The sequence below is a fragment of the Halomonas sp. genome, from assembly GCF_033549285.1.
Classification (GTDB): Bacteria; Pseudomonadota; Gammaproteobacteria; order Pseudomonadales; family Halomonadaceae; genus Halomonas.
Map to the genome: position 1 here is coordinate 1 of NZ_JAWSUJ010000013.1, position 56,200 is coordinate 56,200.

The 56,200-nt window shown below is 68.0% G+C and carries 54 protein-coding genes, 1 pseudogene and 1 riboswitch (1 of these 56 cut by a window edge); of the genes and pseudogenes, 19 read left to right on the forward strand and 36 right to left on the reverse strand.

Annotated features, from left to right (window positions below):
• Window positions 1–1,605: selenide, water dikinase SelD (selD, locus tag SCI24_RS04675; RefSeq protein ID WP_318724270.1), on the forward strand; the 1,605-nt coding region annotated here is incomplete at its 5' end.
• A gap of 43 nt (window positions 1,606–1,648) precedes the next feature.
• Here selD and senB read toward each other — a convergent pair.
• On the reverse strand, window positions 1,649–2,644 hold the full coding sequence (senB, locus tag SCI24_RS04680; protein ID WP_318724271.1) for a selenoneine biosynthesis selenosugar synthase SenB: 996 nt from the start codon (window positions 2,642–2,644) through the stop codon (window positions 1,649–1,651).
• 23 nt (window positions 2,645–2,667) lie between these two features.
• On the opposite strand from senB, the gene senA reads away from it, so the two are divergent.
• On the forward strand, window positions 2,668–4,029 hold the full coding sequence (gene senA, locus SCI24_RS04685; protein WP_318724272.1) for a selenoneine synthase SenA: 1,362 nt from the start codon (window positions 2,668–2,670) through the stop codon (window positions 4,027–4,029).
• Window positions 4,030–4,061: 32 nt separating this feature from the next.
• On the opposite strand, the gene SCI24_RS04690 is transcribed toward senA, so the two are convergent.
• The 14 genes from SCI24_RS04690 to ilvD form a co-directional block, all read right to left on the reverse strand.
• Complete coding sequence (locus tag SCI24_RS04690) at window positions 4,062–4,970, reverse strand: FoF1 ATP synthase subunit gamma (protein ID WP_318724273.1); 909 nt, start codon at window positions 4,968–4,970, stop codon at window positions 4,062–4,064.
• Entirely contained in the window at window positions 4,954–6,486 is a 1,533-nt protein-coding gene (locus SCI24_RS04695; RefSeq protein ID WP_318724274.1) for a F0F1 ATP synthase subunit alpha, read from the reverse strand. The genes SCI24_RS04690 and SCI24_RS04695 overlap by 17 nt, the downstream gene beginning before the upstream one ends.
• Complete coding sequence (locus SCI24_RS04700) at window positions 6,476–7,246, reverse strand: hypothetical protein (RefSeq protein WP_318724276.1); 771 nt, start codon at window positions 7,244–7,246, stop codon at window positions 6,476–6,478. Before SCI24_RS04700 ends, SCI24_RS04695 begins: the two co-directional genes overlap by 11 nt.
• A 3-nt stretch (window positions 7,247–7,249) precedes the next feature.
• The gene (locus SCI24_RS04705; RefSeq protein ID WP_318724277.1) at window positions 7,250–7,537 is read right to left on the reverse strand and encodes a F0F1 ATP synthase subunit C; all 288 of its coding nucleotides are present in this window, start codon (window positions 7,535–7,537) and stop codon (window positions 7,250–7,252) included.
• Complete coding sequence (locus tag SCI24_RS04710) at window positions 7,534–8,241, reverse strand: F0F1 ATP synthase subunit A (RefSeq protein WP_318724278.1); 708 nt, start codon at window positions 8,239–8,241, stop codon at window positions 7,534–7,536. The genes SCI24_RS04705 and SCI24_RS04710 overlap by 4 nt, the downstream gene beginning before the upstream one ends.
• A complete protein-coding gene (locus tag SCI24_RS04715; RefSeq protein ID WP_318724279.1) occupies window positions 8,232–8,534 on the reverse strand; it encodes a hypothetical protein in 303 nt (100 codons plus the stop codon). The genes SCI24_RS04710 and SCI24_RS04715 overlap by 10 nt, the downstream gene beginning before the upstream one ends.
• The gene (locus tag SCI24_RS04720; RefSeq protein WP_318724280.1) at window positions 8,524–8,832 is read right to left on the reverse strand and encodes an AtpZ/AtpI family protein; all 309 of its coding nucleotides are present in this window, start codon (window positions 8,830–8,832) and stop codon (window positions 8,524–8,526) included. Before SCI24_RS04720 ends, SCI24_RS04715 begins: the two co-directional genes overlap by 11 nt.
• Window positions 8,829–9,242 carry a F0F1 ATP synthase subunit epsilon gene (locus SCI24_RS04725; RefSeq protein ID WP_318724281.1) on the reverse strand — a complete coding sequence of 138 codons (414 nt, stop codon included), beginning with the start codon at window positions 9,240–9,242 and terminating at the stop codon, window positions 8,829–8,831. The genes SCI24_RS04720 and SCI24_RS04725 overlap by 4 nt, the downstream gene beginning before the upstream one ends.
• Window positions 9,239–10,639, reverse strand: coding sequence for a F0F1 ATP synthase subunit beta (atpD, locus tag SCI24_RS04730; protein WP_318724282.1), 1,401 nt, complete (start codon window positions 10,637–10,639; stop codon window positions 9,239–9,241). The genes SCI24_RS04725 and atpD overlap by 4 nt, the downstream gene beginning before the upstream one ends.
• A 9-nt stretch (window positions 10,640–10,648) precedes the next feature.
• Entirely contained in the window at window positions 10,649–11,560 is a 912-nt protein-coding gene (gene arcC / locus SCI24_RS04735) for a carbamate kinase (protein WP_318724283.1), read from the reverse strand.
• A gap of 1 nt (window position 11,561) precedes the next feature.
• Window positions 11,562–12,563: an ornithine carbamoyltransferase gene (gene argF / locus SCI24_RS04740; protein WP_318724284.1), complete on the reverse strand. Its 1,002-nt coding sequence runs from the start codon at window positions 12,561–12,563 to the stop codon at window positions 11,562–11,564.
• An 18-nt stretch (window positions 12,564–12,581) separates the two neighbouring features.
• Window positions 12,582–13,829 carry an arginine deiminase gene (locus SCI24_RS04745; RefSeq protein WP_318724285.1) on the reverse strand — a complete coding sequence of 416 codons (1,248 nt, stop codon included), beginning with the start codon at window positions 13,827–13,829 and terminating at the stop codon, window positions 12,582–12,584.
• 37 nt (window positions 13,830–13,866) lie between these two features.
• Window positions 13,867–15,318, reverse strand: a complete 1,452-nt coding sequence (locus SCI24_RS04750; RefSeq protein ID WP_318724286.1) for a YfcC family protein — start codon at window positions 15,316–15,318, stop codon at window positions 13,867–13,869.
• Between the two features lie 302 nt (window positions 15,319–15,620).
• Entirely contained in the window at window positions 15,621–17,309 is a 1,689-nt protein-coding gene (ilvD, locus tag SCI24_RS04755) for a dihydroxy-acid dehydratase (protein WP_318724287.1), read from the reverse strand.
• Window positions 17,310–17,446: 137 nt separating this feature from the next.
• Here ilvD and SCI24_RS04760 point away from each other — a divergent pair, with 137 nt between their 5' ends.
• Both SCI24_RS04760 and SCI24_RS04765 read left to right on the forward strand, forming a co-directional pair.
• Window positions 17,447–17,734 (forward strand): type II toxin-antitoxin system HigB family toxin, encoded by a 288-nt coding sequence (locus SCI24_RS04760; protein WP_318724288.1) that lies wholly within the window; start codon window positions 17,447–17,449, stop codon window positions 17,732–17,734.
• 2 nt (window positions 17,735–17,736) lie between these two features.
• Window positions 17,737–18,141 (forward strand): transcriptional regulator, encoded by a 405-nt coding sequence (locus SCI24_RS04765; protein WP_318724289.1) that lies wholly within the window; start codon window positions 17,737–17,739, stop codon window positions 18,139–18,141.
• Window positions 18,142–18,150: 9 nt separating this feature from the next.
• Here SCI24_RS04765 and SCI24_RS04770 read toward each other — a convergent pair whose 3' ends face one another.
• The gene (locus SCI24_RS04770) at window positions 18,151–19,533 is read right to left on the reverse strand and encodes a sodium:solute symporter (RefSeq protein WP_318724290.1); all 1,383 of its coding nucleotides are present in this window, start codon (window positions 19,531–19,533) and stop codon (window positions 18,151–18,153) included.
• Window positions 19,523–19,642, reverse strand: a riboswitch (TPP riboswitch). It overlaps the preceding gene by 11 nt.
• 285 nt (window positions 19,643–19,927) lie before the next feature.
• Here SCI24_RS04770 and SCI24_RS04775 point away from each other — a divergent pair.
• Complete coding sequence (locus SCI24_RS04775) at window positions 19,928–20,491, forward strand: ATP-dependent zinc protease (protein ID WP_318724291.1); 564 nt, start codon at window positions 19,928–19,930, stop codon at window positions 20,489–20,491.
• Window positions 20,492–20,557: 66 nt separating this feature from the next.
• Entirely contained in the window at window positions 20,558–21,976 is a 1,419-nt protein-coding gene (locus SCI24_RS04780) for a DegQ family serine endoprotease (RefSeq protein ID WP_318724292.1), read from the forward strand.
• Window positions 21,977–22,062: 86 nt separating this feature from the next.
• On the opposite strand, the pseudogene SCI24_RS04785 reads toward SCI24_RS04780, so the two are convergent.
• From SCI24_RS04785 to SCI24_RS04830, 10 genes and pseudogenes are all read right to left on the reverse strand, one after another.
• Window positions 22,063–22,676, reverse strand: a pseudogene (locus SCI24_RS04785) (peroxidase-related enzyme).
• 110 nt (window positions 22,677–22,786) lie between these two features.
• On the reverse strand, window positions 22,787–25,903 hold the full coding sequence (locus SCI24_RS04790; protein WP_318724294.1) for a DUF3427 domain-containing protein: 3,117 nt from the start codon (window positions 25,901–25,903) through the stop codon (window positions 22,787–22,789).
• 94 nt (window positions 25,904–25,997) lie between these two features.
• The gene (locus SCI24_RS04795) at window positions 25,998–26,585 is read right to left on the reverse strand and encodes a peroxidase-related enzyme (protein ID WP_318724295.1); all 588 of its coding nucleotides are present in this window, start codon (window positions 26,583–26,585) and stop codon (window positions 25,998–26,000) included.
• A 153-nt stretch (window positions 26,586–26,738) separates the two neighbouring features.
• A complete protein-coding gene (locus SCI24_RS04800) occupies window positions 26,739–27,722 on the reverse strand; it encodes a sensor domain-containing diguanylate cyclase (RefSeq protein WP_318724296.1) in 984 nt (327 codons plus the stop codon).
• Between the two features lie 134 nt (window positions 27,723–27,856).
• Window positions 27,857–28,558, reverse strand: coding sequence for an ABC transporter ATP-binding protein (locus SCI24_RS04805; RefSeq protein ID WP_318724297.1), 702 nt, complete (start codon window positions 28,556–28,558; stop codon window positions 27,857–27,859).
• The gene (locus SCI24_RS04810) at window positions 28,558–29,328 is read right to left on the reverse strand and encodes an ABC transporter ATP-binding protein (protein ID WP_318724298.1); all 771 of its coding nucleotides are present in this window, start codon (window positions 29,326–29,328) and stop codon (window positions 28,558–28,560) included. The genes SCI24_RS04805 and SCI24_RS04810 overlap by 1 nt, the downstream gene beginning before the upstream one ends.
• A complete protein-coding gene (locus SCI24_RS04815) occupies window positions 29,325–30,269 on the reverse strand; it encodes a branched-chain amino acid ABC transporter permease (protein ID WP_318724299.1) in 945 nt (314 codons plus the stop codon). Before SCI24_RS04815 ends, SCI24_RS04810 begins: the two co-directional genes overlap by 4 nt.
• The gene (locus SCI24_RS04820) at window positions 30,266–31,135 is read right to left on the reverse strand and encodes a branched-chain amino acid ABC transporter permease (protein WP_318724300.1); all 870 of its coding nucleotides are present in this window, start codon (window positions 31,133–31,135) and stop codon (window positions 30,266–30,268) included. Before SCI24_RS04820 ends, SCI24_RS04815 begins: the two co-directional genes overlap by 4 nt.
• 57 nt (window positions 31,136–31,192) lie before the next feature.
• Window positions 31,193–32,431 carry an ABC transporter substrate-binding protein gene (locus SCI24_RS04825; protein WP_318724301.1) on the reverse strand — a complete coding sequence of 413 codons (1,239 nt, stop codon included), beginning with the start codon at window positions 32,429–32,431 and terminating at the stop codon, window positions 31,193–31,195.
• 192 nt (window positions 32,432–32,623) lie between these two features.
• Window positions 32,624–34,123 (reverse strand): CoA-acylating methylmalonate-semialdehyde dehydrogenase, encoded by a 1,500-nt coding sequence (locus SCI24_RS04830; protein ID WP_318724302.1) that lies wholly within the window; start codon window positions 34,121–34,123, stop codon window positions 32,624–32,626.
• 224 nt (window positions 34,124–34,347) lie between these two features.
• On the opposite strand from SCI24_RS04830, the gene SCI24_RS04835 reads away from it, so the two are divergent.
• The 3 genes from SCI24_RS04835 to katG all read left to right on the forward strand — a co-directional run bounded on the left by SCI24_RS04835 (window position 34,348) and on the right by katG (window position 38,414).
• Window positions 34,348–35,298 carry a LysR family transcriptional regulator gene (locus SCI24_RS04835; protein WP_318724303.1) on the forward strand — a complete coding sequence of 317 codons (951 nt, stop codon included), beginning with the start codon at window positions 34,348–34,350 and terminating at the stop codon, window positions 35,296–35,298.
• 213 nt (window positions 35,299–35,511) lie between these two features.
• On the forward strand, window positions 35,512–35,910 hold the full coding sequence (locus SCI24_RS04840) for a cupin domain-containing protein (RefSeq protein ID WP_318724304.1): 399 nt from the start codon (window positions 35,512–35,514) through the stop codon (window positions 35,908–35,910).
• Between the two features lie 323 nt (window positions 35,911–36,233).
• Window positions 36,234–38,414 carry a catalase/peroxidase HPI gene (gene katG, locus SCI24_RS04845; RefSeq protein WP_318724305.1) on the forward strand — a complete coding sequence of 727 codons (2,181 nt, stop codon included), beginning with the start codon at window positions 36,234–36,236 and terminating at the stop codon, window positions 38,412–38,414.
• A gap of 131 nt (window positions 38,415–38,545) precedes the next feature.
• Here katG and SCI24_RS04850 read toward each other — a convergent pair whose 3' ends face one another.
• The 6 genes from SCI24_RS04850 to SCI24_RS04875 form a co-directional block, all read right to left on the reverse strand.
• Window positions 38,546–39,214, reverse strand: a complete 669-nt coding sequence (locus SCI24_RS04850) for an amino acid ABC transporter permease (RefSeq protein ID WP_106230754.1) — start codon at window positions 39,212–39,214, stop codon at window positions 38,546–38,548.
• Window positions 39,215–39,217: 3 nt separating this feature from the next.
• Window positions 39,218–39,958: an amino acid ABC transporter ATP-binding protein gene (locus tag SCI24_RS04855; protein ID WP_318724306.1), complete on the reverse strand. Its 741-nt coding sequence runs from the start codon at window positions 39,956–39,958 to the stop codon at window positions 39,218–39,220.
• 19 nt (window positions 39,959–39,977) lie between these two features.
• Window positions 39,978–40,646 carry an amino acid ABC transporter permease gene (locus SCI24_RS04860; RefSeq protein WP_318724307.1) on the reverse strand — a complete coding sequence of 223 codons (669 nt, stop codon included), beginning with the start codon at window positions 40,644–40,646 and terminating at the stop codon, window positions 39,978–39,980.
• Window positions 40,647–40,707: 61 nt separating this feature from the next.
• Window positions 40,708–41,565, reverse strand: coding sequence for an ABC transporter substrate-binding protein (locus SCI24_RS04865; RefSeq protein WP_133636015.1), 858 nt, complete (start codon window positions 41,563–41,565; stop codon window positions 40,708–40,710).
• A 226-nt stretch (window positions 41,566–41,791) separates the two neighbouring features.
• Window positions 41,792–43,261, reverse strand: coding sequence for a protein adenylyltransferase SelO (locus tag SCI24_RS04870; protein ID WP_318724308.1), 1,470 nt, complete (start codon window positions 43,259–43,261; stop codon window positions 41,792–41,794).
• Between the two features lie 37 nt (window positions 43,262–43,298).
• Window positions 43,299–44,231, reverse strand: a complete 933-nt coding sequence (locus SCI24_RS04875) for a LysR substrate-binding domain-containing protein (protein WP_318724309.1) — start codon at window positions 44,229–44,231, stop codon at window positions 43,299–43,301.
• Window positions 44,232–44,354: 123 nt separating this feature from the next.
• Between SCI24_RS04875 and SCI24_RS04880 the strand changes: the two genes are divergently transcribed.
• Together SCI24_RS04880 and SCI24_RS04885 are read left to right on the forward strand one after the other, a co-directional pair.
• Complete coding sequence (locus SCI24_RS04880; RefSeq protein ID WP_318724310.1) at window positions 44,355–45,239, forward strand: DMT family transporter; 885 nt, start codon at window positions 44,355–44,357, stop codon at window positions 45,237–45,239.
• Window positions 45,240–45,330: 91 nt separating this feature from the next.
• Window positions 45,331–45,837: a methylated-DNA--[protein]-cysteine S-methyltransferase gene (locus tag SCI24_RS04885; RefSeq protein ID WP_318724311.1), complete on the forward strand. Its 507-nt coding sequence runs from the start codon at window positions 45,331–45,333 to the stop codon at window positions 45,835–45,837.
• 37 nt (window positions 45,838–45,874) lie between these two features.
• Here SCI24_RS04885 and SCI24_RS04890 read toward each other — a convergent pair whose 3' ends face one another.
• Window positions 45,875–46,546, reverse strand: coding sequence for a GntR family transcriptional regulator (locus SCI24_RS04890; RefSeq protein ID WP_318724312.1), 672 nt, complete (start codon window positions 46,544–46,546; stop codon window positions 45,875–45,877).
• Between the two features lie 199 nt (window positions 46,547–46,745).
• Here SCI24_RS04890 and dctP point away from each other — a divergent pair, with 199 nt between their 5' ends.
• From dctP to SCI24_RS04930, 8 genes are all read left to right on the forward strand, one after another.
• A complete protein-coding gene (gene dctP, locus SCI24_RS04895) occupies window positions 46,746–47,747 on the forward strand; it encodes a TRAP transporter substrate-binding protein DctP (protein ID WP_318724313.1) in 1,002 nt (333 codons plus the stop codon).
• A 65-nt stretch (window positions 47,748–47,812) separates the two neighbouring features.
• A complete protein-coding gene (locus SCI24_RS04900; protein ID WP_318724314.1) occupies window positions 47,813–48,334 on the forward strand; it encodes a TRAP transporter small permease in 522 nt (173 codons plus the stop codon).
• A 1-nt stretch (window position 48,335) separates the two neighbouring features.
• On the forward strand, window positions 48,336–49,670 hold the full coding sequence (locus SCI24_RS04905; RefSeq protein ID WP_318724315.1) for a TRAP transporter large permease: 1,335 nt from the start codon (window positions 48,336–48,338) through the stop codon (window positions 49,668–49,670).
• Window positions 49,671–49,683: 13 nt separating this feature from the next.
• Entirely contained in the window at window positions 49,684–51,051 is a 1,368-nt protein-coding gene (locus SCI24_RS04910) for a malonyl-CoA decarboxylase (protein ID WP_318724316.1), read from the forward strand.
• Entirely contained in the window at window positions 51,048–52,565 is a 1,518-nt protein-coding gene (locus SCI24_RS04915) for a malonyl-CoA synthase (RefSeq protein WP_318724317.1), read from the forward strand. Before SCI24_RS04910 ends, SCI24_RS04915 begins: the two co-directional genes overlap by 4 nt.
• Window positions 52,566–52,574: 9 nt before the next feature.
• The gene (locus SCI24_RS04920; protein ID WP_318724318.1) at window positions 52,575–53,174 is read left to right on the forward strand and encodes a 2-hydroxychromene-2-carboxylate isomerase; all 600 of its coding nucleotides are present in this window, start codon (window positions 52,575–52,577) and stop codon (window positions 53,172–53,174) included.
• The gene (locus tag SCI24_RS04925; RefSeq protein WP_318724319.1) at window positions 53,171–53,923 is read left to right on the forward strand and encodes a haloacid dehalogenase type II; all 753 of its coding nucleotides are present in this window, start codon (window positions 53,171–53,173) and stop codon (window positions 53,921–53,923) included. The genes SCI24_RS04920 and SCI24_RS04925 overlap by 4 nt, the downstream gene beginning before the upstream one ends.
• Entirely contained in the window at window positions 53,920–54,867 is a 948-nt protein-coding gene (locus SCI24_RS04930; protein WP_318724320.1) for a D-2-hydroxyacid dehydrogenase family protein, read from the forward strand. The genes SCI24_RS04925 and SCI24_RS04930 overlap by 4 nt, the downstream gene beginning before the upstream one ends.
• 10 nt (window positions 54,868–54,877) lie before the next feature.
• Here the strand turns inward: SCI24_RS04930 and SCI24_RS04935 are convergent, their stop codons facing one another.
• The 3 genes from SCI24_RS04935 to SCI24_RS04945 all read right to left on the reverse strand — a co-directional run.
• Window positions 54,878–55,528, reverse strand: coding sequence for a flavin reductase family protein (locus SCI24_RS04935; RefSeq protein ID WP_318724321.1), 651 nt, complete (start codon window positions 55,526–55,528; stop codon window positions 54,878–54,880).
• A 78-nt stretch (window positions 55,529–55,606) separates the two neighbouring features.
• Window positions 55,607–56,059, reverse strand: a complete 453-nt coding sequence (locus SCI24_RS04940) for a hypothetical protein (protein ID WP_318724322.1) — start codon at window positions 56,057–56,059, stop codon at window positions 55,607–55,609.
• A 103-nt stretch (window positions 56,060–56,162) separates the two neighbouring features.
• Window positions 56,163–56,200: the 3' end of a DUF2252 domain-containing protein gene (locus tag SCI24_RS04945; RefSeq protein ID WP_318724323.1), read on the reverse strand. It continues 1,279 nt past the right edge of the window; 38 of the gene's 1,317 nt are visible here — the last part of the coding sequence; the start codon falls outside the window, past its right edge; the stop codon is at window positions 56,163–56,165.

Sequence of the window (56,200 nt, forward strand, 5' to 3'; positions counted from 1 at the left end):
CACACCGCCACCGAGGTGGTCGACGTCGAGGCGGGCCGCCTGCAGGCCGCCGACGGCACCTGGCACCCCGCCGACGAGATCGTCTGGGTGACCAACGCCGGCGGCGCCGCCTGGCTGCGCGACACCCGGCTGGCCCTCGACGACGATGGCTTCATCGAGGTCGACGACACCCTTCGCTCGCCGTCGGACCCGCGCATCTTCGCCGCCGGCGACATCGCCACCCAGGTCAACCATCCCCGCGAGAAGGCCGGGGTCTTCGCCGTGCGCCAGGGCCGACCGCTGGCCGACAACCTGCGCGCCGCCGTGACCGGCCAGCCGCTTACGCCCTACCGCCCCCAGGCGAGATGGCTGGCCCTGATCAGCACCGGCGACCGCCACGCCGTGGCCTCCCGGGGCGGGCTGTGCCTGGCCGGCGACTGGGTGTGGCGCTGGAAGGACGGCATCGACCGGCGCTTCATGGCCAAGTTCAACGAGCTGCCGCCGATGGAAGAAGGTGCCATGCCGGCGTCCCGGCCCAGCAAGGTGGTGCTGGACGAGGAGGAGAACGCCCAGGCGATCTCGGCCATCGCCATGCGCTGCGGCGGCTGCGGGGCCAAGGTGGGCGCCTCGGTGCTCTCCCGGGCCCTCTCGACCCTCGAGCCGGTGGCGCGCGAGGAGGTGCGGGTCGGCCTGCATGCCCCGGACGACGCCGCCGTGGTGCGGGTGCCGCCGGGCAAGGACATGGTGCATACCATCGACTTCTTCCGCGCCTTCATCGACGACCCCTATGTGTTCGGCAGGATTGCCGCCAACCACGCCCTGGGCGACATCTTCGCCATGGGCGCCGAGGCGCAGACCGCCACCGCCGTGGCCACGGTGCCCCAGGGGCTCGAGGCCAAGGTGGAGGACACCGTCTACCAGATGATGTGCGGCGCCGTGGAGGTGCTCAACGAGGCCGGCTGCGCTCTGGTCGGCGGGCACACCGGCGAGGGCAGCGAGCTGGCCCTGGGGTTTGCCGTCAATGGCCTGATCGATGCCGGCGGCGACAGCGCCCTGACGAAAGGCGGCCTGCGACCCGGCCAGGCGCTGATCCTGACCAAGCCCATCGGCACCGGCACCCTGTTCGCCGCCCATGCCCGGCTCGCCGCCCGCGGGCGCTGGATCGATGCGGCACTCACGAGCATGAGCCAGTCCAGCCGCCAGGCGGCAAGCTGCCTGCGCGAGCACGGCGCCACCGCCTGCACCGACCTCACCGGCTTCGGCCTGCTGGGTCACCTGGTCGAGATGACCCGCCCCTCGGGCGTGGATGCCGAGCTCGACCTGGCCGCCCTGCCGCTGCTCGAGGGCGCGGAGGAGACCGTGGCCGCCGGCATCCTGAGCTCCCTGCAGCCCGCCAACGTGCGCCTGCGCCGCGCCATCCGCGACCAGGCCGACTGGGTCGAGCACCCCCGCTACCCGCTGCTCTTCGACCCCCAGACCGCCGGCGGCCTGCTGGCCAGCGTGCCCGCCGAGCGCGCCGAGGCCTGCCTGGAAGCCCTGCATGCCCTGGGCTATGCCCGGGCCGCCCTCATCGGCCGGGTCCTCGAACCCGGCGAGGCGCTGGAACCCATCCATCTGACGGGCTGAGGGCCGAAGCTAGCGTGCGGAGGGTGCCGAAGGCGAAATGGTATCAGGGGTTGAGCCCGCAGGCGGCAATAACCCGCGCCAGCCCCTCGCGCTCGGCCTCGGGCCGGAACCGCGGCGCGTGCGCCAGCACCTGCCGGCGCAGCCGGTCGACGAAGGCCGGCTCTGCCTCGGCGCGGCGCAGCAGGTCGCGCAGCGCCGCGGTATCGGCCACCGGGAAGTAGCCGGCGTAGTCATCGCCCAGCAGGCCGCGGTTGCCCGGGATGTCGGAGGCCAGTACCGGCAGGCCGGCCACGCAGGCCTCGCTGACCACGTTGGCGCCCCCCTCCATGCGCGAGCTGATCACCATCAGCCGGGCCTTCGCCATCCACCGTCGCACCCGCCAGCGGGGCTGGTCACCCAGCCAGCGATAGCGGGGGTTGCCCGCCATCTCGTCACGGGCCGCCTCTGCCCAGGCATCCTCCAGGGCCCCGCCCAGTTGGATGACCCTCAGTCGCGACGCCGCCGGCAGCTCGCGCACCGCAAGCGCCGCGCGCAGCGGGTCCTTCTCCTCGCGCAGGTGGCCGGCCACCAGCACGTCCAGGTGCCGGCGGCCCGGCGGCGGGGCACGCGGCGGCAGGGGCAGTGCCGACTGGTGGACGACCTGCAGCCGCGGCAGGAAACGCGGGGGAAGGTCCTCGGCCAGGCAGTCATGCAGGCCGACCAGGACATCCGCGGCGGCCAGGCTCTCCAGGAACGCCTCGGGATGGCTGTGCTGGAAGCGATAGACGTCCGTGCCCGTCAGCACCACCACCAGCGGGCAGCCCGGGAAGGCCTCGCGACAGGCCCGGATGGCCCCATGGCTGCGCCAGGCATGCAGCGTCATCACCAGGTCGGGCGACTGGCCGGCGATGCGCCACTGCTCCGTGTCCTCCTCGGAGCCCAGGACCCGCACCCGGCAGCCCAGTGCTCGCAGCAGTCCCGCCCAGCGGGTCGCCGTGGCGCGGTTGCCGGCGCGCGAGCCTCGACCCGCCGGGGTGATCAGGGCTACCTTCAATCCCATGCTGTCTCCTTGAAGAGGTCGAGATGCCATCCACAACACTCGGCATACCGCCGACGCCACCCCGGGGCGCCGATGAGCTGGCGGAGATGCTCGTCGATGCCCGCACGCGCAGCCTGGCACTGATGCGCGATACCCTCGAGGCCCGCGAGCTGGGCCCGCGCCTGGCAATCGTCAACCCGCCGCTCTGGGAGCTCGGCCACCTGGGCTTCTTCCACGACCATTTCGCCCTGCGCGGCCTCCATGGCCTGCCCGACTACCAGCTCGCCGGCGCCGACCGGCTGTTCGATTCGAGCAGCATCGCCCACGACGACCGTTGGGCGCTACCGCTGCCCTCCCGCGACGAGACCCTGGACTACCTCTCGCGGGTGCAGCAGGCGATGCTAGAGCGCCTGCCTGACGGCACCGCCAGCGCCGCCCAGAGCTATGTCTACCAGCTCACCACCCTGCACGAGGACATGCACGGCGAGGCCTTTCTCTATACCCGCCAGACGCTGGGCGACCCGGCCCCGGAGCTGGGCGCGCCCGTTCCTGGCCAGGCTCCGGAAGAGGTCCCGGAAGAAGGCCCCGCCGGCGCGCTGCCCGGCGATGTGGCCATCCCCGGCGGACGCCACCGGCTGGGCTCCGACGAGGACGTGCCCTTCCGCTTCGACAACGAGAAGCCGCCCCTGGAGGTCGAGGTGGCGCCCTTCTCGATCGCCCGGGCGCCGGTCACCAACGGCGAGTTCGCCGCCTTCGTCGAGGACGGCGGCTATGCACGGCGCGAGCTGTGGAGCGAGGCCGGATGGCAGTGGCGCGAGCACCAGGCGCTGCGGGGGCCGATCTACTGGCGCCGTGACGCCACTGGCCACTGGGAGGAGCGCTGCTTCGACCGCTGGCTGCCGCTGGCTCCCCACCAGCCGGTCGCGCACGTGAGCTGGCACGAGGCCGAGGCCTGGTGCCGCTGGGCCGGCCGGCGCCTGCCGAGCGAGGCCGAATGGGAGGTCGCCGCGAGCCGTGCGCCTTCCGCGGACGGGGGCTCGCTCCCCCCCGGAAAGCGACGCTTCCCCTGGGGCGACGCGCCGCCGGATGCCGCCCGCGCCAACCTCGACGCCTGGCGCCTTTGCCGGCTCGACGTCGCGGCGCTTCCCGAGGGCGACAGCGCCTTCGGCTGCCGGCAGATGCTGGGCAACGTCTGGGAGTGGACGGCCTCGCCCTTCGCCCCCTTCCCGGGCTTCGCGCCCGAGCTCTACCGCGACTACTCGGCTCCCTGGTTCAAGGAGGGGCGCTACGTGCTGCGCGGCGGCGCCTGGGCCACCCGCTCGCGGCTGGCCCACAACGGCTACCGCAACTTCTTCACGCCGGACCGCCACGACATCCTGGCCGGCTTTCGCACCTGCGCCCGTTGAGGGCCGCAATGCTTGAACGCCGCCCCCTGGGCTCAGGTCCCGCGGGGGGGCTTGCGAGAAGAGTTGCGCAGCGCCTCGAAGCCGATGATGACATCCAGCAGCTCGGTGGTGATGTCATCCTGGCGCACCGTTCTCAGCTGCCCCTTCACCTCGTCCAGGCGCTCGTCCACCGACCGTTCGGCCTGCTGCATCAGGGCGAGCCGCGCGGCATTCTCGGTGACCATGGCCTCCGCCGATGCGCGAAAGACACTGGCGAAGATATGGCTGCGCAACAGCGCGGCAAACAGCTCGTGGGTCGGCATCGAATAGTCGGGCAGGGAGCGGGACTTCCATGGCCGGTCGGCAAGTCCTTCCAGGAACGCCTGCCCAAGGGGCAGCAGCGGTAACAGCGCCGGCTCGTGCTGCCCGCGTCCGGCGCGCCGGGTGAAGGCCAACGTGACCTTCCGGTGGTAGGGCTCACCGTGCCCGATGTCGTCCAGCCGGGTGACGATGCTGCCCGCCAGGCGCCCGATACCCTCCGCCGAGGCCGGTGGCAGGAAAACGCTCTCGGGGCCGAGCCCCTGCCCCGCCAGGGCGTCATGCATCCGGGCGCCGACACACAGCACCCGAAGCGCGGCGCCTTCGGCCGTCGTCGGCACGAGTTCGGCCTGCACCTTCTCGGCGAGCAGCTCGTTGTAGTTGCCGCACAGGCCATGGTCGGAGCCGAACACCACCACGATGCTGTCGACCGGTTCCGCTTTCGGCAGGGTGATGGGGCCGGTTCTGGCGACGAAGGCCCGGAGTCCGCTGCGCACCGTATGGTGATAGGCCTCGATGGAGCGGGCGGCGCGCTCGTAGGGCACGGCATTGATGGCCGAGATGGTCTTCATGGTGTGAACGATCCCGCGGATGCTGGTCAGCGTATCAAAGCGGCGGGACAGGGCCTCAAGCGTCTGCGTCACGGTCGTCCTCCGACACTCCCAGGGCGGCGCGCGCCACCTCGAGGACCGCGGCGCGATCCTCGTCGTCCAGGGGCTCATTGCGTGCAATGCGCGTGGCGACTCCCTTCAGGGCGTCGCCCACCGACACCCGGATGGTGTCCATGGCGGCCACCACCTCGGTCTCCGACAGCCCGTCGAACATGCCGTCCATCGCCGCCAGCAGGACCAGCAACTGCTCCTCGGCCGGCACCGGATCCCGCTCGGGCTGACGCAGTGCCGCCCGGACCGCCGCGCCCCGGCTCAGGCGAGCCCGGGTGGCGTCATCCAGCCGGGTGCCGAAGCGGGCAAAGTCCTCCAGTTCCTCGAACTGGGAGAGGGTGACGCGCAGGTTGCCGGCAACATCCCGGAAGGCGCGATGCTGGGCCTTGCCGCCCACCCGCGACACCGACACCCCGAGGTCCACCGCCGGGAACTGGTTCTTGCGCACCAGCCGCGGTGACAGATAGATCTGGCCATCGGTGATCGAGATGAGGTTGGTCGGGATATAGGCCGACAGGTTTTCCGCCTGGGTCTCCACCACGGGCAGGGCGGTGATGGAACCGCCCCCGGCGTCCTCGGTGAACTGGCCGGCGCGCTCGAGCAGCCTGGCATGCACGTAGAAGATGTCCCCGGGGAACGCCTCGCGCCCCGGCGGTCGCCGCAGCAGCAGCGAGAGCTCCCGGTAGGAGCGGGCGTGGTGGGTGAGGTCATCGAAGACGACCAGCACGTCCCGGGCCTGGTCAGCGAAGTATTCCGCCATCGTCATCGCCGCATAGGGGGCGATATAGGCCAGGCCCGGCGCGTCCTCGTCGCCGGCGACGACCACGATCGTGTTCGCCAGCTGCCCGCTCTCCCTGAGCGACTCGATCACCCTGGCCACGGCATCCCCGCGCTGGCCGATGGCGCAGTAGATGCTGAGGACATCCGACCGGGCCTGGTTGAGGATGGTATCCAGGGCAAGGGAGGTCTTGCCGGTCTGGCGGTCACCGATGATCAGCTCCCGCTGGCCCAGACCGACCGGTACCGCGGCATCGACCACCTTGAGGCCGGTCGCCAGCGGGCGGCTGACGGCCGCACGGCTGAGAATGTCCGGTGCCCGGGCTTCCACCGGCCGCTCGGCCACGGCGGCCACCCTCCCCTTGCCATCCCGGGGCCGGCCCGTGGCGTCCACCACACGGCCGACCAGGCCCGGCCCCACCGGCACGCTGATCACCTTGTGGGTGCGCCACACATCCTCGCCGGCGCTCACCCGTTCCGACGGGCCCAGCAGGACGACGCCCAGCCGGTCCGGCTGGAGGTCAAGCACCACGCCGCGCACCCCCGAGGCAAACACCAGCAGCTCATCCGCCAGGGCTCGCCCCAGTCCGGCTACCACGGCGATACCATCCCCCACCGCAGCCACCGTGCCCACCTCGGCCAGCACAAGCGACGGGGCCGGGCTGTCCAGCAGGACGTCGATGAACCCCTGCACGTCGGGCGGTCGCGATTCATCCGCCATGTTCGTTCACCCTGCCCGACTCGCCACTGGCCAGGCGCTCCTCCAGCAGGCCGACCAGTTCATCGGTGTAGCTGTCCACCGTCCAGGCCAGCTGGATGCTGCCGATGCGCAGCACCAGCCCGGGGGACTGGCCGTCATCCGTGGCAAAGCGCACGGGCAGCCCGGGCGCCAGGGCCTGAAGGGCGGCCTTCAGCTCTTGCCGGGCGCCCTCCGGCAGCGGGGCATGGGTGGTGGCCAGCGCTTCCTCGGCGTTGCCGGCCGCAGCGGCCAGCTCTTCCGACAGCGGCGCCAGCTGGCTGACCACATGCAGGGCAATGTGCTCTTCCAGGCGCTCGTCGGCCAGGTCGTGCAGCGCCCGGCCCGCCAGCTGGTAGAGCGTCTCGGCACTCGCCCTGTACAGTTCCGTCGTGAAGCGTTCGCGCTCACGGACCAGGTGCGCCTGCGTGTCCTGGCGCTCCTGCGCCAGCTTCTCGCGGGCCTCGGCCAGCAGGGCATCGCGCTGTTGCTCGGCTTCCTCGCGAACCCGTTCCGCCAGGGCGGCCTGGTCGGCCAGCAGCTGCTGTTTCTGTGCCAGGAAGTCCGCCTCGGCGGCTTGCGCCTCCTGCTGGGCGCGCGCCGCTTCCCCCATCTGCTCGGCGATCTCGGCCTCGCGGGCATCGATACCGTTCAGGATCGGCTTGTAGAGAAAGCGCTTGAGCAGCCAGACCAGCACCAGGAAGTTGGCGATCTGGGCGAGGACCGTGACCCAGTCGATCGACATGGTCTACCCCGCTGCCGGCTGGGTGGCTTGCAGGAATGCATCCATGAACGGATTGGCGAACAGCACGATCATCGCTATCACGAAACAGTAGATCGCGGTGGACTCGATCATCGCCAGGCTCACGAACAGGGTCCGTGACAGGGTGGAGGCCGAGTCCGGCTGCTGGGCGATGGCGCTCAGGGCAGCGGCCGCGGCGCGGCCCTCTCCGAGCGCCGGGCCCAGCGCACCGAAGGCCATCGTCAGTCCCGCGGTGAAGATGGAAACGGCCGCGATAAGGGCAGCATCTGTCATCGGTCTTCCTCCTGGTGGTCGAGATCGTTGTCCGGCTTGCTGATGACGGCCGTGGCCGACGAGATATAGACGGTCGCCAGGATGGCGAAGATGTAGGCCTGGATCAGGCCGGTCAGCAGCCCGAGCACGTCCATCACCACGGGAAAGAAGAACGGCGCCAGGCCCAGCAGGATGCCGGCAATGACCGCGCCGCTCATCACGTTGCCGTAGAGGCGGATGGCCAGCGAGATGCCCCGGGAGAACTCGCTGATGATGTTGAAGGGCAGCATGATGACCGAGGGCTGGACGTAGGTCTTCAGGTAGCCCCCGATGCCCTGTCGGGTGATGCCGAACAGCGGGACGGCGATCAGCACCGACAGGGCCAGGGCCGCCGTGGTCGACAGCGAGGCCGTGGGCGGCGTGAAGCCCGGCACGACCAGCAGCAGGTTCGATAGCGCGATGAACAGGAACAGCGTGCCCGAGAAGTAGAGGACGTGGCGCGACGCCTGGGGCGAGATTTCCTCGATCTGCCGCTGGATCCCGGTGACGATCACTTCCAGGGTCGTTCGCCAGCGATTCGGCGGCACGTCCGGCCGCAGTTTCCGGGTCACCAGGATCGAGGCGCCGGTCAGCAGGGCCATGACGATCCACGTATTGACGACGGTCTCGTTGATGCCGAGGCCCCAGAGCGTGAAGACCGTGGTCTCGTCGGGTGTCAGTTGCATCCGGCCTCCTTCACCCGGGGTAACCGGGCCATCAGCGTGGCGGTGAAACGCACCAGGAAGAAGGCGAGCGCGTAGCCGGCGAACGCCCAGCCCAGGGTTCCCCCCTCGGTCACCAGCCAACCTGCCCACAGCAGCAGGCCGATCCGCAGCGCGGCACTGGGCAGCAGGACAGAGACGGGCCGGATCAGGCGCATCGCCAGGCGGATACTCAGCGCCAGGCCCACGAAGTAGAGGATACTGACGGCGACACCGGTACCGAAGCCGGTGATCACGGCATGCCAGTCAATCGTCATGAGGGTCACTCCCGTTTTCCTTGCCTTCCTTGCTGGCCCAGGCCCAGGCAATGAAGCTGCCGAGGGCAACGCCACCGAGGATCAGGGCGAGGGTCCACTGAAAATCCTGTGGCATGTGGCGATCGAGCCACAACCCGAGAAAGGCGCCGCCCACGGTAGGTACCGCGATCGACCACCCGATCATGCCGAAGACACCCAGGCCCCGCAGCGGGCTCGCGCCGGGGTCATCCCGTGCCCTCTTCAGGCGCCGGGCACGACGGCCGATGTCCTCCACCGGAGACTTCCGCTTCCGGGTCATGGCGCCCTGGGCCGCTGCAGGTCGGCAAACCGCCGCACGATGCCCGCCTCCAGGCGAGACAGGGCGGAGCGGGCCACGCGCTCCTCTTCATCCACCTCGACGAAGCTCTCCTGCACGGTCTCCCTCAGCGAGGCCAGGTCGCTGCCTTGGACGCCCCGCCGAATGGCGATGTCCACGTGATGGCCCCTCTTCACCAGGATGCCCTCGTCGATGCCGAATATCTGCTCCTCACCGTCCGCCAGGGTCAGGATCAACACCGAGGGCACCAGGGCGGTGACGAAATCGACATGGTTCGGCAGCATCCCGAAGGCACCGTTTTCCGCCTCGGCAAACAGCCGGCTAGCCGGGCCCTGGTGCAGGGTCCGGGTCGGCAGTCGCAGGGTCACCCGCATCTCCGTCGACTGGGTCATGCCACGGCCTCCAGGTCGGAGAGTGCGCCGATCATGTAATAGTCGCCCTCGTCATCCTCGAAGCGGGTCTGGTTCAGAATGGTCTCGCACCCCTCGAGGGTATCGGCGGTGCTCACGCGCCGACCCTCGGTGCCGGTGAACGAGCCCGTGGTGAAGAAGGGCTGGGTCAGGAACCGTTCCAGCCGGCGGGCGCGGGCAACGGTGGCCCGGTCGGCGGCCGACAGCTCCTCGATGCCGAGCATGGCGATGATGTCGCGCAGCTCCTCGTATTCGGCCAGGGTACGGCGCACCGCCCGCGCGATGTCGTAGTGCCGCTGCCCCACCACCGAGGGCGTGAGCATGACCGAGGAGGAGGCCAGCGGATCGATGGCCGGGTACAGGCCCTCACTGGCCCGCTTGCGTGACAGCACCACCGAGCCCGACAGGTGCGAGAAGATATGGGCGGCCGCGGGGTCGGTGAAGTCGTCGGCCGGCACATAGACCGCCTGGACCGAGGTGATGGCGGCCTGCCGCGTGGAGGTGATGCGCTCCTCCAGTTCCGCCAGCTCGGTGGCCAGCGTCGGCTGGTAGCCCACCCGCGAGGGCATGCGGCCCAGCAGCCCGGAGACCTCCGAGCCGGCCTGCACGAAGCGGAAGATGTTGTCGATCAGCAGCAGCACATCGCGCTGTTGCTCGTCGCGGAAGTACTCCGCCATGGTCAGGGCGGTCTTGCCGACCAGGAACCTCACACCGGGCGCCTCGTTCATCTGGCCGAACAGCATCACGGTGTTGTCACGCACGCCGGCCTCACCCATTTCCCGGTAGAGCTCCTCGGCCTCGCGGGAGCGCTCGCCGATGCCGCAGAAGAGGCTCACGCCCTTGAGCTGCTGCACCGTATTGTTGATCAGCTCGGTGATCAGCACGGTCTTGCCCACGCCGGCGCCACCGAACAGGCCGGTCTTGCCGCCTCGCTCGATGGGAGACAGCAGGTCGATGGCCTTGATGCCGGTCTCCAGTATCCTGCTGCGAACGATTCGGTCTTCCAGCCGAGGCGGCGCCTGGTGGATGGCACGCCGTTCCGCAGTCACCGGCGCGGGCTTGCGGTCGATAGGTGAGCCGAACACATTGAGCATGCGACCCAGCACGGCGTCGCCGACCGGCACGCTGATCGGCGCACCGGTGGCCCGCACCGGCATCCCCAGCCCGAGGCCCCTGACCGGTCCCAGCGCCATGCAGCGCACGATGCCATTGTCCTCCAGGCCGGCCACCTCCAGGGCCGTCTTCCCGACGTACAGGAGCTCCCGGATAGCGGGTACAGGCCTGGTGAACCTGACATCCACGACTCCCCCACGAAGGGCAACGATGATACCGGTGGCAGCGTCATCCTCGGGTCGGACATGGGTTTCCTGCTGCGTCATCATCGCGTCCTATGCATCGTCAGACACTCGCGTACCCGCCGTTCCCTCGAGAATGGCGACGGCATCGACCAGCCGGCCGATGCCGCTGATACCACCAGTTTCGGCAAAGTCACAGGCGGCCGCCAGCTTGGGCCCCATGGAGCCGGCAGGCATGTCCATCTCGCGGGCCTGGGCAACCGTCAGGGCGTTGACCGGGGATGCGGCATCGGTCCCGTAATCCCGGTACACCGCCTCCACATCGGTCAGCAGCAGCAGGGCATCCGCGCCCAGCTGGCGCGCCAGCAGCGCGCTGGCAGCGTCCTTGTCGATCACCGCCTCCACGCCGATCATGCTGCCGTCCTCCCGACGCAGGACCGGTATCCCGCCGCCCCCGGTGCACACAACCACCACGCCCTGGGCGAGCAGCAGCTGCAATACCCGCAGGTCCGGAATCTCCAGCGGTCTTGGCGAGGGGACGACCCGACGCCACTTGTCGCCGTCCCGGGCGATACGCCAGCCAGCCGCCGACGCCCGACGCTCGGCCTCGGCCTGCTCGTAGACCGGCCCGACGAACTTGGTGGGGGCGGCAAAGGCGGGATCCCGGGGATCCACCACCACCTGGGTCAGCAGGGTGGCCACCGGCCGATCATGGTCGAGCGCGTTCTCCAGCTCCTGCTCGATCATGTAGCCGATCATGCCCTCGGTCTCGGCGCCCAGCACGTCCAGCGGATAGGCCTCGTCCGGCCGGTAGGCGGCAGCCTGCAGCGCCAGCAGGCCCACCTGGGGGCCGTTGCCATGGGTGATCACCAGCTGGTGCCCGGCGCGCACGATATCTGCCAGCGCGCGTACCGCCACCTGCACGTTGCCGCGTTGCGCCGCGGCCGTCAGCGGCTCGCCGCGCTTCAGGAGGGCGTTGCCACCCAGTGCCGCCACCACCAGCATGTCAGCCTCCCAGGGTCGCGACGAGCACCGCCTTGATGGTGTGGAGCCGGTTCTCGGCCTGGTCGAAGACGATGGAGGCGGGGCTCTCGAACACCTCCTCGGTCACTTCCATGGCATCGATCCCGAAGGTCTCCTTCATCTCCCTGCCCACCGAGGTCTCGGTGTTGTGAAACGCCGGCAGGCAGTGCATGAAGCGTACCCGGGGATTGCCGCTCCTGGCCATCAGGTCGGCGTTGACCTGATAGGGCATCAGCAGCTTGATGCGCTCGGCCCACTTCTCCTTGGGCTCGCCCATGGAGACCCAGACATCGGTGTAGACGACATCGACCCCGGCCACGGCCTCGTCGATGTCGTCGGTGATCATGATCCTGGCACCGGTCTCTGCCGCGAGCGCCCTGGCCTCCTCCTGAACGGCCGGGGAGGTCCAGCAGGCCCTGGGCGCACAGAGCCGCACGTCCATGCCCATCTTGGCCCCGCCGATCAGCAGGCTGTCCCCCATGTTGTTGGCGGCATCGCCGACGAACACGTAGGACACCTCGCGCAGCGGCTTCTCCACGTGCTCCTGCATGGTCAGCAGGTCCGCGAGGATCTGGGTGGGGTGAAACTCGTTGGTCAGGCCGTTGTAGACCGGCACGCCGGCATGGGCGGCCAGCTCCTCCACGATGGCCTGCCCGAAGCCGCGGTACTCGATGGCATCGTAGACCCGGCCCAGGACCCGGGCGGTGTCCTTCACCGACTCCTTGTGGCCGAGGTGGTTGCCGGTGGGACCGAGGTAAGTGACGCGGGCGCCCTGGTCGTAGGCCGCCACCTCGAAGCCGACCCGGGTGCGGGTGGAGTCCTTCTCGAAGATCAGCGCGATGTCCTTGCCCACGAGCGTCGGCACCTCGGTGCCGGCGTACTTGGCGGCCTTGAGGTCCGCGGCCAGCTTCAGCAGGAAGCCGATCTCCTGCGGGGTGAAGTCGCGCAGCGTCAGGAAATGCCGGTGCTTGAGGTTGAATGCCATGGTGCGGTTCCTTCCCTGTCAGATCGGATCACGGCGGGTCGGGCAGCTCATGCAGCGCCCGCCGCCGCGCCCCCGGCCCAGCTCGGCACCGGGAATGGCCAGCACCTCGATGCCCGCCGCCTCCAGTGCCGCATTGGTGTCGTCGTTGCGATCGTAGCCCACGACGACACCGGGGCTCAGCGCCAGCACGTTGTTGCCGTCGTTCCACTGCTCGCGCTCGCGCTCTTCCGGGGTATCGCCGCCGGTAGGCACCACTTCCAGCGCCCCGTACCCCAGGACCTCGGCGACCAGGTCGAAGAGGTGGCGCGGGTCCTGACGGAAAGCCAGCGTCTTGCCCCCCTCGCCGGGACGCAGGTCGTAGCAGACCACCGCATCGGCGACCTCCTTGAAGGCGGTCACCACGTTGCCGCCACAGAAGGTGAAGACCGTGTCCAGGTGCATGGCCGACCGGGTCTTGGGGAGCTGGCAGGCGACCACCCGGTGGACGCTGCCCTCCTCGAACAGCGCCTTCGCCAGTTGGCCGATGGCCTGGGGCGAGGAGCGCTCGCCCATGCCCACCAGCACCGTGCCGTGCCCCACCGGCATGACATCCCCGCCCTCGAGGGTGGCGAGGCCATGGTCGGCCAGGGGATCCCCCCAGTGCACCTTCACCCGGCCCGCGAAGGCCGGATGGAAGGCGTAGATGGCGGCCATCAGCAGGGTCTCCGGCTTGCGAGCACTCCAGAACATCGGGTTGAGGGTGACCCCACCGTAGATCCAGGCACTGTTGTCGCGGGTGAACAGGAAGTTGGGCAGGGGTGGCAGCACGAAGCCGAAGTGGCCGAGGTGGTTGCCGAACAGCCCCACCGGGTCGAAGGGCAGGTCTCCCACTTCCAGGCCGCCGATCAGGAACTCGGCCAGGGTCCCGCTCGGCAGCTCGTCCATCCAGGCGCGCAGGTCCGACACCATGCCCACCCCGATGTGGTCCCAGGTGATGCGGTGGTCCAGCACCCAGGCGCGAGCTTCGTGGATATCGAGGGTCTCGGCCAGCAGCGCGTTGACGTCGAAGACCTCCACGCCCCTGGTCCGCATCACGCCGGCGAAGACGTCATGATCCTTCTGGGCCTGCTTGACCCAGAACACGTCGTCGAACAGCAGGGCATCGCAGTTGGAGGGCGTCAGTCGCCGATGGGCCAGGCCCGGGCGGCAGACGATCACCTGCCGCAGGGTGCCGGTCTCGGAATGCACGCCGAGCTCGGGCGGCGCGTCATGGGAAGGGTCAGGCATGGCAGCACTCCTTTCCGTCGGGCGTCACGGGCGTTGTTCACAACAGGGCCCCGGCACTGATGACCACGCTGATGAAGACGGTCAGTATCAGCAGCAGCGGCCAGATGAAGACCAGCCAACGGTCGTAGGAGACGCGACCGATGGTCAGGCCGCCGATCACCACCGCGAAGGTGGGATTGATCAGGTTCACCAGGCCATTGGCGGACTGGTAGGCGGTCACCACCAGGTCCCGCCCGACGTTCGCGAAGTCCGCCAGCGGCGCGAGGATCGGCATGGACAGCACCGCGAGGCCGGAGGACGAGGGCACGAAGAAGCTCATCCCCACTTCGATCCAGAACATCAGGTTGATGAAGGCGAGCTCGGGCAGGCCCCCCAGCGACGCCTCGGCACTGTGCAGGATGGTGTCGGCGATCATGCCCTGTTCCATGATCACCACGATGCCACGTGCCAGGCCGACGACCAGGGCCACGCCCAGCAGCTCCCGGGCCCCGTCGACGAAGCTGCTGGTCAGCGTCTTCTCGCCCAGACGGGCGACGAGACCGATCACGATGGCGGCGCCGAAGAACAGCGCCCCCATGCGCGCCATCCACCAGCCCTGGGTGGAGACGCCCCAGATCATGACCGCGAAGGTCAGGGCGAAGATCGACAACGCGATGATCTGGGTGGTGTTGAGGGTGGCGTTCTCGATGTCGTCGCCCTCCTGCCCTTTCAGGAACACCCGCCGGTGGGCGTCCCACTGCTTGGCCACCACGGACCGGGAGGGGTCGGCCTTGACGCGTGCGGCATAGCGCATGACATAGGCGATGCAGATCAGCAGGCCGCCGATCAGCAGGATGAACCGCAGCACGATGCCATCGGTGAAGGGAATATCGGCCGCGTTGGCCGCGATGACGGTGGCAAACGGATTGATGGTGGAACCGAGCACCCCGATGCCCGCGCCAATCAGGATGATCGCCACGCCAGTGACGGCATCGTAACCGGCCACCAGTATCACCGGGATCAGGATGGCGTAGAAGGCGAGGGTTTCCTCCGCCATGCCATAGGTCGTTCCGCCCAGGGCAAACAGCGTCATGAGGATCGGGATCATCCAGATCTCATGGCCTTCCAGGTGTCGCATGGCGCTGCGTATGCCGGTGTCGATGGCCCCGGTGGCGTTCATCACCCCCAGGAACCCGCCGAGGAACAGGATGAACAGCGCCACATCGATGGCGTTGGCAGCATAGCTGTCCGGGTCGTAGAAGCCGGCGGTGGGTGCCAGCATGACCTCGACGAACCCCTGCGGGTTGGACTCCACCGTCTGGTAGGTGCCGGGTACGGCCACCTCGCGGCCGACCTCCTCGTTCATCACACGGTCGTACTGTCCGGCCGGGATGATCCAGGTCAGGGCGGCGACGAGGATGATCAGGCCGAAGAGGATGGTGTAGGCGGTCGGGAAGCGCGAGGCGAGGTCGCGTTCCGCGTCTGGGGGTGGCTTGTCGGCCTCGCTCATGGTGCGCCTCCTGTCGTCAATCGCACGCTCGAAGCCCCTGGGGCCCCTGGACACCGCGGCAGGCACCGTCACTGCGCGACGCGAGCCTGCCTTGTCGCAGGATAGCCCATGCCGCCGGGCCCACCGCCCCGGGTGAGGAATTTCACCCGCCGCCGCGAATGCCCAGCCTGCCGCCTGCCGGAAGGCCCTCTGCGGGTCAGGGAGGTGACGCGGGAAGGCCCCGCGGGAACGCATGACATCCCCGCGGAGCAGGTCGTCTCCGCCGGCCAGGCGGTGCAGGGAGGCGCGGAGGCGGTTGCCGGCTACTCCGGCAGGTCGGTCACCGCCCCGGTGGAAGCCGAGCTCACCGTGCGCGCGTACTTCGACAGCACCCCCCGCGCATAGCGCGGTTCGGGCTGGCGCCAGGCGGCGCGGCGGCGCATCAGCTCCTCGTCGGAGAGGTCGACATCGATGGTATCGGCCTCGGCATCGATGGTGATCAGGTCGCCATCCTCCACCAGCGCCAGGGGGCCGCCGTCGAAGGCCTCGGGCGTCACGTGGCCCACCACGAAGCCGTGGCTGCCGCCGGAGAAGCGCCCGTCGGTGATCAGCGCCACCTCGCTGCCGAGCCCCCGGCCCATGATCGCCGAGGTCGGCGTGAGCATCTCGCGCATGCCGGGCCCGCCCCGGGGCCCCTCGTAGCGGATCACCACCACGTCGCCAGCCACCACGGTGCCGTCGTTGATGCGCGCCTGGGCCTCCTCCTCGGAGCCGAACACCCGGGCGGAGCCTGCGAAGCGCATGCCCTCCTTGCCGGTGATCTTGGCCACCGCCCCTTCCGGCGCCAGGTTGCCGTACAGGATGCGCAGGTGGCTCTCGGCCTTCACCGGGCGCTCCAGCGGGGCGATGATCTGCTGGTCATCGGGATAGGGGGCGACATCGGCCAGGTTCTCGGCAAGCGTCTGGCCGGTCACCGTCAGGCAGTCGCCGTGGAGCAGGCCGGCCTCGAGCAAGGTCTTCATCAGCGGCTGGATGCCGCCGATCGCCACCAGCTCGCTCATCATGTAGTGGCCGCTGGGGCGCAGGTCGGCGACGACCGGCACGCGGCGGCCGATCTCGGTGAAGTCGGCAAGCGACAGCTCCACGCCGATGGTGCTGGCCATGGCGACCAGGTGCAGCACCGCATTGGTGGAACCACCCAGGGCGATCACCACCGTGATGGCGTTCTCGAAGGCCTGGCGGGTCATGATGTCGGAGGGCTTGATGTCGCGCTCGAGCAGCTCGAGCACCGCCGCGCCGGCCGCCTCGCAGTCGTCGCGCTTGGCCTGGGATACCGCGTTCTGCGCCGAGCTGCCGGGCAGGCTCATGCCCAGCGCCTCGATGGCCGAGGCCATGGTGTTGGCGGTGTACATCCCGCCGCAGGAGCCGGGGCCCGGGATCGCCGTCTCCTCGATCTGCTTCACCTCGATCAGGTCCAGGTCGCCACGGCTGTAGGCGCCCATGGCCTCGAACACCGAGACGATGTCGGTATGGCCGGTGCCGGGCAGGATGGTCCCGCCGTAGACAAAGACGCTCGGCCGGTCGAGGCGCGCCAGCCCCATCAGGCAGCCCGGCATGTTCTTGTCGCAGCCGCCGATGGCCACCAGGCCGTCGAAGCCCTCGCAGCCGGCTACCGTCTCGATGGAGTCGGCGATCACCTCGCGCGACACCAGCGAGTACTTCATGCCCTCGGTGCCGTTGGCAATGCCGTCGGAGATGGTGATGGTGTTGAAGATCACCCCCTTGCCGCCGGCCCCGTCGGCCCCGTCGCTGGCCCGGCGGGCCAGCTCGTCGATATGGCTGTTGCAGGGGGTGAGGTTGCTCCAGGTGGAGGCAATGCCCACCTGGGGCTTCACGAAATCCTCGTCGGTGAAGCCCACCGCGCGCAGCATGGCGCGGCTGGCAGACTTGCCGACCCCGTCCACTACCTCGGCGGAATGGCGGCGGCGGGGATCCTTCGGCGTATCGGACATGGCAGGGCTCCTCTGAAGATGGCGTGACCTTCAGAGGGTGGACCGCAAGTCATGTGGCTGTCCATGACCCACCTGTCAACCTTGCCACACGGCACGGAGGAAACTACTCTATCGCAAAGTGCGATAGAGCAGGCGCCATGCATGTGATCACCCAGAAGCGCATCTGGGAAGCCAAGCAGAAATGGCCCCAGGCCGCCTCTGCACTGGATGCCTGGTATCGGCTCATGAAGTCGAGCGAGCCCGGCAGCTTTGCCGAGATGAAGGCGGTGTTTCCCGCGACCGACAAGGTGGGCCGCCAACATGTGTTCGATATCGGCGGCAACAAGATTCGCCTGATCGCCGTGGTGCACTACCGATTCAAGAAGGTCTATATCCAGCACGTGCTCGATCACGTGGAATACGACAAGGGCACCTGGAAGGAGTGAACATGACCAGCATCGTCCAACAGGCTGCCGCCCACTGGCGCTTCGTAGCCCCCCTGCTCAACGCCCCGGAGTCGGAGGACGACTACGACGCCCTGGTCGCGGCACTCGATGAGCTGCTCGAGGTGATCGGAGATGACGAGGAACACCCACTGGCGAGCCTCGCCTCCCATATGGGTGACCTCATCGAGGAGTACGACGACACTCACCGCCCGATGCCGGAGGTGAGAGGCGCCGACATGCTCCACCACCTGATGCAGTGGCATGGCCTCGACCAGTCGAGCCTGCCGGAGGTCGGCACCCAGTCGGTGATCTCCGAGATCCTCAATGGCAAGCGACGGCTAAACGTCCGCCAGATCAAGGCCCTCACCCAGCGCTTCGGACTTCCCGCCGACCTCTTTCTCGACTGACTCGATATCTCAACGCGTAGAAAGGCCGGGTCGCCACCCGGCCACCAGCAGGCTGACCAGGGTGGAGGCGAGAAGTGCCCCCAGGAACGGCGGCAGGGTCGGGATGCTGCCGGGGAAGCTCGCCGCCAGCACGCCCGCCGCGAGGCTGCCCTGGGCGACCCATCCCGGCAGGATGGCGCCGAGCATGCCCGCCACGCCGCCGGCCACCGCGGCCAAGGGGCTCATCCGCGACCAGAGGCCCAGCAGCACCGGCACCACGATGGCCGCACAGAGCAGGTCGGCGATCAGGAACAGCCGCAGCACCGAGAGCCCCTGCAGCGCCACGCCCACCACCGGCACCATCAGCGCCACCGTGACCCAGCGTGCCGCGCCGATGGAGAGCCCGCGCCGGCCGGAACCCGCCACCACCAGCGAGGCGAGGCCGTTCTGCAGGGTATCCACGCTGGAGGCGACCAGGGTCACCGCCAGCACCAGCGCCGGCAGGGCCAGCCAGCCAGGCGCCTGTGCGAGCAGCGCGAAGAAGGGGATCGGCGGCTCGCCCAGCGCCACGCCGGCCATGGCCGCCAGCATGCCGAGGCCGCCCACCACCATCACCACCAGCACGGTGACGCCGCCGCCCAGCCAGGCGCCGCGGCCCAGGGCGCGGTCGTCGCGGGCCGCCCAGACGCGCTGCCAGTAGCCCTGGTGGAAGAGGTTGGCCGCGGTCACCGCGATCACCAGGGTCAGCGCCACGGCCAGGGCGCTGCCGGCGGGGATCGACGGCAGCGCGGCATCCACCGGCATCGCGGGCAGGCGCATCAGCGCCACGCCACCGACCAGGGCCAGCAGCGCGATCAGCAGCCAGGCCTGCCAGCGGTCGGTAGCGAGGCTCGCCCGCAGGCCGCCCATTGCCGTGTAGAGCAGCGTGGAAACCGCCACGCCGATGACCACCAGCGCCGGCGGCACATCGGAGAGCAGCGCGGTGATGGCACCGATGGCGGTGAGCTCCGCGGCCAGGAAGCAGGCCATGTAGAGGATCGAGACCAGCGACACCCAGCGCCGCACCCCGGCGCCATAGCAGGCCTCGGCGAACTCGCCGATGCTGCGCCCCTCGGGCAGGTGGCGGCGGATCGCCGGCCCATAGAGCCCGAGCACGATGAACGGCAGCGCCGAGCCGATGGCATAACCGGCCAGCGCCAGCGGGCCGACGAAGGCCCCGATCTCGGGTGGCGCGAAGAGGATCCAGGCGCCCATCCCGGAGGCCAGGAAGGAGAGACCCAGCGACTGGGCCCCCTGGGAGTTGCGCGCGGTGACGTAGTCGTCGAGGGGGCCGTCGGCCCGGCGGGCCCTGAGGCCCAGGAACGCAAAGCAAAGCAGCGCCGCGCCGAGCACGGCAGACGTCAGGTAGGGCATGTCGCACTTCCTCCGCCGGTATGAACCGGATCAGGTTCCAGGGTCAGCGCGATGCGCTCTCTCAGCCCCGGCCAACGCATGCGGCAGCGGGACTCCCCTGGCGACAAGTGAATGGATTGTGGGATCGCACCTCGCATCGTGCCCTGGCGGGCCGATGGTGGGACGATCGAGGAACATCATAACGCCGCCCTCCCCTGGCGACCACCCGGGCCCGATTCCCGTGGGCTTGTCGGCGGCGCCAGCCAACAGGCCCTCGAGGTCTCTCGCGAAGGTCCCCTCTCGCGATGACGGAACTCCCTCTCCTCGATGACGGTCGCAGGGCGAGTCCATGGCTCATGGACGCATTGCCATTCGCATCACCGACATCATCCACGTGTAGTCAGGGAGGAAACGCATGCACAGACCGATCCCGAGGACACTGCTGGCCTTGCTCGGCGCCGGGCTGCTGGGGAGTGCCGCCCAGGCGGCCGAGACTGCCACCTATGGCTGGATCGAGAAGGCCACCATCGAGCCGTGGGGCACGGCGGTCAAGGTGAAGCTGGATACCGGTGCCCTGACATCATCGATGCAGGCCGAAGAGATCGAGACGTTCGAGCGCGACGGAGAGGACTGGGTGCGATTCACCGTCGAGGTCGAGGACGAGGAAACGGACGATGTCGTCTCGAAGACCTTCGAGCGGCCGGTGTTTCGCGACCTGCGGGTGAGGGGTGCCGGAGGGGAAGAGAGCCGGCCCGTCGTGCTGATGACGCTCTGCATGGGAGAGACGCTTCGCGAGGAGCAGTTCAGCCTGGAGGATCGCGACAACATGAACTACCCGGTCTTGCTCGGGCGACGCACGATCCAGGACCTGGGCAGTGTCGAGACGACCCGCACCTTCATGCACGAGCCCGAATGCAACGATGATTCGCCCGTCAAGCCACACTCCGAGAAGGAGTATGACGAGGATATCGGCGTATGAAGTACCCCGCCGGGGGATACCGCTGCCGACCATGACACCATCCAACCGATGCCACAGGAGCCCATCGTGACAGGCAAGACACGCACGCTTTCCTGGCTAGTGCTGCTAGGAATACTCCTTGTCGCTTCCCAGCCCGCGCTGGCGCAACAGCGACTGCCGGACTTCACCCAACTGGTGGAGGAAGCCGCCCCGTCGGTCGTCAATATCTCGACATCCCGAACGGTCGAGCGACAGGCACCCCCCACCGGCCAGTTCGGTGGCCAGGAGTTACCCGAGATCTTTCGGCACTTCTTCGGTGACCGCATGCCCATGCCCCCCGGCGGCGGCCGAGGCCAGGGCAACCAGGAGCGCCGCTCGCTGGGCTCGGGCTTCATCTTCGATGAAGACGGCTACATCATGACCAATGCCCATGTGGTCAAGGAGGCCGACGAGATCCTGGTGCGCCTCAACGACCGGCGCGAACTCGAGGCCGAACTGGTGGGTACCGATGACAAGACCGATGTCGCCGTGCTCAAGGTCGATGCCGACGACCTTCCCACCCTCGACATGGGCGAGGCGGGAGACCTTGAAGTGGGCCAGTGGGTCGCCGCCATCGGCTCCCCCTTCGGCTTCGATCATTCCGTGACGGCCGGCATCATCAGTGCCATCAACCGCACCCTGCCCCAGGACGTGTATGTGCCCTTCATCCAGACCGACGTGGCCATCAACCCGGGCAACTCCGGTGGGCCACTGTTCAACCTGGAAGGGGAGGTGATCGGCGTGAACTCCCAGATCCTGACGCGTAGCGGCGGGTACATGGGGCTTTCCTTCGCCATCCCGATCGATGTGGCCATGGATGTCGCCGACCAGTTGCGCAATGAGGGGTACGTCAGCCGCGGCTGGCTCGGCGTCAGGATCCAGCCGGTTTCCCGGGACCTGGCAAGCTCCTTCGGGCTGGACCAGGCCGAAGGCGCCCTGATCGCGGACCTGGCCCCCGACGGCCCGGCGGCCGAAGGCGGGCTCCAGGCGGGCGACATCATCCTGGAAGCCAATGGCCAGGAGGTCGACCACTCCACCACGCTGCCCAGGCTGATCGGCGGCGTGGCCCCCGGTGAGGAGGTCGAGCTGCTGGTGCTGCGTGAAGGCGAGCGGCAGTCGATCACCCTGGAGGTTGGCGAGTGGCCGGACGCGGGAGCCGACCAGGCCGGCAACGAGAGCGAACCGGCCCGCCTCGGCATCGCGGCACAGCCCTTGAGCGACGCCGAGCGCCAACAGCTCGGACTCGATCATGGCGTGCGCATCGCCGATGTCGACCCCTCCGGACGCGCGGCAGCCGCCGGGATCCGCCCGGGCGATGTGCTGGTGAGCATGGGGCAGCAGCAGGTGGAGAGCCCCGAACAGCTGGCCGATATCGTCGCCGACCTGCCGGAAGGCCAGGCGATCCCGGTACGGCTCTACCGGGATGGCAACTCCTACTTCGTGGCCTTGAGTCTCGGCGGTGACTGACCCCAGAGCCCAGTCATTGCCATGATTCAGCGCCCCGGTAGCAACCCCACCGGGGCGCTGAATCACGTAGCCCCGGTCATTCCGCCTTACTTCTCCCGCGGCACCCACCCCATCAGGTAGAACTCCTCGTTGGGGGGGGGCGTGCCGGTCAGGGTGACCAGGCGGTTGGAGAGGTTGGAGAGGTTGGAGAGATTGGAGAGGCCGAAGAAGGCGGCGATGGCGCCGATGTCCCATATGTCGTCGTGTGTGAACCCGGCCGTTTTCAGGCGAGCCTCCCACTCGTCGGTGAGCTCTCCCACCTCCAGACCGCAGTAGAGGGCGAAGTCCAGCATGGTGCGGTGGCGCTCGCTGATCGGTGCGGTGGTTGATGGCCACCTGATCGGCGAGCAGCGGGTCCTTGCTGTAGATACGCACCAGGGCACCGTGGGCCACCACGCAGTAGAGGCAGCGGTTGCTGGCGCTGGTGGCCACCACGATCATCTCCTTCTCGGCCTTGGTGAGCGTGTCGGACTCCCGCTCCATAAGGGCATCGTGATAGGCGAAGAAGGCGCGGAACTCGGCCGGCCGGTGGGCCAGCATCAGGAAGACGTTGGGCACGAAGCCGGCCTTCTCCTGCACTGCCAGCATGGCATCGCGGACGTCATCAGGCAGGTCGTGGATTGATTCGGGAACGGGGGAAACGGCTGATCGAGGCGGACATGGAGGCTCCAAGTGTTGTGGTTGTTGGCAACGCCACCAAGATAGCAGTTAACGTCAACATGCCGGCAAAAGTCGAATCTCCTCCAGCACCCCGCAATGGCTACAATTGCGCTATGCCGGCCTCGCCTCCTCGAAGAGCTCCGCGGGCATCGGATACTCCAGCTGCCAGGTCATGGCGATGGGACGATTCCCTTGATAGCTTTTCAGTGCCTTGGCCGGCCCCAGGAAGATAAACGGTGCCGTCTCTCCCTCAACCCGTTTGGTCAGGCGAGCGAAGAAGAGGATGGTATAGCCACGCTCTTCGAAATGGAGATAGTTCTGCCCCGTTGGGCTCTCCTGAGTGACGGTTGACTGACTCTCCCAATGAAGCAGCGAACGGCTGACGGGGTAATCGCGATAGCGCGTGGTAGGAGAGAAGTCTCCCTCGTCCTTCTGGAAGGTGACCAAGTGGATATAGGTACGAATGTCCTTGGAGTGGATGACACCTACCCCGGTAGCACCCGGTTTTTCAAGGCTGGCCAATCCCAGAGACGCCTTGATTTCGGCGGTGCCGTAGGCGCCATGCAGGAGTAACTCACAGTCGAAAGGCAGCTCGCTCAATCGCTGCAGCGGCACCTGCTGATGCGCGCGCCTCCAGGCGGCGACCTCGGCAGCATCGGCCGCGACGCTGGGATTAGCACGCCACTTGCGCAGCGACTGCTCGAGGCTGTCGACGCCGAGCCGACCACCCTTTTGGCCCCATAGCAAATAGTGCAGCGCGGTTTGCCTTGCAGTGTCATAGCGCCCCAGGGTTTGCTCGACGCCTTCAGCATGGCCCAGGATCTCAACGGCCGAGAGCAGTACCGGGTCGCTACGCAGCGCAATACGCGACAGCGCCTTGCGTGCCTGATCGAAATCGGGATCCTCGGGTGGGACTTGGCGGTCGGCCAAGGCTTTCCACTCGCTCCAGCTGCGACGCGACAGCACCTGGACCGGCGTCAGCCCGGTCACCTCGATGAAACGCCCGAAGGTGAGCGGTCGACCCACCTCTTCCGACCAGCTGCGCAGCGTCTCGGGAATAAACTGATTGAGGTCGGCCAACACCGAGCGGATCTTGCCAAGCACGCGCTCCCGAGCGACCCGTTCGAGCTGGATGCTGCAGCCGGGTGGCAAGCTGGGGAAGTCGGCCTCAACCTCACGATCCAGCCGCATGCGCCGTCCGGAGAGCAGCGCCGTGAACTTGGTATCCAGGCGGTAGCGCCGGTGAGTCTGTCCCACGAAGTCCAGGACGGTAAGGCACTCCTTGCCCGAGGCATGACGCAAACCGCGCCCTAGCTGCTGGAGGAAGACCGTCAGGCTCTCAGTCGGCCGCAGGAACATCACCAGGTTGATATCGGGAACATCAACCCCTTCGCTGAGCACATCCACGGTGAACAGGAAGGGCAGCGTCCCTTCACGGAACTCGCGCAACCGCTCGGCACGGATTTCAGTCGGCGTGTCACCAACGAGTACGGCGGCCCGATACGCACTACCCAGCCGATTGAAACACCCGGCCATATACTCGGCGTGGCGAACACCGGCACAGAACCCCACCGCGCGGACTCCTTGCAGATCAGGCTGATAGCGCTCCAGCGCCTGCCGGACGGTATCCACTCGCTGCTTGGCACGAAAATCGTCGCCGGTCAACAAGCTCTCGATCTGGCGCGTATCGTATCGGCCGTTTCGCCAGAGGCTGTCGTCACTGAGGTCGATGCTATCGCTGACCCCGAAGTAGTGGAAGGGACACAGCAGCTTCTCTTCCAACGCCTCGGGGAGGCGAATCTCCGCCACGAAGTCACCATCGAAGTCCGGCAGGATGCTGCTGCCATCCATTCGCTCGGGCGTGGCTGTCAGCCCCAGCAACACGGCAGGCTTAAGCTCCTCGAGCAGAGCCCGATAGCTGCTGGCGGTCTCATGATGGGCCTCATCGATCACCACATAGTGGAAATGCTTGCTCCCTGACGTTTCCCAAGGCCGGTGACGGTTCAGCGTTTGCACCGAGGCAAATAGGTGGCGGTGTTCTGTCGGCACATGCCCACCCACCCAGAGCTCGCCGAAGTTCTGATCACGCAGCACGGTGCGGTAGCAGGCCTGAGCCTGTTCCAGAATCTCCTTACGATGCGCGACGAAAAGCAGCGGCACCTGCCGCCCTTCACCTTCGCATACCCGTCGATAATCCAGCGCCGAGATCACGGTCTTGCCGGTACCGGTGGCCGCCACCACCAGATTACGAAACGAGCCGCGCTGGCGTGCGGCGGCCAGGGCTTCAAGAATTCGAAGCTGGAAAGGCCGAGGCGTGATCTCGGCGAAGAAGGTCGCCCCACCTTGAGCGCGCTCCTGATGCGCGGCGATGGCCCGACGAAAGCGCGGGAAATCTTCTGGGGTATAGGGTTCGAACTCATCGCTTTCCCAGTAGGCCGCAAACTCCGCCTCGAAGCGTTCGAGGATATGCCCCATATCCTGAGCGGTGACCTTGACGGTCCACTCAAGTCCCTGGGTCATTGCCGAGTGGGACATATTCGCCGAACCGATATAGGCCGTGGAGTACCCGCTCTCGCGGTGAAAGTGGTAAGCCTTGGCGTGCAGTCGTGTGCCGCCGGTGTCGTAGGAGACGCGCACGGTGACATTGGGCTGCTGGGACAGCCACTCCAATGCGGTCGGGTCACTGGCGCCCATGTAGCTGGTCGAGATCAGGCGTACCGGAATATGACACTCGGCCAGGCGCTCGAAGGCTGGCATCAGCAGCCTAAGCCCCGACCACTTGATGAAGGAGACCAGGATGTCGACGCCGTCGGCCGTGGCCATCTCGGTGCGCAGCTCATGCTCGAGGGGTGGATCATGCCCCAGCCCCGTCAGCAGCGCACTGGTCGCCAACGGCGTCGTCGGACGTGGTAACCGATGGCTCCCCTTGCCCAACTCGCTGAGTAACGGCTTGTCCACCTCCAGTAGTCTCTTGCGCGCCAGATAGTCGAGGCCATCAGTTGCCGAGATCAGCTCGATAAGGCGATTAAGAAGGGGTAGGCGACGGTCGGCGTCAATGATTCGCAAGGCCTGATGAAGCAGCTGACCGAGGAACTGAGCGTAGGCGTGAGGAGCCGTCTCATCATCGAGTTTACGCAATACCGGCTTGAGCTCGGGGTGAGCTTCCAACTGTTCCCTGAGCTCTTCATCGAGCAGTCGTTCGTAGAGGCCTGCCGGTAGCCGATCCATCGCCCATCTCCTTCCGTGCCATCGCTAGTGACGGTAACAGCAATCGACTGTCTCTGGGCAGGTGCGACGCTACTTGTCTGTCACAGGCTGACTCTCACTTCTCCCGCGGCACCCGCCCCATCAGGTAGAACTCCTCGTTGGGCGGCGTGCCGGTCAGGGTGACCAGGCGGTTGGAGAGGCCGAAGAAGGCGGCGATGGCGCCGATATCCCAGATGTCGTGGTGGGTGAACCCGGCCGTCTTCAGGCGGGCCTCCCACTCGTCGGTGAGCTCTCCCACCTCCAGGCCGCAGTAGAGGGCGAAGTCCAGCATGGTGCGATGGCGCTCGCTGATCGGCGCGGTGCGATGATTGGTCGCCACCTGGTCGGCGAGCAGCGGATCCTTGCTGTAGATCCGCACCAGGGCGCCGTGGGCCACCACGCAGTAGAGGCAGCGGTTGCGGGCGCTGGTGGCCACCACGATCATTTCCTTCTCGGCCTTGGTGAGCGTGTCGGACTCCCGCTCCATCAGGGCATCGTGATAGGCGAAGAAGGCGCGGAACTCGGCCGGCCGGTGGGCCAGCATCAGGAAGACGTTGGGCACGAAGCCGGCCTTCTCCTGCACTGCCAGCATGGCGTCGCGGAGGTCGTCGGGCAGGTCGTGGATCGATTCGGGGATGGGGAAGCGGCTGATCGGCGCGGACATGGAGGCTCCAGGCGTCATGGTTGTTCTCGACGCGGTCAAGATAGCAGTTAACGTCAACGTCACACACGCACCCAAAGGTCGAACCCGCGCGCCAGGACTGCAAGGACAGGATCGAACGACGGCATCAGTCGCCGAGAGGAGGCTTGACCGGCGTCACTCGCTCGAGCACGTCACCCGATTACGCCCGCCACTCTTGGCGTGGTAGAGCGCCTGGTCGGCGCGCTCCAGCATCTGCTCGAGCGTATCGTCTGGTGCGCAGAGCGACGTGACGCCGATGCTGACGGTGCAGGTGATCGGGCGCCCCTTCCTGATGTCGAGGGGCAGGGATTCGAAGCTCGCGCGGATGCGTTCGGCCGCGGCCGCGGCCTGGTCCGGCGACGTTTCCGGCATCAGCAGCGCGAACTCCTCCCCGCCCAGCCGGCCGAACAGGTCGGAGTCACGAACCAGGTCCATCGTCAGGTCGGCGAGCGCCGCGATCACGATATCCCCGGCAGGATGCCCCCAGGTATCGTTGACCGACTTGAACATGTCGATGTCCATGATGGCCAGGGACACCGGGTGCCGGTAGCGCGCCGCACGTCGAAGCTCCGATTTCGCCCCTGTCATCCACCCACGGCGGTTCATGGCGCCGGTGAGTGCGTCCGAGGAGGCCGTCTGGCGCAGCTCGATGCTGTCGATCAGGATCCTTGCGAGGCTGGACAGGATACCGACCTCCTCGGGCGTGAACGCTCGTGGCGCGGTGCCCATCGCGCAGAGGCTCCCGATGTTGTACCCATCCGGCGTGGTCAGCGGGATCCCGGCATAGCACACGACATGGGGCTCCCCCACCACGAAGGGATGCTCGGCATAGAGCGGGTCTGCTCGCGCATCGGTAATGAGCAGCACGTCGGGCTGGTCGATGGTCCTGGCGCAGAAGGACAGTTCGCGGGCGAACTCCTGCACGCCGATACCGCGTCTCGCCTTGAACCAGTGGCGACGCCGATCGATCAGCGAAACCCCGCTCATTGGCACCTTGAGGACCTGACGGACAAGGGTCGCGACGTTCTCGAAGACCGCATCCTCCTCGCTGTCCAGGATGTCCAGGCGCTCCAGGGCGCGGACTCGGCCCTCCTCATCATCCAGCTTCAGCTCGAACATCTCGACGGCTCCCTGTCCCTTTCCTCACGTATTGACACCAAAAGGCTACGCCCACCCTTTCATCCACGACGCGAAAACACAACGCCGCGACGCCGCTTCATGAAGGGAGCGGAGACTGGAGCCTGGCCAGCCTGTCAGGCCACGGAAAGATAGCGCTCCTGCAGTTCGGGGTTCTCGCGCAGCTCGGCGGTGGTGCCGGCGTAGGCGACCTGTCCCTTCTGGAGGATGAAGGCCTTGCGGGCATGGCGCAGGGCGAAGGGCACGCTCTGGTCGGTGAAGAGGATGGTGGTGGTGCTCGCCAGGTCGTCGATCAGTTCGCCGATCTGGTGGACGATGACCGGGGCCAGCCCCTCGTTGGGCTCGTCGAGCAGCAGCAGGCGCGGCTCGGTCACCAGGGCCCGGGCGATCGCCAGCATCTGCTGCTGCCCGCCCGAGAGGGTGGCACCGTCCTGGTGACGCAGCTCCGCGAGCATCGGGTAGGTGTCGAGCACCCGTTCCGGGGTCCAGCGGCGCTCGCCCCGGTGGCCGGGCTGCATCGCCACCTCCAGGTTCTCGTAGACGCTGAGCCCGGGGAAGATGCGCCGGTCCTCCGGCACGAGGGCGATGCCGAGCCGGGCGATGCGGTGGGCCGGCATCCCGCGGATGTCCTGGCCCTCGAACAGCACCCTGCCCTGCCGCGGCGGCGTGACTCCCATGATGCTCTTGAGCGTGGTGCTCTTCCCGGCGCCGTTGCGGCCCAGCAGGCAGACGACCTCCCCGGCCTCGACCTCCAGGCTGACGCCCTGCAACGCGTGGCTCTCGCCGTAGTAGGTGTGGATATCCTCGACCTTGAGCATCAGGATGCCGCCTCCTCTTCTTCCTCGCCGAGATAGGCGCGCTTCACCTCGGGGTCGTTGCGAATCTCCTCCGGCGTGCCCTCCGCCAGCCGCTGGCCGCGGTGCATCACCAGGATGCGGTCGGCGATCCCGAACACCACGCTCATGTCGTGCTCGGTGACCAGGAAGGTGTAGTCGCCGGAGTCGGCGAGCCTGCGGATCAACTGGGTGACGTGGCGGGTCTCCTCCGGGGTCATGCCCGCCGTGGGCTCGTCGAGCAGCACCAGGCGCGGGCGGGTCGCCAGCACGATGGCGATCTCGAGCAGGCGCTTGTCGCCGTAGCTGAGCACCCCGGCACGCTGACCCGCCAGGGCCTCGAGCCCCAGCCGCTCGAGCAGGCCCTGGGCCTCGTCGATGATCTCGCGGTCGCGGGAGGCCAGGCGCAGCATCGCGAGCGCCTTGCCGTGGAAGGCGGTGAGCGCGACCTCGACGTTCTGGCGCACCGTGAGCTCCTGGAAGATGTTGGTGATCTGGAAGGAGCGGGAGATGCCCAGCCGGCTGATGCGGTGCGGCGGCAGCCCGGTGATCTCCTCGCCGTCGAAGTGGATGCTCCCCGAGGTCGGCGTCATGCGCCCCGAGATCATGTTGTAGAAGGTCGTCTTGCCCGCGCCGTTGGGCCCGATCAAGGCCACGGTCTCGCGCGGGCGCACGTCGAGGGAGACCCCGTCCACGGCATGCACGCCGCCGAAGGTCTTGGTGAGGTCGCGGATCGAGAGCAGTGGTTCGGTCATCGTCTCAGCACCCGGTCGAGCACGGTCCCGAGGATACCGCGGCGGAAGAACATCACCATCAGCGCCAGGATGATGCCGAGGAACAGCATCCAGTGGTCGGTGTAGCTGGTGATCCAGGTCTCCAGCAGCACGAACACCATGGCGCCGAAGAAGGGCCCCAGGAAGTAGGCCGAGCCGCCGAGGATGGTCATCAGCACCGCCTCCGCGGAGTGGCTCCAGTGGATCATGTCGGGGCTCGCCACCCGGTTGAAGGGCGCGAAGAGCCCCCCGGCGAGCCCCGCGAAGAGCCCCGCCACGATGAAGGCGATCAGCCGGAAGCGCCGCTCGTTGAGCCCGCAGAAGGAGACCCGCTCCGGGTTCTCGCTGATGGCCCTGAGGATCAGCCCGAAGGGCGATCGGGTCACCAGGTAGAGCAGTGCCGCGGCCAGCACTACCACCACCAGCACCACGTAGTAGTAGACCAGCGGGTTGGCGAGCTGCAGGTCGAGCCCCAGGCCGAACTCGGTGAGGGGAAAGCCGGTGATGCCGTCGCTGCCGTTGGTCACGCTGCGCCACTGGTGGGCCACGGAGAACACCATCATGCCGAACGCCAGGGTCAGCATGGCGAAGTAGACCTCGTTGAGCCGCACGCAGAAGAAGCCGATCACCGCGGCCAGCAGCATCGAGGTCAGCATCGCCGCCAGCAGGGTCCACACCAGCGGCACCTGCAGGTGGAGCAGCAGCATGGCGGTGGTGTAGGCGCCCATCCCGAAGAAGGCCGCATGGCCGAAGGAGAGCATCCCGGTGTAGCCGAACACCAGATTGAAGCTGGCCGCGAAGAGTCCCATGATCAGGATCTCGGTGGCGACGAAGATGTAGAAGTAGGAGACCCCATAGGGCAGCAGGAAGAGCGCGGCCAGCACCAGCGCCAGCAGCCCGGCGATCAGCAGTCGTGTCATCATGCGCTCGCCCCCTTGCCCATCAGCCCCTGGGGCTTGAGCAGCAGCACCAGGGCCATGCCGATGTAGGGCAGCACCAGGTTGATCTCGGGCAGGAAGCGTCCGCCGAAGCCGTGGATGCCGCCCAGCACCAGGGCACCCAGCAGGGTGCCGGGGAAGCTGCCGAGCCCGCCGATCACCACCACGATGAACGACTCGATGATGATCTTCTCGCCCATCGCCGGCCCGATGGCCCGCATGGGCGCGGCCACCACGCCACCCACCGCGGCGATCCAGGCGCCGAAGGCGAACACGCCGGTGATCACCAGCGGCACGTTGATCCCCAGGGTCTGGGCCATCTCACGGTCCAGGGCCGCGGCGCGCACGATGCGCCCCAAGCGGGTGCGGGTGAAGAGCAGCCACAGGCCCAGCATCATGGCGAGCCCCACGGCGATCACGAAGAGGCCGTAGAGGGGATAGTTCACGCCGAGCACCGAGACGGTCCCGGCGAGCAGCGCCGGCGGGTTCACCACCTGGATGGAGGGCCCCCAGATCATCCTCACCGACTCGTCGATGATCAGCAGCAGGGCGAAGGTGAGCAGCAGGCTGTCGGTGATGTGGCGGTCATAGACCGTGCGCAGCATCAGCCGCTCGATGGCGATCGCCACCACGGCCACCAGCAGCGGGGCCACCAACAGCGCCAGCCAGAAGGAGAGCCCCAGCAGCCCCATCGCGGTATAGGCGAAGTAGGCGCCCAGCATGTAGAGGGCGCCGTGGGCGAAGTTGATGACGTTGAGCACGCCGAAGATGATGTTGAGGCCGACGGCGATGACGAACAGCAGCAGCGCGATGTCGAGGCTGTTGAGCAGCGCGGCAATGAAGCTCTGCATCGTGGACTCCCGGATGGGTCGGGCCGGCCGCCCGGGACGGGCGGCCGGCAGGCGGTGTCAGAGCGAGCAGCCCGTCTCCGACACGTCGGGCGTCACGAGGTCGCCGTCGAAGGTCTTCATCGGGTCGAGCATGCGCACGCCGTACTCGTCGCTGACCTCGGCGGTCTGCCCCCAGGTGGGGCCGACCACGGCCTGGTGGTCCCCCTCGCGGAAGGTGAGCGGGCCGTTGGGGGCCTGGAAGGTCAGGCCGGAGAGCGCATCGGTGATCGCCTCGGGATCGGTGGAGCCGGCCTCCTCGATGGCGGCCTTGTAGGCGTAGATGCCCGCATAGGCGCCCTGGGCGTTGTAACTCGGCGGGTTGCCGAAGCGCTCCATGTAGGCGCTGACGAAGGCGTCGTTGGTGGCGTTCTCGTGGGCCGCGAACCAGTAGCGCGTGCCGACCCAGATCCCCTCGGGCATGTCGCTGCCCAGGGCGGACATCACCTCGGTGGCGCCGCCCAGGGTCATCAGCACCTCGAAGTCCTGCTCGAAGAAGCCGAGGTTGTTGGCCTGGCGGATGAAGTTGACCAGGTCGCCGCCCCACAGCGAGACCAGCACGCCCTCGGGCTTCGCATCCATGACGTTGTTGATGAAGGGCGTGAAGTCCTCGTTGCCGAAGCGCGGGAAGGCCGTGCGCTCCATCAGCTCCACCTCGGGGTCGAGCTCCTTGAGGTAGTCGCCGAAGAACTCCCAGGACTGGTGGCCGAAGGCGTAGTCCGGCCCGATGGTCGTCCAGCGCCTGGCGCCGGTCTCCGCGGCGATCTCGGCGGCCGCCCTGGTGTTCTGGCTGATGTTGACGCTCAGCCGGTAGGTGTAGCGGTTGCAGAGCTTGCCGGTGACGTCCGGGGTGGCGGCGTGGGTGATGATGAAGGGCCGCTGCAGCTCGGGCACCACCGGGACGACGCCCGTGGCCACGCCGGAGCTGTCCAGGCCCATCAGGCCGTGCACCTGCTCGGAGTAGACCAGCTTGCGGGCGGCCTGGATGGCAGCATCGGCCTTGATCTGGCTGTCCTCGAGCACGAATTCGACCTGGCGGTCGAGAATGCCCCCCGCCTCGTTGATCTCGTCCACGGCGAGCTGCATGCCCTGCTGGGCGAACTGGCCGTAGACCGAGGGGGAACCGGACATGATGTAGATGGCGCCGATGCGGACCGGCTCCTGGGCGGTGGCGCTCCCCGCCACGCCGAGCCCGAGGGCCAGGCACACGGCGGCGCACAGCCGCCGGGGCCGGGGAATGGTGCGAGTCTGGCTGAACATGCTCTCCACCTCTTGTCTTGTCGTTGTCGGGTGAGCTCGCCACCCGGATGGGCGGCGGTCCATATCCTATAGGTATGACGTCATGCCCCTGTCAAACGCCCTGCCCGCCCTTCCATCAACGCAGGCCCCGCAACGACGGCGGCCCCGCCTCTCTCGAGACGGGGCCGCCGATAGCCTCGCAGCGGGCCGGGATCAGCTCAGCGAGATGGTGCTGTTGATGCCGCTGGAGACGTTCTCCGGCTCGAACCAGCGCGCGGTGACGGTCTTGGTCTGGGTCCAGAAGGCGATGGCCTGCTTGCCGTTGGGGCCCAGGTCACCGAGCTTGGAGCCGCGAGAGCCGGTGAAGCTGAAGTAGGCGACCGGCACCGGGATCGGCACGTTGATGCCCACCTGGCCGACGTCGATGTCGCTCTCGAAGCGGCGCGCCACCCAGCCGGAGTTGGTGAAGATGGAGGTGCCGTTGCCGTTGGGGTTGGCGTTGATGAACTCGATCGCCTCGTCCAGGGTGTCGACACTCACCACGCAGAGCACCGGGCCGAAGATCTCCTCGCGATAGATGGTCATCTCGGGCTTCACGTCGGCGAACAGGGTCGGGCCGACGAAGTTGCCGTCCGGATAGCCCTCCACCTGGCAGCCGCGGCCGTCGACCAGCAGCTTGGCGCCCTCCTTCTCGCCGGCGGCGATCAGCCGCTCCACGCGCTCCTTGGCCTGGGGAGAGACCAGCGGGCCGAGGTCGGCATCACGCTGGGTGCCGGGGCCCACCTTCATGCTGCGGGTGCCCTCGACGATGTCGTCCAGCCACTCGCGGGCCTCGCCCACCAGCACCACCACGGAGTTGGCCATGCAGCGCTGGCCGGCGGCACCGTAGGCGGAGCCCAGCAGGTTGTTGATCGCCTGGCTGCGGTTGGCGTCGGGCATGACCACGCAGTGGTTCTTGGCGCCCATCATCGACTGCATGCGCTTGCCGGCGGCCGCGGCGCGGTTGTAGAGCAGCGAGCCGACATGGGTGGAGCCGATGAAGGAGAGCGCCTTGATGTCGGTATGGTCGGCGATCTGGTTGGCCACGTCCGGGCCGCCGTGGACCACGTTGAGCACGCCGGCCGGGATGCCGGCCTCGTGGGCCAGCTCGACCAGGCGCATGGTGGAGCTCGGGTCCTGCTCGGAGGGCTTGAGCACGAAGGTGTTCCCGGTGGCGATGGCCAGCGGGAACATGAAGCAGGGCAGCATGATGGGGAAGTTGAAGGCGGTGATGCCGGCGCCCACGCCCAGCGGCTGGTTGAGGGTGTAGACGTCCACCTCGCTGGCGGCATTCTCGGCCAGCTCGCCCAGCTGCAGGGAGGTGATCGAGCAGGCGTGCTCCACCACCTCCAGGCCGCGGCCCACCTCGCCGGCGGCGTCGGGCAGGGTCTTGCCGTGCTCCTCGGTGATCAGCGCGGCCAGCTCGTCGGTGTTGTCGCGGATCAGCGCCTGCAGCTTGAGCATGATGCGCATGCGCTTGGCCAGCGGCACCTTGCGCCAGGTCTTGAAGGCCTCCTTGGCGCTGGCCACGGCCGTCTCGACCTCCTCGGCGGTGCAGAACGGCACCCGCGCCACCACTTCCTGGGTGGCCGGGTTGACCACGTCGCGCCACTCCTGGCTCTGGGACTGGACGGGCTGGCCGTCGATGTACATGGGAATCTCGCGAACGGACATGGTGGCATGCTCCTCTGTGCTGTTCCTGCCCCGACCGCGAGCCTGGCTTGTCGTTGTTCGGCCATCGTCAGGCGCCGCGGCGGCGGGGACATTAGACTTTATGTGTATCTATACACGAACCGTGGTGACATCGAGTCTATACAGTCGTCGGATGGCGTGACAACGGGCACTCGGGCACATTGCTTGTGCATCCATGCACAACCACAAGGCCGCGGGAGACGCTCATGCTCGACTGGCAGGATATCCAGATCTTCCTCGAGGTGGCGCGCAGCGAGCGGCTCACCGACGCCGCCCGCCGGCTGGGACTCGACCACTCCACCCTGTCGCGGCGCACCCGGCGCTTCGAGCAGGCGCTCAACACCCAGCTGTTCGAGCGCAGCACCCATGGCTACCACCTCACCGAGGCCGGCCAGCAGCTGCTCGCCCACGCCGAGGAGATGGCCCGCCACGCCTTCGAGGCCGGCGAGAGCCTCACCGACAAGAACCACCAGATCAGCGGCCAGATCCGCCTCGGCGTGACCGAGGGCTTCGGCACCTGGGTGATCGCGCCGCTGCTCTCGGCCTTCTGCGAACGCCATCCGGGCGTCACCCTCGACCTGCTCGCCCTGCCCCGGGTGGTCAACCTGAGCCGCCACGAGGCGGACCTGGCCATCACCGTGGAACGCCCGGTGAGCCCGGGCCTGGTGATCTCGCGGCTCTGCGACTACCGGCTGCGCCTCTACGGCAGCGAGGGCTACCTCGCCCGCCACGGCAGGCCACGGCGGCTCGCCGAACTGGGCGCGCACCGCCTGGTGGGCTACGTCGACGACCTGATCTTCAGCGAGCAGCTCAGCTACCTGGAGCCGCTGCTCGACCCGGCGGTGGTGGGCCACCCGGGCCCGCACTTCGCCATGCGCAGCACCAGCGTCACCACCCAGCACGCCGCCTGCCTGCACGGGGCGGGCCTCGCCGTGCTGCCCTGCTTCATGGCCGGCGCCTCGACGTCGCTGGTGAACGTGCTGGAGGACGAGGTGGCGATCGACCGCCAGTTCTGGATCACCGCCCGCCAGGAGCAGCGCCGCCTGGCCCGGGTACGCCTGCTGTGGGACTTCCTGCGCGAGGCGCTGGAGACCAACCGCGCCTTCCTGATGGGCGAGGCGAAGACGATGCTGGTCCCCGCGGCCAGCTCCTCCTGAGCACACGCCTCCGGGATACCGGAGCGCGAAAGCACGAGGACTTCGGGCACGAGCCCCCGGCGGCTTGCCGCAGGGCGAGTCCGCCTGGGCGGGACTATAGTGAGGGATGCCGGTGGGGAGTTCCTGGTCGGCTGTCGTCAGTCGCGCCCGGCCGAGGCTCCCTGCGACGGCACCCCCGTATCCGACTACCACCCCAGGTGGAAGGAGGAGATCATGAATCCACACCGGACAGCCATGGGCGCCGCCGCTGCCCTGGTCGCTGCCCTGGCCCTCATGCCCCTGCTCGCCGCCGGCGAGACGACCTCGATCCTGAAATCGACACTCGAGGGCCAGGAGGGGATGGAGGCCAACATCGTGCGCTTCGATGTGGGCGAGGAGTGGGTGACGGACCGCCATATCCATCCGGGACACGTCTTCGTCTACGTGACCGAGGGCAGCATCGAGGTCGATGTCGAGGGAGAAGACCCCAGGCGCATTGCCGCCGGCGAGGCCTTCTACGAACCCCCCGACCGGCCGATGGTCGCCAGGGCCATGAGCAGCGATGGCGCCAGCTTCATCGTCTTCCAGGTGGGCCCGGAGGATAAGCCCATCATGGTATCCCAGCCCGAATGAGCTGACGCCCTGGCATCGCGACGACAGAGGGACCGATCGGGCCTGCCCCGATCGGTCCCTTTCTTCCGCCAACCCGGCCCGAGTGCCCTTGTCAGGCGAGACAGCGCCGGATGGACGGCGCGATAAATATTCGCTATCGACATGGTCGGCAATGTCACATTGAGCTAATGGACCGCCGGGGCGTAAATTGAAAGCACAGGACAAGGAGACCCGGCCATCAGGCCGCTTGGGACCGATGGTTGACCGGCCTCATTGTCCCGCAGGACTGCCATCGTCTATACACAGGTAGCAGTTCACACAACGAAGCCAGATTGGAGAGCGATATGGGTGATCAGCAGAACGCAGGCAAGTGTCCGGTGATGCACGGAGGCCAGACCGCCAGCGGTCATTCCAACACCGACTGGTGGCCGGAGTCCCTGAACCTGGACATCCTTCATCAGCACGATCGCAAGACCGATCCGATGGGCGAGGACTTCGACTATCGCGAGGAGGTCAAGAAGCTCGACTTCGACGCGCTCAAGAAGGACATGCATGCCCTGATGACCGACAGCCAGGCGTGGTGGCCGGCCGACTGGGGCCACTACGGCGGCCTGATGATCCGCATGGCCTGGCACGCGGCCGGCACCTACCGCATCGCCGACGGTCGTGGCGGCGGCGGTACCGGCAACCAGCGCTTCGCTCCCATCAACTCCTGGCCGGACAACGGTAACCTCGACAAGGCGCGGCGCCTGCTGTGGCCGATCAAGAAGAAGTACGGCAACAAGATCAGCTGGGCCGACCTCTTCATCCTGGCCGGCAACGTCGCCTATGAGTCCATGGGCTTCAAGACCTTCGGTTTCTCCTTCGGCCGCGAGGACATCTGGCACCCCGAGAAGGACATCTACTGGGGCGCCGAGAAGGAGTGGCTGGCCCCCTCCGACGAGCGCTACGGCGACGTCGACAAGCCCGACACCATGGAGAACCCGCTGGCCGCGGTGCAGATGGGCCTGATCTACGTGAATCCTGAAGGCGTCAACGGCCAGCCGGACCCCATCAAGACCGGCGAACAGGTCCGCGAGACCTTCGCCCGCATGGCCATGAACGACGAGGAGACCGCGGCCCTGACCGCCGGCGGCCATACCGTGGGCAAGACCCACGGCAACGGCGACGCCGAGGCCCTTGGCCCCGAGCCCGAGGCCGCCGACGTCGAAGCCCAGGGTTTCGGCTGGCTCAATCCCAACATGCAGGGCAAGGCAGCCAACGCCGTCACCTCCGGCCTGGAAGGTGCCTGGACCAAGAACCCGACCCAGTTCGACATGGGCTACTTCGATGCACTGCTCGACCACGAGTGGGAGCTCAAGAAGAGCCCCGCCGGTGCCAACCAGTGGGAACCGGTGGACATGAAGGAGGAGGACAAGCCGGTCGATGCCACCGACATGTCTACTCGCCATAACCCGATGATGACCGATGCGGACATGGCGATGAAGATGCATCCTGACTACCGCAGGATCATCGACAAGTTTCGCCAGGATCCCGAGTACTTCAAGGACTGCTTCGCCCGCGCCTGGTTCAAGCTGACCCACCGCGACATGGGGCCGAAGTCGCGCTACATCGGCCCGGAAGTGCCGGACGAGGACCTGATCTGGCAGGACCCGGTACCGGCCGGCAACACCAACTACTCCGTCGAGGAGGTCAAGAAGCAGATCGCCGGGAGCGGCCTCTCCATCGGCGAGATGGTCAGCACCGCCTGGGACAGCGCCCGGACCTTCCGCGGCTCCGACATGCGCGGCGGCGCCAACGGGGCGCGCATCCGCCTGGCCCCGCAAAAGGACTGGGAAGGCAACGAGCCGGACCGCCTGGCCAAGGTGCTCAAGGCCTACGAAAAGATCGCCGCCGACAGCGGCGCCAGCGTGGCCGACGTCATCGTGCTGGGTGGCAGCGTGGGCATCGAGCAGGCGGCGAAGGCCGCCGGCCATGACATCCTGGTGCCCTTCGCGCCGGGCCGCGGCGACGCCAGCGACGAGATGACCGACGCCCCCTCGTTCGAGTACCTGGAGCCGCTCGCCGATGGCTTCCGCAACTGGCAGAAGAAGGACTATGTGGTCAAGCCGGAGGAGATGCTGCTCGACCGCGCCCAGCTGATGGGGCTGACCGGCCCGGAGATGACCGTGCTGGTCGGCGGCATGCGCATGCTCGGCACCAACCACGGCGGCACCAAGCATGGCGTGTTCACCGACCGCGAAGGTCAGCTGACCAATGACTTCTTCGTCAACCTGACCGACATGGCCAACACCTGGAAGCCGGCGGGCAACAACCTCTACGAGATTCGCGACCGCAAGAGCGATCAGGTGAAGTGGACCGCCAGCCGCATCGACCTGGTGTTCGGCTCCAACTCCATCCTGCGCTCCTACGCCGAGGTCTACGCCCAGGACGACAACCAGGAGAAGTTCGTCAAGGACTTCGTCAAGGCCTGGACCAAGGTGATGAACGCCGACCGCTTCGACCTGGAGAAGCTCCAGGCCTGATAGTGGGCCAAGCCGGGCACGCAGCCCGGCTCATACAGAGACGCCCGGGTGCTGCACCCGGGCGTCTTCTTGTTGCCCCTCTGCGTGACCTCTTGCCCGACCAGCAAGATCGCTCGGCTAGCCCGGGAGTGTCAGTGGGTTGTCACCCCGGGCACAAAGGTGCGTCGTTCCAGGAGCCCCAGCAGGCTCGCCACTGTGGAGGTGAGCACCAGGTAGATCAGCCCTGCCCAGAGGAAGACCAGGAAGAAGTCCAGGGTGCGCGACCCGATATCCGAGGCAATGGACGTGATCTCCACCACGCCGATGGTATAGGCGATGGAGGTGAACTTGAGCTCGATGATCGCCTCGTTGGACCACTGGGGAATCACCCGGCGTAGCGCCTGGGGCAGCATGATATGGCGGATCGCCTGCCATTGGCTCATCCCGCATGCCCTGGCCGCCACAAGCTGTCCCTTGGGCACCGACAGCACCGAACCGCGGAAGTACTCGGCCTGGTACGCCGCACTGTTGAGGGTGATCGCGATCACCGCGGCGGTGAAGGCGTCGAAGACAATCCCCACGTGGGGCAGCCCCAGGTAGATGAAGAACATCTGTACCAGCATCGGCGTGCCGCGAAACAGCTCCACGTAGACGGTGCTGATCCAGTAGAAGAGCCGGTTGCCGTAGACCCTGGCCCAGCACAGCACCAGACCCAGGAAAAACCCCAGGGTGATGGCGATCACCCACAGCGAAAGCGTGACCGGTACACCCTTGAGAAGCTCAGGCAGCCACTCGATGCCAAACTCGATGAATTCCCGCATGGCTCACCCGTGCTCCGCGATGACGTTGAGGAAGGCCCGGGTCCGCTCGTGGGTGGAGTCGTTGAACATGGTCTCGGGTGGCCCCTGCTCGACGATGACGCCGTTCTCCATGAAGATGATCTCGTCGGCCGCCTGCCGAGCGAAACTCATCTCGTGGGTGACCACCACCATGGTCATGCCCTCGATGGCCAACTGCTGCATCACCCTCACCACCTCGCCGGTCAACTCCGGGTCCAGCGCCGAGGTAGGCTCGTCGAACAGCAGCACATCGGGGTCCATCGCCAGGGCCCGGGCAATGGAGACGCGCTGCTGCTGGCCACCGGAGAGCTCGGCCGGATAGGCGGCGGCCTTGTCACCCAGGCCGACCCGCTCCAGTTCACGATGCGCCCGCTGGGTAGCGGTTTCCTTGTCCGTACCATTGACCTTGATCTGGCAGATGCGCACGTTGTCGAGCACCGTCAGGTGAGAGAAGAGGTTGAAGTCCTGGAAGACGAACCCCATCCGTGCCCGCATGGCGTCGATGTTGGAATCCAGCACCTCATCGCCATTGAGGTAGATGCGCCCGGCATCCGGCACCGTGAGATGATTGATACAGCGCAGCAGGGTGCTCTTGCCGGAGCCGGAGGGGCCGATCAGCACCTTGGTCTCACCCTTTTTCAGACTGAAGCCGATGCCCTTGAGCACCTCGAGGCCGTCGTAAGCCTTCTTCACATCCTGCACGTCCAGAATCAGATCGTCGGCCATTATCGGCGTTCCTCTCGCATCATTTTTCGAAGCCCGGCACGGCCAGCTTGCGTTCAAGGGCATACAGCAGGCTGTTGCCTGTCCGGTTGAGGATGAAATACAGCAGCGCCACCACGGCAAATACCGTCAACACATTGCCCTGGGTACTGGTAATGATGTAATGCGCCTGCCGGGTCAGCTCGACCACCCCGATGACATAGGCCAGGGAGGTCTCCTTGATCTCCGAGGAGAACTCGTTGGTCCAGGGACCGATGGCATGCCGCGCCGCCTGGGGAAAGACGATATGGCGGATCGCCTTGACCTTGGACATGCCCATGGCTCGGGCGGCCATCATCTGCCCGGCTGGCACCGACTGGAAGGCACTGCGGAATATCTGCGACTGGTAGGCCGCCGAACGTAGCCCCATGGCCAGTATGGCGGCGCCGAAGGCCGAGATGTCGATAACACCCGAGATGCCATAGAAGAAGATGAACAGCATGATGATGATCGGCACACCCCTGAACACACGTTCATAGAGGGTCAGTGGCCACTGTACCAGCCGGGTCCTTGGGCCATAGAGCTGCACCAGGCAGATCGCCATGCCCAGCACGAAGCCGATCGTCAACAGGGCGGCCAACAGCACGATGGCCACCCCCAGCCCCTTCAACAGGAAGGGGAAATCTCGTAGCAGTACGTCGTAGATGTCCATGCCGACTTCCCTGACGTGACGGGCGCCCTCCCTGGTGGGAGGGCGCCCATGTCACGGCGACTTATTCGTTACCCAGCTCGGGAAGACCGGCCACCGGTTTCTGGTAGGTGTCGACGAAATCGGGCATGTGCCCCGGAATGGCAGGAACGGTGACACCGGGGATGTACTCGTCGACGATCTCCCCCCACTCTCCGGACTCATAGATGGCCAGGATCCCCTGGTTCAGATCACCGAGGATCTCCTGGGGGTCGTCCTTGGATACCGCCAACGCCAGCGGTGCGCGGATATAGATCTTGCCCGCCATCTTCACCGGCTTGCCGGAATTGATATACTCCTGAGCAGAAGTGTCATCAACGATGACCGAGGAGATACGACCGATCGCCATGTCATCCACGGCGGTGACATAGTTATCGTACTTGGCCAGCTCGACGTCGATATCGCTGGAATTCACCACGTTCTCTTCCATCCAGGCCTGCTGGGAAGAGCCGCCCTGCACACCGACACGGGCCCCGCAGCATACGGCGGTAAAGACGTTTAGATCGGAGTCTTCGGGCACCAGTACCACGTCGTTGGTTTCCCACCAGGGAATGGTGAAATCGATGTTTTCGCTACGCTCTTCGGTGACGGTGAGGCCAGTGGCGAGGATATCGATCTTCTCCGCCGCCAGTGCCGGAATCAGAGACGGGAAAGGCATGTCCTGGAACTCGATCTCGATGCCGACCTCCTCGGCAATCGCCTCCATGGCGTCGATGGCAATGCCCTTGAATTCTCCCCCCTCGACATAGGCCCAGGGCGGGAAGGAGGCCTCCACACCAACCGTGTAGGGATCCTGTGCAGAGGCGGTCGTGGCCAGTCCGCTGCCGATGACCATGGTTCCCATCAGGGCGGCAGGCAGAAGCGATGCTTTTATTCCTTTCATGACATTCTCGCGTGTTGGTGAGTTTTATTATTCCGCCACTTCAATATGAGTGTGCCGTTTCACGACTGTCAAATCACCAAAGGGACGCCCCTGCGCAGCAATCCAGCATGACGACTGCTCCCGCCACGTCCAGAGCCCCACCGGGGATAGTAACCGGACGGCCTATACAGAGACGCCCGGGTGCTGCACCCGGGCGTCTTGTTGTCTGCCTGGCGAATGGCGGCGTTCAGGTTCCGCAGAAGGTACGGAAGACGGCCTCGGTGGGCGGCGCCGGCTGGGCATACGCCTCGCGACCGGGCTGCTCGGTGAAGGGGTCGGCCAGCACCTCGCGCAGGGTCTCGAAGGGCGCGAAGTCGTCCTCGGCGGCGGCGGCCAGGGCCTCCTCCACCCGGTGGTTGCGGGGGATATAGAGCGGGTTCACGGCGCGCATCCGCGCGGCGATGGCCGCCGGGCCGGCGTCCTCTCGGGCCAGTCGCTCGCGCCAGCGCGGCAGCCAGGCGCGCAGCCCCCCGTCGTTCCCGAACCGCTCGAGCAGCGCGGGAGCGTCCTCCTCCACCGCCTCGGCGAGGCGGCGGAACGCCAGGGTGAAGTCGGCGCGACCGGCCTGCATGGCCTCGAGGAAGGCATCAACCAGGGCGCGGTCGCCCTCCTCTTCCTTCGCAAGCCCCAGCTTCTCGCGCATCACCGCCAGCCACTCGGCCTCGTAGAGCGGCTCATAGCGCTTGATGAGCCCGGTGGCGCGCGCCACCGCGCGCTCCTGGTCGACATCGATCAGCGGAATCAGCGTCTCGGCAAGGCGCGCCAGGTTCCACTGGGCGATCCACGGCTGGTTGCGATAGGCATAGCGGCCGCCCTCGTCGATGGAGCTGAACACCGTGGTCGGGTCATAGGCCTCCATGAAGGCGCAGGGGCCGTAGTCGATGGTCTCGCCGGCGATGCTGCAGTTGTCGGTGTTCATCACCCCGTGGATGAAGCCGAGCCCCATCCACCTGGCCACCAGCCTCGCCTGGCGTGCGGCCACCGCCTCCACCAGGGCCAGGTAACGCTCTCCCTCGTCCACCTCGGCGAGCTCGGGATAGTGGCGCTCGATGGCCATCTCGGCCAGGGTGCGCACCGCCTCCACGTCCTCGCGCGCGGCGAAGTACTGGAAGGTGCCCACGCGAAGGTGGCTGGCGGCGACGCGGGTCAGCACGGCGCCGGGCTCCGGCACGCGCCGGAACACCCGCTCGCCGGTGGTCACCGCGGCCAGGGCCCGGGTGGTGGGCACCCCCAGCACATGCATCGCCTCGCTGACCAGGTACTCGCGCAGCACCGGGCCCAGGGGCGCGCGGCCGTCGGCGCCCCGGGAGAAGGGGGTCATGCCGGCCCCCTTGAGCTGGATGTCGCGCAGCCGGCCCGCGCGGTCGACCACCTCGCCGAGCAGCACCGCCCGGCCGTCGCCGAGGCGCGGGTTGAAGTGGCCGAACTGGTGGCCGGCGTAGGCCTGGGCAACGGGCTCGGCGCCTTGCGGCACGGCGTTGCCGGAGAACCACTCGGCGGCCTGGTCCGCGTCGAAGGCATCCAGGTCGAAGCCCAACTCCTCGGCCAGCGGCCGATTGAAGGCCACCAGCCGCGGGGCCTTCACGGGCACGGGTTCGAAGCGCAGGAAGAAGTGCTCGGGCAGGCGCGCGTAGCGAAGGGTGAACTCGGGAAACATGGCGACTCCGATCGACGGCCGAGGCAGGGCCTGGGAATTAATACCCGAGTATAACGCTCGGGATTGTGGCTTTCGACCTGTCACCACCCCGCCGGCCTAAGGCGAGGGGGTCGGCCGGCGAGAGCTGCTCGCGGATCAGCTCGGCGAGGCGCCGGGCCGGCTCGGTGGGCCGCCGTGCGGCCCGGTGCAGGGCCAGCTCCACGGCGGGCAGCGGCGGCAGGCCGCTCGACTCGTCCAGGGCGCGCAGCTGTGGCGTCAGCATGCTGCGGGTCACCACCACGATGGCCAGCCCCGCCTGCACCACCGGCCCCAGGCCGACCATGGACTGGCTCATGTAGGCCACCCGCCAGTCGCGACCGGCGGCGGCCAACGCCTGCTCCGCCACCTCGCGGAAGAGGTCGGCCCCGGGGGAGTAGAGCCCCAGGGGCAGCGGGTCGGAGAGCGCGGGCTGACGCTCCAGCCCCACTGCCCATACCAGCGGCTCGCGGCGGATCATCTCGCCACCGGGCGAATTTCGCTGGCGGGTGACCAGCGCCAGGTCCAGTTCGTCGGCGCGTACCCGCTCCATCAGGTGGGCGCTGGTGCCGCAGGTCACCTGGAGGCGCACCTCGGGGTAGAGCTGGTGGAACCAGGAGAACACCGAGGTGAGCAGGCTGGCGTAGTCCTCGGGAATCCCCAGGTTCAGCTCGCCGGTGACGCGCCGCGCCCGCATGTCGGCCAGCGCCTCGTCATTGAGCGCCAGCAGCCGGCGGGCGTGGCCCAGCAGCCGGTCCCCCTCGGCGGTGAAGCGCAGGCGGCGCCCCTCCCGCTCGTGCAGGGCGACGCCCAGCGCGCTCTCGAGGCGCTGCAGCTGCATGCTGACGGTGGATTGGGTATAGGCCAGGCGCCGCGCGGCCGCGGTGACGCTGCCGGTGTCGGCGACGGCCACCAGGGTGCGCAGCAGGCCGAGGTCGAGGGTCGGGGCACGCATGGATACATCACCATTCTTGATGAATTGGATCAACAAAGATCGTTATCGTGATGAATATGGCATGGATAGCATGGCGGCACCATCTCCCCCACACCTGTCCACACGATAGCGGAGGCCACGACCATGCAGCTCCATACCACACGGCTCATTCGCTCCCCCTGGCTCGGTGGCAGCGCCGCCGCACTGGCGGTGATGCTCTGGGCACTGGTACCGCTGCTGGTCACCGGGGCGGGAGAGCTTCCGCCGCTGCGCCTCGCGGCACTGGCGCTGCTCGCCGGGGCGCTCGGCACCCTGCCCATGGCACGTGGCGGGAATCGCCGCGGCGCGAGGCTCCCCGGGAGCCATGGCCTGCTGGTCCATGCCGGGGTGCCGCTGCTAATGGCCGGCGCCGTGGGCGCCTGCTTCGCCAGCTTCTCGCTGGCGCCCCCCGCCGAGGCCGCGCTGATCACCTACACCTGGCCGGTGCTCTTCCTGCTTGCGAGCCGTTGGCGGGTGCTGGGGCGCCTGCCGCTGGTCACCCTCGGCGGGGCCCTGCTGGCGTTCTCGGGCGCCGCGCTGCTGGTCGCGCCCCAGGCCTTGGCGGGCGGCTTCTCCGGCGCCTGGGGCGGCTACGGCCTGGCACTTGTAGCGGCGCTGTGCTGGGCGCTCTACTCCCTGGCCTGCCAGGTCCCGGGCTGGCGCCTCGGCGAGCGCATGCCGCACCTGCTGCTCACCGCCAGCGTCATGACCGGCCTCGCCAGCCTGGTGCTGGAGGGGGTCAGCGAGCTGCCCTCGCCCCCGGCGCTGCTGGCCACCGCGGCCCTGGGCCTGGGCCCCTACGGCATCGCCATGCTCGCCTGGGACCGCGCCATGCGCGACCCCCAGGCCCAGCGGGTCGGCAACCTGGCCCACGCCGTGCCGGTACTCGCCACGCTGTTCCTGGTGCTGGCCGGGGTCACCACCCCGGACTGGCGGCTGCCGGTGGCGGCGGTGCTGGTGCTCGCCGGCAGCATGACCGCCTCCCGCTGACAGCGGGGCAGGTTGCGATACACTCAGGGGAGAGCCGTTCCGCAAGCCCTGCTCGAGGCAGGGCCTTGCTCGCCACCCTGGAGGCCAGACCATGAGCCGCGATGTCTCTTCCGATCACTACCTGGACCACTACCACCCGCCGGGCAGCGACGCCCTGGGCCTGGTGCGCATCCACGCCAGCGCCACCGGCATCACCGGGATCGAGTTCGTCGAGACGGCGGACGTCCCCGCCCGGCCGAACGCGCTGACCGAACGCGCCCGGGAGCAGCTGGCCGACTACTTCGCCGGGGCCCGCCATGACTTCGACCTGCCGCTCTCGCCGACCGGCACCGACTTCCAGCAGCGGGTCTGGGCGGCACTCGCCACCATCCCCTTCGGCGAGACGCGCAACTACGCCGAGATCGCCGAGCAGCTGCGCTGCAAGGGGGGCCAGCGCGCCGTGGGCGCCGCCAACGCGAAGAACCCCCTCGCCATCGTGGTGCCCTGCCACCGGGTGATCGGCAGCGACGGCCGCCTGACCGGCTATGCCGGCGGCATCGGGCGCAAGCAGTGGCTGCTCGCCCACGAGGCGGGAGAGGTCCCGCTGGGGCTGCTCTGAGGGGAAGGAGTGCGTCCGCCCGGGGCGAACGACGCCGTCAGACGGCGTCGAGCTGGGCCCCGAAACGGCGCACGCTGGAGACGAAGTCGCTGAAGCGCTCGCCCTGGATCACCACGTGCTCGCGCAGCAGGCGCTCCGCCCGCTCGGCATCGCCGTGCTCGATGGCCGCGAGGATCTCGCGGTGCTCGTCCAGGGAGCGCCCCATGCGCTTGCGGACCTGCAGCTGCAGGCGCCGGTAGGGCTTGAGGCGCTGCTTGAGCTGGCGCGCCTCCTCGGCCAGGAAGGCGTTGTGGCTCGCCGCGTAGATGGCGTGGTGGAAGCCCTCGTTCTCGTAGTAGTACTCGTCGGGATCGCCGGCCTTCGCCGCGGCCTCGCAGCGCACCAGGGCCTCGCGCAGGGCACCGAGCTCCTCCTCGGTGATACGCCGCGCGGCTAGGCGTCCGCACATGCCCTCCAGCTCCGCCATCACCTCGAACATCTCGACCAGCTGGTCGAGGCCCACCCGGGCCACGAAGGTGCCCTTCTTCGGCGTCACCGTCACCAGGCCGCTGGCCACCAGCTGCTGGATGGCCTCGCGCACCGGGGTGCGCGACACCTCGAAGTCGCGGCACAGGGCCTCGGGGTCGAGGCGCTCGCCGGGCGCCCGGCGGCCATTGATGATGTCGTCCTCCAGCGCATCACGGAGCCGCTGGGCGTTGGAGCGTTTCATGCGCTTTCCCCCTCCTTCCCTGCACCGGTTCGACGCTGAACGCGGCAGGGCTTCCACCTTTGTCTAGCCCGCTCGAATTGACACTAGTATAGCCAAGGGTCTATTGAAGTATACATCAGCAACGCTGATGGACATTTCACTCCACAACAACGCGATCCACAACACCACAATCCACAACAACAACGTCTCTGGAGATGCCATGAAACCCTCACTCACTCCCGTCGTGGCGGGCCTGGCCCTGGCCGCCATCGCCGCAAGCTCCACCGCCTCCGCCCAGACCGTGCTGCGCGCCTCCCACCAGTTCCCCGGCGGACAGGGGGACGTGCGCGACGAGATGGTGCAGATGATGGCCAAGAAGGTCGCCGAGGCCGACGTCGGCCTGGAGATCGAGGTCTACCCGGGCCAGTCGCTGTTCAAGGCACGCGAGCAGTGGGCCGCCCTCTCCCGCGGTCGCCTGGACATCACCGCCCTGCCGCTCGACTACGCCAGCGGCCGCCACCCCGAGTTCTCCGCCACCCTGATGCCCGGGCTGGTGCGCAACCACGAGCACGCCCAGCGCCTCAACGACTCCGAGTTCATGGGCATGATCAAGGACGTGATCAACGAGGGCGGCGCCCGGGTACTGGCCGACGCCTGGCTGGCCGGCGGCTTCGCCTCCAGCCAGAACTGCATCACCTCGCCGGAGACCGTCGACGGCCAGACCTTCCGCGCCGCCGGCCCGGCCTTCGAGCAGATGCTGGAGGGCGCCGGCGCCTCGATCGCCTCCATGCCCTCCTCGGAGATCTACACCGCGCTGCAGACCGGGGTGCTGGATGCCGCCAACACCTCGTCGATGTCCTTCGTCTCCTACCGCATCTACGAGCAGGTGGAGTGCCTCACCGAGCCCGGCGAGCACGCCCTGTGGTTCATGTACGAGCCGATCCTGATCTCCGAGCAGAGCTGGGAGGGGCTCAACGAGGAGCAGCAGCAGGCGCTGAGCGCCGCCGCCGAGGAGGCCGAGGCCTTCTTCGCCGCCGAGGCCGCCGGCCTGGACCAGCAGATGGTCGAGGTGTACGAGGAGAACGGCGTCGAGGTGGTCAGCATGAGCGAGGAGGACTACAACGCCTGGCTGGAGATCGCCAAGGAGACCTCCTACAAGAACTTCGCCGAGAACGTCCCCAACGGACAGGCCCTGATCGACGCCGCCCTGGCCGTCGAGTGAGCCGGTTCTTCTCAGCCATCGACACCGGCCCCCGCGGCCGGTGTCCCTGACTCCGGGAGGACGACATGGCCATGGCCAACCCCTCGACCCGCTCCAGACGATCGCCCCTCATCCACGGCTACATCCGCCTGATGGATATCATCTCCCGCGCCTCGGCCTACCTCGCCGCCGTCATGTTCGTGGCCGGCGTGCTGGCCATCTGCCACATGGTCTTCGTGCGCTACGTGCTGGGCATGAGCACCAGCTGGCAGACGGAGTTCACCATCTTCTCGGTCACCGGGGCCATGCTGATGGGCAGCGCCTACGTGCTGATGACCGGTGGCCATGTGGCCATCACCCTGCTCCCCGACCTGGTCGGCGGCATCACCCGCAAGGCCATGTACTGGGTCTCCTCGCTGTTCGGCTTCGCCTTCTGCGCGGCGCTGGCCTACGGCAGCTGGATCTACGTGGCCGAGGCCTTCCACGGCCAGTGGACCACCGGCACGGTCTGGAACCCCATCCTGTGGCCGGCGCTGCTCCCCGTCTCCGTCGGCGCCACCCTGCTGACGCTGCAGTACGTGGCCGAAATGCTGCGCGGGGAGTCCTGACATGGATCCGATCACCCTCGGCATCATCGTCGCCGTCGCCCTCGTCGCGCTGATGGCCATCGGCACCCCCATCGCCTTCGCCCTGGGCGGTGTCTCGCTGGTCGCCCTGCTCTACGACCGGGGCCTGCCGGAGCTCACCTACTTCGGCGAGACCTTCTTCGAGCGCCTCGCCGAGTTCGGCTTCGTGGCCATCCCGATGTTCATCCTGATGGGTGCCGCGGTGGCCTCATCGCCCACCGGCCGCGACCTCTACCGCTCGCTGGACCTGTGGATGGGGCGCCTGCCCGCCGGCCTGGCGGTCTCCAACATCGGCGCCTGCTCGATCTTCGCGGCACTCTCCGGCTCGTCGCCGGCCACCTGCGCGGCCATCGGCAAGATGGGCATTCCCGAGATGCGCAGCCGCGGCTACCCGGACGGCGTCGCCGCCGGCTGCATCGCCGCCGGCGGCACCCTGGGCATCCTGATCCCGCCCTCGGTGACCATGATCATCTACGGCATCGCCAGCGAGACCTCCATCGGCCGGCTGTTCATCGCCGGCGTGGTGCCGGGCTTCATGCTCGCCGGCCTGTTCATGATCTGGACGGTGATCGCCTGCAAGATGGCCGGGGGCTACAACAACCCCCTGGGCCAGGCCGCCGGGCAGATGAAGGAGACCATCAAGGCCAACGTCGACACCAACCTCAAGGCGCTGGTGCGCGTGCTGCCCTTCCTGGCCGTGGTGGTGGGCATCCTCTTCGCGCTCTACGGCGGGGTGGCCACGCCCTCCGAGGCGGCCGGCGTCGGCGCCTTCCTGTGCCTGGCACTGGCCATCGTCATCTACCGCATGTGGCAGGTCGGGCCGATCAAGCTGATCATGCGCGACTCGCTGCGCGAGAGCGTGATGATCATGCTGGTGATCGCCTGCGCCGAGGTGTTCGCCTACGCGCTCTCCTCGCTGTTCATCACCCAGACCGTGGCCGGCGCCATCGCCGACCTGGAGGTCAACCGCTGGGTGCTGATGGCGGTGATCAACCTCTTCCTGCTGGTCGCCGGCTTCTTCCTGCCGCCGGTGGCGGTGATCGTGATGACCGCGCCGATCCTGCTGCCGATCATCCTCTCCGCGAACTTCGATCCCTACTGGTTCGCGGTGGTGCTGACCATCAACCTGGAGATCGGCCTGATCACCCCGCCGGTGGGGCTCAACCTGTTCATCATCAAGGGCATCGCGCCGGACATCTCGCTGCGCGACATCCTGATGGGCAGCCTGCCCTATGCGCTGTGCATGGTGCTGGCGATCGTCCTGCTGTGCTTCTTCCCGGGTATCGCCCTGTGGCTGCCCGACCTGCTCATGGGCTGACGGAGTCGCCATCATGAACATGACCTTCCTGCAGGAGATGTTCCAGTCGATCACCCAGCGCGACGCCCTGCTGCGTCGCCGCCAGGGCGACGGGACACCGCCGGACCATCGCCGCCTGGTGGAGGCCTGCCAACGCCTGCTGGAGAGCGACGGCGAGGCCTCGAGCATCGCCCTGGCCAGCCGCGCCCTGGGCATGTACCAGCGCCTCGTGCCGGAGGAGCGGCAGCGCTTCTTCGAGCGGCTGGCCAGCGACTTCGCCGCCGAGCCGGAACAGATCGACGCGGCCTACGCGCGCTATGCCGAGCAGCGTGACAACGAAAGCCTGGAGGCGCTTTTCGAGGCCTGCGAACCGCGCCGCCAGGAGCTGATCCGCCGCCTCAACCTGACCAGCGGCGGTACCGTCGAGCTGGTGCGCATGCGCGAGGACCTGCTCGGCCTGCTGCGCGAGCAGCCCGAGCTCTCGGCCATCGACGCCGACTTCGCCCACCTCTTCGGCTCCTGGTTCAACCGCGGCTTTTTGATGCTCAAGCGCATCGACTGGGACACCCCGGCCTCGATACTGGAGAAGATCATCCGCTACGAGGCGGTGCACGAGATCCGCGACTGGGACGACCTGCGCCGCCGGCTGGATGCCCGCGACCGGCGCTGCTTCGCCTTCTTCCACCCGGCGATCGGCGACGACCCGCTGATCTTCGTGGAGGTGGCCCTGCACAAGGGGCTGCCGGCCCGCATCCAGCCGATCTTGTCTGGAAAGAGTGCCGGCGAGGATGCCGGCATCGACGACCCCGAACTCGCCGACACCGCCGCCTTCTTCGGCATCAGCAACTGCCAGACCGGCCTGCGCGGCATCTCCTTCGGCAACTTCCTGATCAAGCAGGTGGTCCAGGAGCTCAAGCAGGAGCTGCCCCAGCTCAAGCACTTCGTCACCCTCTCGCCGGTGCCCGGCTTCGCCCAGTGGCTGGCCGAGCGGCGCGACGACGAGACCCTCCCCGAGGCGGTGCGCGAGTCTCTGGCCGAGCTGGAGGCGCCGGCATGGCACGAGGACGCCGAGCGGGCCGAGCGCCTGAGGGCGGTGGTCAAGCCGCTGGCCGCCCGCTACCTGGTCGAGGAGAAGAACGCCCGCGGCCTGCCGCTCAACCCGGTGGCCCGCTTCCACCTGGGCAACGGCGCCGAGTTGCACCGCATCAACTGGCTGGGCGACGTCTCGGCCAAGGGCCTCAGGCAGGCCGCCGGCCTGATGGTCAACTACCTCTACGTGCTCGACGACATCGAGCGCAACCACGAGAACTACACGGCCAACGCCACCGTGGCCCGGTCGAGCGAGGTCAAGGACCTCGTCCGCAAGGCCAGGAAGCTGGTCAAGGGAGAAACCGCCAAATGAACCAGAACCTCTTCGCCACCTTCGCCCGGAGCATGCGCGAGCGCGGCGACGCCGACTTCATCACCACCCGCGAGGGCCGCGGCTACAGCCACGCCGAGACCCTGAGCGCCACCGAGCGCCTGGCCGGCGCCCTGGTCGAGCTGGGCGTGACGCCGGGCGACCGGGTGGCGGTGCAGGTGGACAAGAGCCCCGAGGCGATCCTGCTCTACCTGGCCACCCTGCGCGTGGGCGGGGTCTACCTGCCGCTCAACACCGGCTACACCGGGGAGGAGATCCACTACTTCCTCGCCGATGCCGAGCCGGCGCTGTTCGTCTGTCGCCCGCAGGATGCCGAGAACGCCCGCAGCATCGCCGCCGACACCGGCTGCCCGCAGGTCGCCACCCTCGGCACGGCGGCCGACGGCAGCCTGATGGAGGCGGCCGAGAAGGCCACGCCCCGCGACGCCATCGTCGAGCGCGACGACAACGACCTGGCGGCGATCCTCTACACCTCGGGCACCACCGGGCGCTCCAAGGGGGCCATGCTCACCCATCGCAACCTGGGCTCCAACGCCGCCACCCTGGTCGAGGCCTGGCGCTTCAGCGAGGAGGATCGGCTGATCCATGCCCTGCCGATCTTCCACACCCACGGCCTCTTCGTGGCGTGCAACGTCACCCTGATGGCCGGCTCCAGCATGCTCTTCCTGCCGAAGTTCGATGCCGACGTGATCTTCGAGGAGCTGCCCCGCGGCACGGTGCTGATGGGCGTGCCAACCTTCTACACCCGGCTGGTGGCCGACGAGCGCCTGACCCCGGAAGTCACCGCCAACATGCGCCTGTTCGTCTCCGGCTCGGCGCCGCTGACCGCCGAGACCCACCAGGCGTTCGAGCAGAAGACCGGCCATGCCATCCTCGAGCGCTACGGCATGACCGAGACCAACATGAACATCTCCAACCCCTACGACGGCGAGCGCCGCGCCGGCACCGTGGGCATGCCGCTGCCCGGCGTGGAGTACCGCATCACCGATCGCGAGACCCACGAGCCGGTGCCAAAGGGCGAGATCGGCATGCTGGAGATCCGCGGGCCCAACGTCTTCGTCGGCTACTGGCGCATGCCCGAGAAGACCCGCGAGGAGCTCCTCGAGGACGGCTTCTTCGTCACCGGCGACCTGGCGATGGTCGACGAGCGCGGCTACGTGCACATCGTCGGCCGTGACAAGGACCTGGTGATCTCCGGCGGCTACAACGTCTATCCCAAGGAGGTGGAGCAGGTGATCGACGAGCTCGAGGGCGTCCACGAGTCCGCGGTGATCGGCCTGCCCCACCCCGACCTGGGCGAGGGGGTGACCGCCGTGGTGGTGCCCGAGCCGGGGGCGAGCCTCGACGAAGCGCGGGTGCTCGACCACCTGCAGGGCCAGCTGGCCAGGTACAAGCAGCCCAAGCGGGTCTTCTTCGCCGACAGCCTGCCGCGCAACACCATGGGCAAGGTGCAGAAGAACCAGCTGCGCGATCAGTACCAGGACACCTACCGCTGAGGGGCACCCGTGCCGACCACGATCCGTTACTACTACACCCACGTCTCGCCGTGGAGCTACCTGGGCCATGCGCGCCTCGGCGAGATCGCCGCCCGCCACGGGGCCAGCATCGACTACGTGCCGATCACCCTCGGGGCGATCTTCCCCAGGACCGGCGGGCTGCCGCTGGCCAGGCGCGCCCCGGAGCGCCAGGCCTACCGCATGGCCGAGCTCAGGCGCTGGCCACAGCGGCTGGGCATTGCCCTCAACCTGGAACCGGCGCACTTCCCCACCGACGACCGCCCGGCGGCCCGACTGGCGCTGACGGCGAAGGCACAAGGGCATGACATCGCCGACCTGTCGCTTGCGCTGATGCGGGCCTGCTGGGCCGAGGAGCGGGACATCGCCGACCCCGAGACCCTGCGCGAGATTGCCGAGGCCTGCGGGCTGGACGGCGCGGCCCTGCTGGAGGACGCCGAGAGCGAGGCGGGCCAACGGCGCCTGGACGAGGCCTGCCAGGCCGCACTGGCCGATGGCTGCTTCGGGGCGCCCTGGTACCTGCTCGACGGCGAACCCTTCTGGGGCCAGGATCGCCTGGACCTGCTCGAGGAAGCCCTGGAGAACAGATGATGACGCAACCGCCTGCCGCCCTGGCCGATGTCAGGGCCCTGACCTTCGATGTCTTCGGCACCGTGGTGGACTGGCGCAGCAGCGTCATCCGCGAGGGCGAGGCGCTGGGCGAGCGCCTGGGCCTGACGGTGGACTGGGCGGCCTTCGCCGACGCCTGGCGCGGCGGCTATGCGCCGGCCATGGACCGGGTGCGCCACGGAGAGCTGCCCTGGACACGCCTCGATGACCTGCACCGCATGACGCTGGACCGCCTGCTGGAGGAGTTCGGTATCAGTGATGCCCTCGACGAGGCCGAGCGGGAGCGCTTCAACCGGGTCTGGCATCGCCTGGAGCCCTGGCCGGACAGCGTCGGCGGGCTGGCCCGCCTGCGCGAGCGCTACGTGCTGGCCACCCTCTCCAACGGCAACGTCTCGCTGCTGGTGAACATGGCGAAGCGCGCCGGCCTGCCCTGGGACTGCGTGCTCTCGGCGGAGCTCGCCGGCCACTACAAGCGCGACCCCGAGGTCTACCGGATGGCCGCCCGCCTGCTCGACCAGCCCCCCGAGCGGGTCCTGATGGTCGCCGCCCACATGGACGACCTCCAGGCCGCCCACCGCGAGGGCTTTCGCACCGCCTTCGTCCCGCGCCCCCTGGAGCACGGCCCCGAGGCCACGCCCGACCTCAGCGTCGACCCCTGCGTCGACCTGGTGGCCGACGACTTCCATGACCTGGCCGACCTGCTCGGCCTTCCTGCCGGATCAAGCCGATGAGGATCGTCATCCCCGACGACTACCAGGACGCCGTGCGCCACCTGGACGCCTTCGAACGGCTGGCCGGGCACGAGGTCACCGTCTTCCACGACACCGTGAGCGAGCTGGACGCCCTGGCCGAGCGCTTCCAGGACGCCGAGGCGCTGGTGCTGATCCGCGAGCGCACGCCGATCACCGCGGAACTGCTCGACCGCCTGCCCAACCTGAAGGTGATCAGCCAGACCGGCGGCGGCGCGGCCCACGTGGACCTCGCCGCCTGCCGGGAGCGCGGCATCGCGTTGATGGCCGGCACCGGCTCGCCCCATGCCGCCGCGGAGCTCACCTGGGCCCTGGTGCTCGCCGCCATGCGCCATATCCCCGAGGAGGTGGCGAACCTCCGAGCCGGGCGCTGGCAGCGCACCCTGGGTACGGGCCTGAAGGGCCGCACCCTGGGCATCTTCGGCTACGGCCGGATCGGCCAGCTGGTGGCCCGCTATGGCCAGGCGTTCGAGATGGAGGTGCTAGTGTGGGGCCGGGAGGGCACGCGGGAGCGTGCCGCCGAGGCGGGGCTCGAGGTCGCCGGTAGCCAGGCCGAGCTCTTCGCGCGCAGCGACGTGCTGAGCCTGCACCTGCGCCTGAACGAGGCGACCCGCGGCATCGTCACCGCCGAGGACCTCGCGCGCATGACGCCTTCGGCGCTGCTGGTCAACACCGCCCGCGCCCCGCTGGTCGCGCCGGGGGCGCTGGAGGTGGCGCTGCGTGCCGGCCGCCCGGGCATGGCCGCGGTGGATGTCTTCGAGGAGGAGCCGCTCATCGCCCACCCGCTGCTCGAGCTGCCCAACCTGCTCGCCACGCCGCACCTGGGCTACGTGGAGAAGGACAGCTACGAGCTCTATTTTGGCGATGCCTTCGACAACCTGCTGGCCTTTGCCGACGGCGAGCCGGTGACCAACCTGGCCGGCTGAGCGCGGGCGGTCAGCCGCCGCGCTGCTGGCGACTCATGGCGCTGCCAGAGGCGGGGCGCTCCACCTCGAAGAGGTCGGTGCAGCGGGCGTAGTCGTTGCCGGCCATGCGCCCGATGGGCCTGAGCCCCTCGGCGTCCACGTGGCGGCCGTCCCACAGGGCGTCGTCGACGTGGATCGACACCACCTCGGCCAGCACCAGGTTGCCGGCCAGCGGCTGGTCGCCGAAGCGGATGATCTCGCGCAGCCGGCAGCCGAAGGCCACCGGGGCGCCGGCCACCCGCGGCACCGAGACGCCGGGCATGGCGACCTTCTCCAGGCCGGCGTGGACGAACTCGTCGTCGCCGTGCTCGAGCCCCGCGCTGGTGGCGTTCATCTCCTCGACCAGCCCCTCGCCGCTGATATGCACCACGCACTCCGCCACCTCGTCGAGGTTGCGGATGGTGTCCTTGGGACTGGCGTCGCCGTCGAGCAGCGGCGAGAAGCCCAGCACCGGCGGATTGACGCTCACCACGTTGAAGAACGAGAAGGGTGCCAGGTTGGTGTTGCCCGCCGCGTCCCGGGTCGAGACCCAGGCGATGGGGCGCGGGCAGATGCTGCCCGAGAGCAGGCGGTAGATCTTGCCCGGGCTCAGCCCGCGCTCCTCCAGCAGGTAGTCGCTCATGGTGTGGTCTCGCTTCAGGGATCGGGCCCGGGAGTGTCGCCTCCGCGGGCCTCGGTTGTCCAAGGTCAGCCGACGCGACTACTCGAAGCTGGTGCAGACGGGCGCCTGCTGGGCGGGGTCGTGGGCCACCTCGAGGCTGACCGGTTCGCTGACGTCGGTGAGGGCAGCGCGCCACTGGTGGTCGACGTTCACCGGGTCGCAACTCCCTTCGCTGCCGCCGCCGAAGTTGGAGTCGATCCAGTAGTGGATGTCGTAGAGCCGGCCCTCCTCCAGCGCTCCGGGGAAGGTGAAGGAGAAGGCCGGCGGCTCCTCCGCCGCCACGGTGCCCTGTTCGGTGGCCACGACCTCGCCGGCCGCCACGTCGTAGAGCGCCACCCGGATGGCCTGGCCGCCATGGGGCGCGATGAAGGTGCCGTCGCCGGTGAAGGTGAGGTCGTGGCCCTCACTGGCCAGGGCGGGGCCCGCCGCGAGCAGCAGGCCGATGGCCAGCGGGCACGAGACGCGTCTGGCGAGGGTGTTGAAGCCTGTCATGGGATGCCTCCTTTCGGGTCGTCGGGAATGACGTTGGCCGCGTTACGGCCTGCTTTCCAGCATAGTCCACGGCGCCATGGCCACGGGAGGCGCCGCCAGGTGCTCATGAGGGAGTTTCGTCCTGCCATGCCAGGAAGGTGT

Coding starts and splice junctions, on each gene's coding strand:
- senB (WP_318724271.1), bottom strand. CDS start 2,644: ATGGGATTGAAGGTAGCCCTGATCACCCCGGCGGGTCGAGGCTCGCGC.
- SCI24_RS04855 (WP_318724306.1), bottom strand. CDS start 39,958: ATGGCCGACGATCTGATTCTGGACGTGCAGGATGTGAAGAAGGCTTAC.
- SCI24_RS04705 (WP_318724277.1), bottom strand. CDS start 7,537: ATGACAGATGCTGCCCTTATCGCGGCCGTTTCCATCTTCACCGCGGGA.
- SCI24_RS04830 (WP_318724302.1), bottom strand. CDS start 34,123: ATGTCCGTTCGCGAGATTCCCATGTACATCGACGGCCAGCCCGTCCAG.
- SCI24_RS04885 (WP_318724311.1), top strand. CDS start 45,331: ATGAGCCGCGATGTCTCTTCCGATCACTACCTGGACCACTACCACCCG.
- SCI24_RS04725 (WP_318724281.1), bottom strand. CDS start 9,242: ATGACCCAGTCGACGGAGATGCGGGTGACCCTGCGACTGCCGACCCGG.
- SCI24_RS04925 (WP_318724319.1), top strand. CDS start 53,171: ATGATGACGCAACCGCCTGCCGCCCTGGCCGATGTCAGGGCCCTGACC.
- SCI24_RS04910 (WP_318724316.1), top strand. CDS start 49,684: ATGAACATGACCTTCCTGCAGGAGATGTTCCAGTCGATCACCCAGCGC.
- SCI24_RS04770 (WP_318724290.1), bottom strand. CDS start 19,533: ATGCCCTACCTGACGTCTGCCGTGCTCGGCGCGGCGCTGCTTTGCTTT.
- SCI24_RS04890 (WP_318724312.1), bottom strand. CDS start 46,546: ATGAAACGCTCCAACGCCCAGCGGCTCCGTGATGCGCTGGAGGACGAC.
- dctP (WP_318724313.1), top strand. CDS start 46,746: ATGAAACCCTCACTCACTCCCGTCGTGGCGGGCCTGGCCCTGGCCGCC.
- SCI24_RS04825 (WP_318724301.1), bottom strand. CDS start 32,431: ATGTTCAGCCAGACTCGCACCATTCCCCGGCCCCGGCGGCTGTGCGCC.
- argF (WP_318724284.1), bottom strand. CDS start 12,563: ATGGCATTCAACCTCAAGCACCGGCATTTCCTGACGCTGCGCGACTTC.
- SCI24_RS04940 (WP_318724322.1), bottom strand. CDS start 56,059: ATGACAGGCTTCAACACCCTCGCCAGACGCGTCTCGTGCCCGCTGGCC.
- SCI24_RS04720 (WP_318724280.1), bottom strand. CDS start 8,832: ATGACCCGGAAGCGGAAGTCTCCGGTGGAGGACATCGGCCGTCGTGCC.
- SCI24_RS04915 (WP_318724317.1), top strand. CDS start 51,048: ATGAACCAGAACCTCTTCGCCACCTTCGCCCGGAGCATGCGCGAGCGC.
- SCI24_RS04745 (WP_318724285.1), bottom strand. CDS start 13,829: ATGCCTGACCCTTCCCATGACGCGCCGCCCGAGCTCGGCGTGCATTCC.
- senA (WP_318724272.1), top strand. CDS start 2,668: ATGCCATCCACAACACTCGGCATACCGCCGACGCCACCCCGGGGCGCC.
- SCI24_RS04870 (WP_318724308.1), bottom strand. CDS start 43,261: ATGTTTCCCGAGTTCACCCTTCGCTACGCGCGCCTGCCCGAGCACTTC.
- atpD (WP_318724282.1), bottom strand. CDS start 10,639: ATGACGCAGCAGGAAACCCATGTCCGACCCGAGGATGACGCTGCCACC.
- SCI24_RS04815 (WP_318724299.1), bottom strand. CDS start 30,269: ATGATGACACGACTGCTGATCGCCGGGCTGCTGGCGCTGGTGCTGGCC.
- SCI24_RS04835 (WP_318724303.1), top strand. CDS start 34,348: ATGCTCGACTGGCAGGATATCCAGATCTTCCTCGAGGTGGCGCGCAGC.
- SCI24_RS04935 (WP_318724321.1), bottom strand. CDS start 55,528: ATGAGCGACTACCTGCTGGAGGAGCGCGGGCTGAGCCCGGGCAAGATC.
- SCI24_RS04840 (WP_318724304.1), top strand. CDS start 35,512: ATGAATCCACACCGGACAGCCATGGGCGCCGCCGCTGCCCTGGTCGCT.
- ilvD (WP_318724287.1), bottom strand. CDS start 17,309: ATGTCCGATACGCCGAAGGATCCCCGCCGCCGCCATTCCGCCGAGGTA.
- katG (WP_318724305.1), top strand. CDS start 36,234: ATGGGTGATCAGCAGAACGCAGGCAAGTGTCCGGTGATGCACGGAGGC.
- SCI24_RS04900 (WP_318724314.1), top strand. CDS start 47,813: ATGGCCATGGCCAACCCCTCGACCCGCTCCAGACGATCGCCCCTCATC.
- SCI24_RS04700 (WP_318724276.1), bottom strand. CDS start 7,246: ATGTCGATCGACTGGGTCACGGTCCTCGCCCAGATCGCCAACTTCCTG.
- SCI24_RS04765 (WP_318724289.1), top strand. CDS start 17,737: ATGACCAGCATCGTCCAACAGGCTGCCGCCCACTGGCGCTTCGTAGCC.
- SCI24_RS04760 (WP_318724288.1), top strand. CDS start 17,447: ATGCATGTGATCACCCAGAAGCGCATCTGGGAAGCCAAGCAGAAATGG.
- SCI24_RS04750 (WP_318724286.1), bottom strand. CDS start 15,318: ATGAGCGAGGCCGACAAGCCACCCCCAGACGCGGAACGCGACCTCGCC.
- SCI24_RS04875 (WP_318724309.1), bottom strand. CDS start 44,231: ATGCGTGCCCCGACCCTCGACCTCGGCCTGCTGCGCACCCTGGTGGCC.
- SCI24_RS04800 (WP_318724296.1), bottom strand. CDS start 27,722: ATGTTCGAGCTGAAGCTGGATGATGAGGAGGGCCGAGTCCGCGCCCTG.
- SCI24_RS04860 (WP_318724307.1), bottom strand. CDS start 40,646: ATGGACATCTACGACGTACTGCTACGAGATTTCCCCTTCCTGTTGAAG.
- SCI24_RS04790 (WP_318724294.1), bottom strand. CDS start 25,903: ATGGATCGGCTACCGGCAGGCCTCTACGAACGACTGCTCGATGAAGAG.
- SCI24_RS04820 (WP_318724300.1), bottom strand. CDS start 31,135: ATGCAGAGCTTCATTGCCGCGCTGCTCAACAGCCTCGACATCGCGCTG.
- SCI24_RS04795 (WP_318724295.1), bottom strand. CDS start 26,585: ATGTCCGCGCCGATCAGCCGCTTCCCCATCCCCGAATCGATCCACGAC.
- SCI24_RS04715 (WP_318724279.1), bottom strand. CDS start 8,534: ATGACGATTGACTGGCATGCCGTGATCACCGGCTTCGGTACCGGTGTC.
- SCI24_RS04865 (WP_133636015.1), bottom strand. CDS start 41,565: ATGAAAGGAATAAAAGCATCGCTTCTGCCTGCCGCCCTGATGGGAACC.
- SCI24_RS04775 (WP_318724291.1), top strand. CDS start 19,928: ATGCACAGACCGATCCCGAGGACACTGCTGGCCTTGCTCGGCGCCGGG.
- SCI24_RS04880 (WP_318724310.1), top strand. CDS start 44,355: ATGCAGCTCCATACCACACGGCTCATTCGCTCCCCCTGGCTCGGTGGC.
- SCI24_RS04810 (WP_318724298.1), bottom strand. CDS start 29,328: ATGACCGAACCACTGCTCTCGATCCGCGACCTCACCAAGACCTTCGGC.
- SCI24_RS04695 (WP_318724274.1), bottom strand. CDS start 6,486: ATGGCGGATGAATCGCGACCGCCCGACGTGCAGGGGTTCATCGACGTC.
- SCI24_RS04905 (WP_318724315.1), top strand. CDS start 48,336: ATGGATCCGATCACCCTCGGCATCATCGTCGCCGTCGCCCTCGTCGCG.
- SCI24_RS04850 (WP_106230754.1), bottom strand. CDS start 39,214: ATGCGGGAATTCATCGAGTTTGGCATCGAGTGGCTGCCTGAGCTTCTC.
- SCI24_RS04805 (WP_318724297.1), bottom strand. CDS start 28,558: ATGCTCAAGGTCGAGGATATCCACACCTACTACGGCGAGAGCCACGCG.
- SCI24_RS04710 (WP_318724278.1), bottom strand. CDS start 8,241: ATGCAACTGACACCCGACGAGACCACGGTCTTCACGCTCTGGGGCCTC.
- SCI24_RS04930 (WP_318724320.1), top strand. CDS start 53,920: ATGAGGATCGTCATCCCCGACGACTACCAGGACGCCGTGCGCCACCTG.
- arcC (WP_318724283.1), bottom strand. CDS start 11,560: ATGCTGGTGGTGGCGGCACTGGGTGGCAACGCCCTCCTGAAGCGCGGC.